Source organism: Holdemanella porci (assembly GCF_019052655.1).
Classification (GTDB): domain Bacteria; phylum Bacillota_I; class Bacilli_A; order Erysipelotrichales; family Erysipelotrichaceae; genus Holdemanella; species Holdemanella hominis.
Genome location: NZ_JAHQVB010000001.1, coordinates 1 through 57,671 on the forward strand (window position 1 = coordinate 1; position 57,671 = coordinate 57,671).

The window sequence follows — 57,671 nt, forward strand, 5'->3', positions numbered from 1 at the left end:
GGATCATATAATAAGAAAAAATAATATAAAAATATAACTACAATTTAATAATCACAGTAAGAAAAACACAACTAAAAAAAAGATGCATTTCTGCATGTACCAACATACAGATTTACATCTCTTTTGAATTTGAAATTTTAACGAATATTCACAGACCCCGAACTAGACCCCAAATGATTGCGCTAAAACCCTAAATGATTTTGGTTACCCTTTTTTAATACAAATTTGGGATTGGATTCTTTTTATTTTTCTTCATGATCTCTTTATAGTTTGGCATCCAAGTGCAAAGTAAATCATAGAATTCTTTTGAATGATTCAAATGATACAAATGTGCTAATTCATGAAGAATGATCGCATCCACAAATTCTAAAGGCATAAATATAAGATTCACATTGAAACAAATCTTATGTTTACTTGGTGTGCAGCTACCCCACTTACTTTTATAAAAGCCATATTGTAAAGAAATATCCTTTATGTGCAATTGTTCGCAAAAGAATTCAAAACGAAGATCAATATACTTTTGGGCATTCTGCTTCAAAAATAGTTGAATCAACATTGCATCTGGATACAAATATAAATCATAATCTTCAACATAACACTTTCGTTGATCAATATAATGTAATCTATATTCGTTACCCAATAAAGGAATCTTATCATTTTCTTTTGAAACAGTATACTTGCTTAATTGATTCTTGATCCAAGTTTCTTGTTCTTTGACAAAATCATCAATTTCCCTTTTAGAAACATAGAAAGGAGCGCTCACCTGAACGACTCCTTTGATTACACGTATTTTTATTTTTTTACAATTGGACTTACGATGAAGTACATACTCCATTAGGCAATATCTTCTAAGACTTCAGTCGCAATATCACTTACATACGCATCTACTTTTTCTTGTTGTTCTTTAGAATATGCATCATATTCATTGATATCACGAATCAAATCCAACATAGGAAGTGTTCCATATAATTTTGTACAAGTTGAATTACACAATGCTTCCACATCTTCCTTCTTGTAGAATTCAATTCTTTCACGACAATTTGGACATTCCAAATACGCCATATTTTCAATGATACCAAGAACTTTGACTTCCATTTTCTCACACATGTGACAAGCTTTTTCTACAATCATACTTACCATTGGCTGAGGTGTAGATACCATCACAACACCCTGCACTGGAATGGACTGCATAATTGTTAGAGCAACATCTCCAGTTCCAGGAGGCATATCAATCAATAAGACATCCAAATCACCCCAAACAACATCTGTATAGAATTGTTTAACAACCCCACCAATGACTGGACCACGCCAGATAACTGGATCAGATTCAGATTGTACCAAGAAGTTTAAAGACATAACTTTAATACCTTCTTTTGATTCAATTGGAATCAATTGCTGCTTTTCATTTCCATACGCATGCTGGTTTGTCAAAGCTAAAAGTCTAGGAATACTAGGACCTGTAATATCCGCATCCATAATCCCAACTTTTAAGCCTTTTTTTGCCATGGCCTTTGCCAACATAACTGTAACAGTAGATTTGCCAACACCACCCTTACCAGACATTACAGTGATAATATTTTTTATGTGGTTATCTGGATTCGATTGAATTCCACATGTTTCACTGTTCTTACCACATTTTCCTTGAGAAGGACAACCTTCACATGACATATACTATTCCTCCTTTTGTTTTTCTATTTTTTGAAAACAACGATCATATACACTTGTTAAACGCTGATCTTGAATATGCGTATAAATCTGCGTTGTTTGAATATTTGAATGTCCCAATAACTCCTGCACGATTCTAAGATCCGCATCCCCATCTAAAAGGTGTGTCGCAAACGAATGCCTGAAACTATGCGCTGAGATTTTAGGGTTCAAATTTAATTCATTTACTTTATTTTTGATCATTAAATGCACATATTGCCGAGTACAACGACGGGCTAAACGATTCACAAAAAAATACGAAACATTCTTTACATCCCAAACACTACGAATAGAATCTAAATAGTATTTCATCTGTGAAATACAATACGAAGAAATCGGAATCACACGTTCCTTATCCCCTTTACCTTTGACCTTTAAGATACCTTCTGACAAATGCACATCATTCAACTTTAACTCACAAAGCTCACTTACACGCAAACCACAAGAATATAATACAACTAATATCGTTTTATTATATTGATCAATCTCATTGTCTTGAAAAGATGAAAAAAATTTCTTAACCTCATCCACCGACAAATAAACAGGCAGATGCTTTGATGATTTCATCCCATGAATTAATAAAGATACATCTTTGACTTCAGGATGCGCAATCGATATCTGCAAATGAAAAGAATGAATACTCGCAATCATACGATTGACACTCGAGGTAATGTGATCTTCGGCATAGACATTCAAAAAGTCTTCGATATCCAAAACAGAAATGTTTTCGCACAACAAAATATTTCTTTTACCTAAGAAATTTAAATACACCTCAATATCATGAAGATACGATTGTTGCGTTTTCTTTGATTTTCTTTGTAGAACATTCAAATATAAGCGGTAATCCTCAAATGCATCTTTTAATTCCATAAAAATATTATAACACAAATCAAATATAAATTGGTTCTAATACCTTCATATCACAATTTGATTCTTTAATTGCTTCAATCAACACCGATTTTACTTGGTTGTCACGATGATCATACGCAAACTGCAAGTTACGAATATTAAAGTGATTCGCATACAAAACCTTATTGATCTCATTTAAACGATTCGGACGATGCACCATATAAAAGCGCCCATAACTCTTCAATAATCGATTCGCATGAAAGACCAATTGTTCCAAAGTCAAATTCTCTTCCATTCTTCCTAAATGGCGAAAATTTAATTGTTCCGGAAGCTGATTGGCATCCATTTTAAAATATGGCGGATTGGAAACAATCACATCAAACAATTCATCTTCATACCTTTGTATTGGCTGATTGACAATTTTTACAGGATGCTTGATAAACATATCCGCATTCTTTTGAGCAACCTTACTAGTCTGTTCTAATATTTCAACACCCACAAGTTCTTTGACATTAAACTGATCAAAATAAACGAGTAAAGCCGCATTATTGGTACCAATATCTAAAATGCGCTCCTGCTTTTTTAAATGCACAAATTTAGCTAAAAGTTTCGTATCCGTATTAAAACGAAAATGCTCTTTATCTTGATATAACTTCAAGTTTTCATCCATAAAATAATCTAAAGTTAAACTCAACTGGCATCCTCCTTCTTCAACAAATCACTCGCCTTTATAAAACATTTACTATCCATTTTTTCATTCAGACGATTCAATATAAAATCCGTATTTTCTTGTGGAGCTTCAAATAGATCAATCTGTTCTACAATCTGTTTGACATCTTTTAAAGACCCAATATGTACACCTATATAGCGATAGCCAATGGGTTCAAAATATTCTTCTAACAATTGCCTGCAAGCCCCAAAAATCATAGGATACGTATTCGCATACTGACTTAGATTCATACTATGACACACATTATGAAACGTTGTATCTCTTAAAGTTAACGTAACAAGTTTTCCTTTTTGGTTTTCTTGCTGCATCTTATGCGTTAGTTCTCGAACGATATTCTCAAGACAACTATTCACTTCATCAATTGAATATAGATCATTGGAATATGTTCTAGAAATCGAAATGCTCTTTTGTGTAGTCGAATAACATAGAGTCGCACTCGAATTCCCTCTTGCCTTTTGAATCAAAGAATAAGATGATTTACCAAATCTATGTATGATCTTTTGTTCATTCTTTTCATCCGCAAAATCACCAATCGTATAAATACCCATTTCATTTAAAATAGGCACGCTCTTTTTACCAATGCCATTCATTTCATGAATCTTTAAAGGCCATAGTTTTGTTGAAAGCTCCGACTTTCTTAAAACCGTGATTCCTTTGGGCTTACGCATGTCACTCGCCATTTTCGCAAGAAAACGATTGGGAGCAACACCAATCGAACAATTTAAATGACACTTTTCATAAACACCGTTTTGAATTTCAAACACAAGATCCAAAGGCCTTTTATAACGCTTAATAATATCCGTTACATCCATGTAACACTCATCTATACTCGCCGGTTCAATTTGATGGGTAAATGTCTTTAAATACGCAAAAAACTGAGCTGACATGGAACGATAATAGCCATAATCACCTTGGATCAATACTAAATCTGGACATAGACGCAAAGCCTCATAAACAGGCATCGCACTATGTACACCATATTTTCTTGCTTCATAGTTTGCAGTTGAAATCACGCCTCGTTTTGAAGTGGAGCCTACCGCAACCGGAAACTCTTTTAAATCCGGATTCTTTATTTCTTCACAACTCGCAAAAAAAGCATTTAAATCAATATGTAATATGACTCTAGCCATGAATCTTCACCCATAGATCTTGCATCGATTCTTTCGCTTTTTGACTCGCTTCCCCACTTGTCATTACAGCTAATTCTTGAATCGTTTTGTCTTGATCAAGTTCTTGTACACTTGTGATGGTTTCACTTGCGGATGTCTTTTTATTGACCAAATAATGCGTATTGGCATAGACGGCAACACTTGCCAAGTGGGTAATACATAAAACTTGGTAATTTTTGGATAAAACCTTCATCTTAGCACCCATAGCTAAGGCAACTTTACCACTCACACCCGTGTCAATTTCATCAAAGATGATCGTTTCAATGCCATTCGAAGCTTGGAACACCACTTTTAATGCCAACATCAATCTTGAAAGTTCTCCTCCAGATGCAGAAGCACTTAAACTTGAAAAATCCTGTCCTGGATTCATAGAAACTAGAAATTCAATGTCATCAATTCCATTGTTTGATGGTTTCTTTTCCATACAAGAAATCATAAAGCGAGCATTTTCTAACATCAAGTCTTTACAATGTTCCATCACTTTTGATTCGAGTTGAGAAAAGACTTCTTTCCTTTTTAATGACAATGCATTTGCCAACTTCATATACAACGTAAACGATTCTTCTTTTTCTTTCTCTAATTTATCAAACACATCCTGACGATGAATAATTCGATCAATCTTATCTGTGATACTCTTTTTAGACTCCATTAAACTCGTATATGAACCACCATATTTACGATATAATTTCTTGATCAAATATTGACGACTTTGCAGACTATCCAAATCTAAAGAATCATTAGAATGTGTATCACGCATATTCTTTAATTCTTCATCCACACTTTGTAAAGAATAATATAAATTTTTGAATGATTCTTCATAGTCATTTAAGATGGGTGATTTTGAAGCTTGTTTATATAAAGTATATAAAGAATCTAACGCTCCGTTTTCTTTATCAATTTCATATAGACAAGACGAAAGATCCTCTGAATTTTTATACCAGCTGGTTGCCTCATGAATCTGATCATTTAATGCATCCAATTCATTTTCTTGAACGTTCGCATTCTCAATTTCATCCAGCTGCGCTGTTAAAAATTCCAATTCGGCATCCGAAAATTCTTCGCTTTTTATAGTTTCTAATTCATGTAAGACATTTGAGTACTTCACATACGCTTCATTTACAGAAGCTTTCAAACCCATAGTCTTCGCATAACTATCCAACAATTCCATTTGAACAGATGTATCCATTAAACGGTACGTATCCATTTGCGAATGTATATCGACCAATAGATTGACGATCTTACGTACAAAAGAGAGTGTCGTAATCTGTTGATTGATGCGTACGGTACTCTTATTATTATTTAAAACAGTACGTGAAATAATCACTTGATCATCAACCTCAAAGCCATTCTCTTCTAAGATCGCATTGACCTTTTCATTCGATGTTAAAACCATCGATAAGATTGCCTTATCTTTTCCATTACGAATCACATTTGATTTAATACGATCTCCGCTCAAATAGCCAATCGCATCAATCAATAATGATTTACCAGCACCTGTCTCCCCGGTAATCACACTCATTCCATTTTTAAAGTCTATGATACAAGATTTGAATAACACATAATCTTTTACTGACAATTGTTCAATCACAAAACCACCTCATGTCTACTTAATATTTTAACTTAAATCCAAAGGAAAATAAACGATTATAATCCATGTGAACACGAAAACAAAAAAATAAGAATATCTTCACATTAAGATATTCTTAAATCTTTGGCATACACCATATATTCCTGATTGCCACTTCTTCCTTCTAGAATACTTGGCATCGCTTCAACGCTTCCATAATATTGAAATAAAAAAGATTTTACATCTTCAACGATCTTTAAGGCAAGTTTAGAATTCTTTAAAACTCCATGCTTATTCAAAGCAGTAGGACCACACTCAAATTGCGGTTTTACAAGTATGGCAATATGGCGAATGGATAAAACACGTAATATATGTTCCAATATGGTCTTACAAGATATAAAACTAACATCCATACACATAAAATCAATAGCCTCATCAAACCATTCCGGTACAATTTCACGAGCATTGTGCCCTTCCATTTTGATGACACGACAATCTTGATCTAATTCTTTGGCAAGTTGAAGATGTCCTACATCTAAGGCATATACTTTTTTAGCTCCATACCGAAGGCATACATCTGTAAATCCACCTGTACTCGCTCCAATATCTAATACAACCTGATTTTGAACATTCACATTATACTTATCTAAACAACCCTTTAGCTTAAAGGCACCACGAGATACAAATTCATCTTCTGTATGTGTTACGATAATATCATCTTCATCCCCAACTAAAAAACTAGCCTTTGTGATGACTCTTCCATTGACACTTATTTTACCATCTTTGATCATATCCTGTGCTTTTGCACGAGACGATATCTGATTAAGTAATGCTTTATCTAAACGAATCTTATCCATGTTTTTCTAATTCCTCAAATAAACATTCTGTGCTAATACCTTCTTGAATACGTAAAGATCGAACTGAACCATGACATACATAATGATCATCAATACCTAATACATGAATCTTTTCATCCAATGTATTCATGTATTCTAAAATAGCACTCGATAAGCCACCCATCTTAATATCCGTTTCATAAACTGTAATAGGAAGATTTAATTTTAATAAATCTTTCATCATAACTTCATCGATTGGTTTAAAGAAACGTGCATTGACAACAAGTAAGCCAATCTGATTTTCTCTTGACTTATTGATCACATGATCCACATCTGGTCCATACGTGATCACAATTTGCGTTGGGGTTCCAACCACAAATTTTTCCCAAGTACCAATTGGAATCAATGAGTACGACTTGTTTTTTGCGTACCTTACATTTCCTCTAGGATAACGCACACAAAATGGCTTCTTAGAGGCAAAGGCTGTATAAATCATATTCTGTGCTTCTTTGGCATCTTTAGGCTGAGATAAGACAAGATTTGGTATACTTCTAAGCATCGCTATATCAAAGACACCTTGATGCGTTTCACCATCATCTCCTACTAAACCACAACGATCGATTCCAATCACAACAGGTACATTCATTCTAGCCATATCATGATTCACTTGATCATAAGCTCTTTGAAGGAAAGACGAATAAATACTCACAAAGGGTTTTAGTCCACCTAAAGCCATAGCACAAGCCATTGTCACGGCATGCTGCTCTGCAATTCCACAATCAAAGAATCGATCTGGATAGCGTTTTTGAAACTCTAATAATTTACTACCCTGCGCCATAGCGGGTGTGATTGCGACAATACTTTTATCTTTTTCTGCAAGATCCATAACCGTATTTGAGATCACCTGTGACCAGGAAATTTCATTTGGTGGAAGTAAACTCAAAGATTTTCCCGTTACGACATCAAACGGACTTACTCCATGCCACTTACCAACCTTGTCTTGTTCTGCAAATTTATAGCCTTTTCCTTTTTGCGTTAAAACATGTATGACAATTGGACCATCATGTTCTTTGGTAGCCTGCAAAACTTTGATCAGACTTGCGATATCATGACCATCGACAGGACCCATATAATCTAAGTTAAACTCCTTAAATAATGGGGCATCGATCACTTCATCTTTGATCTTATCACGGAAATGTGACAATGTATTTAATACGTTAGCTCCTAATTTATTGGATTTTAAGTTATTTTTTACATCATGTTTTAAATCGATATATAAGTGAGAAGCACGCATATCTGTAATTCGTTTTTCAACACCACTATAATTTTTTGAAATCGACATATTATTATCGTTAAAGATGATGACCATTTTCTTTTGTTTAGAACCAATATCATTTAAAGCCTCAAGTGCCATACCACCCGTTAATGAGCCATCTCCAATTACGGCAATAACTTGATAATCCTCGTGCATTAAATCACGTGCAATCGCATAGCCTAGGGCGGCAGATAAAGAAGTAGAAGAGTGTCCTGCTTCCCAACAATCATACTTACTTTCACTTCGCTTTTGATATCCGGAAAGCCCACCTTTTTTACGTAATGTCGCAAATTGAATGGACCTGCCTGTTAATATTTTATGTGTGTAACATTGATGTCCTACATCAAAAATCATTTTATCTTTTGGTGAATCAAAGACATAGTGCATCGCAACTGTGACTTCGACGATTCCAAGATTACTTGATAAATGCCCGCCTGTTTTCGAGATCGACTCGATTAAAAAGGTTCGAATATCACTGCACAATTGTGTAAGCTCATCGATTGACATATCTTTGATTTGACTAGGTGACTCAATGTCATACACTTGACTAATCTTTCTCATTTTATAACCCTCGTTAAAAAAACTAGTCCGCTAAAGACTAGTTTTAGCTATTATTAATATACCCCTTTTTTCAAAGAAATTCCATATATTAATATGTACGCTTTAATAAAGTATCCAATACTTTTGACAGTGAAGTCACATCACAGCTCACATATCCCAATTCTTTACGAATTGTTTCATCATAGCTTGCGACCATATCCCTAGCGCCTTGAAGTCCTAATAAAGATACAGCTGTGACTTTATGATTATCTTCATCGCTTAATGATTTTCCAACAACTTCTTCACTACCCGTAACATCTAAAATATCATCCTGCATCTGGAATTCTAGACCTAAGACAAGACCTATCTTACGGAAGTGTTCCACATCATCGAATTTATTCGCTAAGATACATCCACAAACCAATGGTAATGTTAATAATTTGCTAGTCTTGTAGTGATCAATTTCCTGTAAAAGTGCAAGTGTTGGATTTAGATCATTTTCAGACTGTAAATCTAAAGTTTGTCCATAAATCATGCCATCAATCCCGGAATACCAAGAAAGAGCCTTTACTAAAGCCACTTTTTGTTCAGCACTACATTCACTATCCAATGCAACTTCAAATGCCTTCGTCAATAGTCCATCGCCTGCAAGAATGGCAGTTGCCTCATCATAAGCTTTATGACAACTTGGTTTACCACGACGCAAATCATCATTATCCATGGCTGGAAGATCATCATGAATCAATGAATATGTATGAATCATTTCAATGGCACAAGCACAAGGATAACCAACTCTAGCATCGATTCCATAGCCTTCTAGTACAGAAAACAGCAAGGTAGGACGTACACGCTTACCCCCATTCATCAATGAATAGGCCATCGCATCTTTTGTACGACTATCATCATTTTCATGTACTCGCATCAATAAATAATCTTCAAATTCTTTATTCACCATCATCTTGATTCACCTCCATCAACTGATCCATTTTTGTTTCAAATTTTTTTAATTGTTTTTCGCATTGCGCACTCAATTTCAAGCCTTCCTCAAATAATGACATGGCCTCTTCAAGCTCCAATTCATTATTATTTAACAAAGTCACGATTTCATCCAATCGCTTCATCGCCTCTTGAAATTTCATTTGTTTAGCGGCCATTTTATTCCTCCTTAGTGGATACAACACATGAAGTGATCACTCCATCATTTACTCTTGTCACCATTATATCATCACTTTCGACATCTTTGACATTCTTAATAACTTTATCTTCAATCTTTGAGATACTATAACCACGAGAAAGTACCTTTAAAGGTGAATAGGCATCCAATAAAGCACAATTTTTTTGTAAAGAATGTCTAGAATTTTGTAGTAAAACTTGCATATTCGATCTTAATTTTTCAGGCACCATAGAAAGTTTATTTTCTTGTACCTTTACTACATTCATCATACGCAAATGCATCTGTTGCGTATAATTCTTGATGACATTTTTCTTTTGCAGCTCTATCTCTAGTATATGTTCAAATTGTGTATTGTAGCCATCTAGTTTTAATTGTTTTTCTATAATAAAAGATTTTGGGTCCTTCAAATACGGATGATTCTTATATGAATCCAGTTTTAACTTGTTGTGATTTAAAATCATAGACATGTTTTGCCTCAACAATTCTGCATCCTTTAAAATTTGAGTCATCACTTCATATTGATCCAAAGTCACCCATTGTGCAGCTGCTGTAGGGGTAACACTTCGATGATCACAGACAAGATCACATAATGTTGTATCCACTTCATGACCTACACCACTGACAATATATGTATTTAAACTGTAAATCGTCTTTACAAGCTGGACATCATTAAAACAGAACAAATCTTCAAAGCTTCCTCCACCACGAACAATCAATAAGGCATCATGATTATGTGTATCAGCCTCTTTCAAGGATTGAATCAAACTTTTAGGTGCAAAACTACCTTGCACTAAACTAGGATATAAAGTGACCTTCATCATCGGCCAACGTCTTTGAATGGTTGATAATACGTCTTGTAAGGCAGCAGCCTGTGCCCCAGTTACAACACCAATATTTTCAATATAGTCAGGTTTAGTCTTTTTATGACTTTCATCAAAATATCCAGCCCTTAAAAGATCTTGTTTTCTTTTTTCAAATTCAAGATATAAATCACCTAAACCATCTTGTTTCATTTGACGAATCACAAGCTGAAGACTGCCCCTTTGCTCATACACATTAATGCTTCCTGAAACTAAAACGCGCATACCTTCTTCTACATTGAAGTTTAAACGTGATACATAACTTGAAAACATAACACAACTCATTTCTCCACTTTTATCTTTCAAAGAAAAATAATAATGTCCCGATCTGTGTTTTGTCAGGTTGCTGATTTCACCCTGAATCCAGATACCATCCAGATCCATGGTTTGTGTTAAAACATTTTTAATGCGAGCAATAACACTAGAAATACTTACAACCATTTCATTTCTCATAGCTGGTCAAGAACTCCATTTAATAATTTATAAGAATTATCATCGCAATACTTTTTAGCCAAAGTAATCGCTTCGTTGATTACAACAGCTTTCGGTGTATCGTTTGCCAAGATTTCCTGGAAAGAAATTAAAAGAATGGCTTGTTCTAACATACTTAAACGATCAAAATCCCAGTCATCACGTAATAATTCATTGATTTTTTGTTCAAAAGCTTCTTTGTTTTCAACAGTTCCAATTGTTAAACTATATAAATATCCATCAATGTCATTTGAACCTTTCATTACATCAAATACACATTTACGAATATCCTTTCCTAATAATAAGTGTTGATACACACTTTGCATCGCAACTAGACGTTGTTCATGTCTATTCATCTACATTTCTCCTTCTTTATATGGTACGCGCGCACTTGGAACTACATCACTTGCAGGCCCGGCATGCACATCTTGATCATCAAAAAATATATTGGCGCCAAAACAAGCTAATACATCCGCTTTTTTAGCTCCTTGCATAAAGAATACTTCATCTACGACAATATTCCATGCTCTTAAAGTTTTTATTACACGAACACCCGTATCTTTGTTTCGTGCTGTCACAATCGCTGTTCTTAATACATTTAAATCTTTAGTTTCATTTTGAAGCCAAGATAAACTCTTTAGTAAAGAAGCCATTGGACCTTTTTGTAAGGCAACATCCTGGTTTAGAATTTCATTTTCATTGAATGCTTCTAAACCATGTTCCTGATAGATCTTTTCCGATTCAGCCGAAAATAATACGGCATCCGCATCGAAGGCGATACGAATCTGATTATCAGGAAAACTATATTTAGTATCTCTGGCATAAATCATACCGGCCGCAAAGCCTGCATGAATCGCATTAGATACGTCATTTTCATTACACGATAAGAATAAATCGACACCAAACGCCGATAAATAACGACTGATGTCTTCTCCACCACTCAAAACCATTCGACCAATGTCCATATCATAATACTCAAGTGAGTGAATGATACGCAAAGACGTATCCGCACTGTTTCTTGACATCACAATAACTTCAACAAGTTTTCGATTCGCGAGTTTATTGATGTTTAATAAGTTTTTAACTAACACAAAACCACTACCCAGACTTAACACATCATTTTCGTGAACAATTTGATAGTCACGATATGCGTCTAATCCTTCTTTTTCAAAAACCTCATTTTCTTTTTCTAAGTTAAATAAAGCTCTTGAACTAATACCTACCACAAGATAATTTTCAAAAGATACACTCATAAAATTGAAAAAAGGAAACCTTTGAAAGATTTCCTTAAAAAATAAATCCAGTCACCTGAATTTCAATCGCTTCAGGTTTAAAGTCTGTCATATAAGAAATACTTTCAAAGATCTTGTTTTGTAGATTTAAACAAACATCACTTACATTTGATTTGTGGTTCACTTTTACAGGAATTGATAAAGTCAATTTATTGCCCTCTACACGAGTGACAATTCCTGTCTTAAATGGTTTTGTTCCTTCGGCAATCTGAACATTTTCATCTTCTTCGATCACGTTCTTTGCGATTGTAGAAAAAACTGATTTATTTAAAGAAATAACACCATATTCATTGCCTGGTTCTAGCTCGATATATTCTTTCGCCATATTTTCACCTTCACTTCTCTTTTAGTATACCAAAAAAGTTATTTAAACTCAAAAACTTTCGCATCCCAAAGTGATGCGGTTTTCGCAACATATTGCTTTTCATACAAAATTACATTTTTACAAGTAACAATATCACTCTGCAACTGTTTCTTTAAGGCTTCAAAACCATCAAAACGAATCTCATTCCGCGTCTTTTTCAAGAAGAAAAAGCGTACTTGTCGTTCATAAATATCTTGATCAAAATCAAAGATATGCGCTTCAATAGAAATTTTTGTATTTTCAAAAGTAGGATTATTTCCCACATTGATCATAGCCCCATAAAATGTATCATCCACATATACAAAGCCTGCATAAACACCACTGGAAGGCATTAAATAATCGGGATTTGCCCCAAGATTTGCGGTTGGAAACTTCAAGAGTGTGCTGCCACGTTTAAAGCCATGCTCAATCACACCTTCGATTGAATACATATAGCCTAATAATTCATTGGCTAAATCCATCTTGCCACTTTGAATTAGTGGCTCAATGCGACTGGATGAGATTTTTTCGTTTTTCGAATTTACACTGGCAATCACTGAAACATCAAAATAGTTTTGTGAAGAAATTGTATCAACATTCCCTGTATTTTTTGAAGCATATTTAAAATCAAATCCACAAGTAATATGTGCTACATTCATCTTTTTTAACAGTATATGAAAGGCATCAACATCTAAAGCAGCAAAATCCTTAGAGAAAGTAATGACATACATCACTTCAATACCCATCACGCTTGCCAAGTGGATACGATCTTCTAACGTTGTGATATGACGACATACACAATCTGGAAAAAAGATTTTCCAAGGATCTGGATCAAATGTGATCAAACCACTTTGAATGTTTAACTCTTTGGCTTTGGCAATACAATTCTCAAGCAATGCCTGATGCCCTGTATGTAGGCCATCAAAGAAGCCTATACAACAAGAACTCTTTGGCAAATTTTCTTGTACATGTAAATAATCAATACGAATGACTTCCATTACCATAGACCTCTTTTACTCTTAAAAATTCCTTCACGCTCTTTTTCATAGATTGCGATAGGCTCACCTGCATCTACAATACATACTTCTTGATTTTGATTATCTAAACGAATGCGTTTTCCTTGGTACACATCTTGAATCGGTTGATAGTCAATCTTATCTAAATGATCCAATACATAGATTGAAGGATATAAGACAGGTTCTTGTGTTTCAAGATCTTCTAGTGTTTGAGCCTGATCAATTGTAAAGCGACCAACTTTAGTTCGTCTTAAACTTTTCATACAACCTAGATTATTTGTGTTTAAAGCCAAATCACGACAAATACTACGAACATACGTTCCACTCGAACATGCCACTTTAAAACTGTAGTCACCAAGATCTTCCATCGAATAAATTTCAATATCGCTATAGACTTTAGGAACTTCAAGTCCCTCTCTTTGATAGTCCATTAATTTTTTCCCATTCACTTTTTTATTGGAAGTCTTTGGCACCAATTGATGGTTCTTACCAACAAATTTTTGAAGTTCCTCTGAAAAACAAAAATCCAAATTCATTTCTTTTTCAACTTCCACTTCACCCCAAATATCATCGGTTGATGTACTTTTACCAAATTCGATCTGCCCAACATATTCTTTATCTGTATCACTTAAAAACTGTAATAATTTACACGACTTTCCACAAAGAACAACTAAAACTCCGGTTGCGTTGGGATCTAGTGTACCTGTATGTCCAAATTTTTTTTGTTTATATTTTTTTCGAAGCCAATTCACAACATCATGGCTTGTCATACCATACGGTTTATCAATAATTAAAATTCCATCCATAATTTCACCTTTTATATTTTACTTGTTTTTAAGGGTACTTGCAACTATGCACATCTGGCACTAAAAAGTCAAGACTTGTATTCTAATATGAAGTTCGTTATTATAGAGGTGCCTAAGGACATTAATTTTTCCTACACTCGAGATAAGGGAAATCGGATGTTGAATTGTTGTGTTGAAGACCCGCTACGCGTGGGGATCCTAATGCTATTCACAGATTACCCACCTGTACTTAACAGGGAAAGATCTCATGTTCTTGGGCTTTTTAAATAGGTAAAAAGTATGAACGCAAAAGAAGAATTTATTCAAATATATAAAGAAAATATCCAACGTGAAGGTGCCGATACCTTTCTAGAATTCTTAGAAGGAGTTCACTCTGATTTTTTTACGGCCCCTGCAAGCACACGTTTTCATGGCAACATGGAAGGTGGTCTTTGTGAACACAGTGTACATGTGTATCATTGTTTAAAGGACTATTTATCAAGACAAAGAGTTCAAGATACGTACAATATGCGCTACAGCGATGAAACCATTGCTCTTGTAGCCCTACTTCATGATGTATGTAAGATCAATGTCTATAAAAAAGGTACAAGAAACAAGAAAATCGATGGTGAGTGGCATCAAGTGGATGTTTTTGAATTTGAAGACAATATTCCATTTGGTCATGGTGAAAAAAGTGTCTATATGATTCAGCCATTCATGCGTATAACTCGTGAAGAAGCGTTTGCGATTCGTTATCATATGGGATTTTCTGGAAGCGACCCAGTCAATAATGTGGGTAAAGCTTTTGAATTATTCCCGCTTGCCTTTGCGCTAAGTACTGCCGATATGGAGGCTACATATTTTTTAGATAAGCAAGTCTAGATGACTTGTTTTTTTTATACAAAAAGACAGGAAAAAATTCCTGTCTTACTTTGTTTCAATACCCAATTCTTTTAATTGTGCTGGATCTACAGGACTTGGTGCCTGTGCCATTAAATCCGATGCACTTGCTGTTTTAGGGAATGCGACTACATCACGAATGTTGTCTGTACCAGCTAAAATCATAGTTAAACGTTCTAGACCAATACCTACACCTCCATGAGGTGGAGTTCCATATTGGAATGCATCCATAAACCAGCTGAATTTTTCATGTGCTTCTTCTAAAGTCATACCGATAGCTTCAAATACTTTTTCTTGAAGCTTTTGATCATGAATACGAATGGATCCTGATAATAATTCATAGCCGTTTAACACTAAGTCATAAGCTCTAGAATAACAATGTGCTGGATCACTCAACAATTTATCGACATCTTCTAAGTTAGGTGATGTGAATGGGTGGTGAGCCGCTACATAACGGTTTTCATTTTCATCATATTCAAACATTGGGAAATCAGTAACCCATAAGAATTCATAGGCATCTTTGTTGATCAAATCTAAATCATGACCTAATTTCACACGCAATGCACCAAGTGAGGATTGAGCCACTTTCTTCTTATCCGCTACGAAGAATACAATATCATTTTCTTCGATATTCAACATTGTACGCAATGCTTCTTTTTCGACATCGGATAAAACTTTTGTGACACTTCCCGCAAAGCCTTCGGCTGTTAATTTTAAGTTGGCAAGTGCTTTTGCACCATATACTTTTACATAATCTTGTAGTTTATCCAATTGTTTTCTTGAGAACTTGTCCGCTCCATTTTTAACATTCATAGCCTGGATGATGCCACCTTCATTTAAGCAATTTTCGAATACTTTAAATTCAGTGTTTGCGAATACTTCACTGACATTATATAAAGGCATGTCAAAACGTAAATCTGGTTTATCTGAACCATATCTTTCCATACAAGTATCATATGGAATACGTTTAAATTCTGGTAGTTCAATACCTTTGATATCTTTGAAGATTTCTTTCATCAAACCTTCTGTCATTGACCAAATGTCTTCTTCGTCCACAAAACTCATTTCAATATCGATCTGTGAGAATTCAGGTTGACGGTCTGCTCTTAAATCTTCATCTCTAAAACAACGAGCAATTTGGAAGTAGCGATCCATTCCCCCGACCATCAATAACTGTTTGTATAGCTGTGGCGATTGTGGAAGTGCATAGAATTCCCCTTTACTAATACGACTAGGCACTAAATAGTCACGTGCACCTTCTGGAGTCGAACGACATAAAATAGGTGTTTCCACTTCTGTAAAGCCATATTTAGCTAAGTAGTTACGAACTAATAAAGTTATACGGTTTCTTAAGATTAGATTCTTTTGAAGAACTGGTCTTCTTAAATCTAAATAACGATATTTTAAACGAGTATCCTCTAAAGCATCTGTTTCATCCGCAATGATAATTGGTGTGGTGATAGCTGTATTAACAATTTTTACTTCACGAACTACAACTTCAATTTCCCCCGTTTCAAGCTTAGGGTTTTTGTCTTTTCTTTCAACAACCGTTCCTTTTACTTGTAGTACATATTCATTACGTACATCACTGATTTGTGTTGCTATATCTTCATTGAATACAAGTTGTGTAATACCATAACGATCTCTTAAATCGATAAAGACCAAAGCTCCAAAATTACGGCGTTTCGCAACCCAGCCACATAAAGTGACTTCTGAATTTACATCTTGAAGACGCAATTCTCCATTGTTATGAGTTCTATACATTTCTATTCTCCTTCATGTTCGTGATGATGATTTTCTTCTACTAATAAAGAATCAACATATGGAATCAATTCTTCAACACTAATAGTTTCTTGTTCTTTATGTGCAATATTTTTAACTGTGACTTTCTTTTCTTCTAATTCCGATTTACCAATCAAAATCGCAAGTTTAGCCTTGGCGCGATCCACAGCCTTAAATTGTGCCTTAAAGCTTCTTTCCATCATATCCATATCGCAACGATATCCATATGCTCTAAGCTCAGTCAACACTTCAAAAGCATAGGTTCTAGCTTCTTTATCAAGGCACATTACATAAGCATCTAATGCCGGTTTTTGTTCCAATTCAATACCTTCAGCTTCTAAGGCAATCAATAGACGTTCCATACCAAGAGCCCATCCAATACCACTCATGCCTTCGGGTCCACCAAAATATGAAATCAATCCATCATAACGTCCACCTGCTAAAACTGTGGATTGTGCACCCATTTCTGAATTCATAGATACAATCTCAAATACTGTATGAGTATAGTAATCCAATCCACGAACCAACTTGTCATCTACTTCATAAGGAATTTCTAATTTATCTAATAATTCGCATACTGTATTGAAGTATTCTTGACTGGTTTCATTTAAATAGTCTGACATCTTAGGTGCATTCTTCATGCATTCATGATCATGATCTACTTTACAGTCTAAAATACGTAATGGATTTTGTTCATAACGACGTTTACAATCTCCACACAACTCATCTACATAAGGAGCAAAATATTCTTTTAATGCACTACGATAGTTTGCACGAGACTCATCATCACCTAATGTATTTAGACATACTTTAATATCATTTAATCCTAGTGATTTAAGAATTGAGAATGCAAGTACGATTGTTTCTACATCGACATAAGGACTTTTAACACCTAAAGCCTCTACACCAAACTGGTTAAAAATACGCATTCTCCCTTTTTGAGGACGTTCATGTCTTGACATAGGTCCCATATAATAGAATTTTGCGGGTAGATCAGGATTTGCGAACATTTTATTTTCAACAAAACTACGAACAACTCCTGCAGTTCCTTCTGGGCGAAGTGTTAATGATGTTTTTGAGTTTTCAAGTTTAAAAGTATACATTTCTTTGTTTACCATGTCACTTGAATCATTTTCTCTTTTGAAGACTTCTGTATGTTCAAAAATAGGTGTACGAATTTCATCATAATTGTACATGTAACAGAAACTTCTTAATGTTTGTTCAAGAGCTTGCCATTTATAGGATTCATTTCCAAATACATCCTGACAACCTCTAGGAATTTGATATGCCATGCGTTTTCCTCCTTTAAATAAACAAAAAAACGCCCTGATATAAGGACGTTTTAAACGCGGTACCACCTTATTTTATACGTAAAGTATACACCTCAAGTCTTAACGCGACGAACGGTTGGTTTTTGTCCAACTCCTCCAAAGTGTCCCAATAAGTATTCTACGAAAATTTTCACCAACCATTTTCTCTCTACAGTATATCCTTATTTTCTTCTTTTTCTTAGGATTAATTATTCAGCTTCATCTAGGTTTGAAACATTGTGATATACATTTTGTACATCATCAACTTCATCTAGTAAAGTAACTAAACGTTTAAATAAAGTTAAATCTTCACCGTGAAGTTCAACTTCTTCATTTGGAATCATCTTATCTTCTAAGACTTCAAATTTAACATCAGGAATCAATTTTTCAACAACAACTTTTGCGTCATCCAATTGTGTTGGATCCACCGTAATTGTCATATATCCTTCTTCGATTTCAATGTCATTTAATTCGATTTCTGCTTCTAATAAAGCATCCATCATAGCTTCTTCATTATCATATTGAATAACGATTACACCTAAGTGTTCATATCCAAATGATACAGATCCACCAACACCTAATTTAGAGTGCGATTTATTAAAACAAGCTCTTAAGTTTGCGATTGTACGGTTTGCATTATCTGTCAAACAATCAATGATGATTGTAGATCCAGCACCCTGTCCAAATCCTTCATAACGAGCACTTGAATAACTTTCATCTGCACTACTTTTCGCTTTTTCGATAGCACGCTTGATTACGTCTGCAGGCACGTTGTTTGCCTTTGCACGATCAATCGCCTTCTTTAAAGTTTGGTTCATATCTGGATTAGGGTCACCGTTCTTTGCAGCAACTAAAATCTCTTTAGAATATCTTGAATAAATTTTTGCCTTCGCATTGGCTGTCTTCTGCATTGCTGCAGCACGAACCTCAAAATGTCTTCCCATAGATTTATCACCTTTCAATTTATTTTTTACAGTTAATTATTATAACAGTCAAAGTCAAATTATTCAACCTTGGCATAACGTTCAATAATTTTTTGAACCAATGGATTTCGAACTACATCACTATTTTCCAAATGAATAATTGAAATACCATCAATATGATCCAAGATTGTACAAGCCTGCATCAAACCTGAATCCTTTTTCTTGATCAAATCAATCTGTGTAACATCTCCCGTTACAACCATTTTACAATTTTTACCCATACGCGTTAAAAACATCTTCATCTGCGCACACGTCGCATTCTGTGCTTCATCCAAAATCACAACGGCATCATTTAAAGTACGTCCACGCATAAACGCTAAAGGTGCAATTTCAATGACTTGTTTCTCCACATATTTTTCAACTGTTTCTAAGCCAAGCATCTCATTTAATGCATCATATAAAGGCCTTAAATAAGGATCTACTTTTTCCTTCATATCGCCAGGTAAAAAGCCAAGAGATTCCCCTGCCTCAACAGCTGGACGTGTAAGAATGATTTTTTCGACCCGTTCACTCTTTAACATACTCACCGCATAAGCTACCGCAAGATATGTTTTACCGGTACCAGCAACACCTGTCGCAAAAATAATTTCATTATGACGCATCGCATCACATAAAATAGCTTGTCCAATTGTTTTTGGATAAATCATTTTACCTGTTTTCGTCTTGCATACAGCCTGTAGCTGATGAGCCTTAAAATCTTTTAAACGATTTTTAAAAGCCAAAGAACAAATATAGCTTACATCTTGTGAATTTAAACGATGCTGCGTATCAATAATTGAAAAACAAGCCGCAATGACTTCTTCTACTAAATGTGTATCTAAAGTCTCGTTTACTTCCACTTTGATTTTCTGGTCACGAATCATACATACAGATTTAAAGCATTTACTCAACATATCCAAGTTGGAATCTTGAAATCCTGCAAAAATCTGAATCTCTTCAAATGTTCTGTCGGAACAATCAAATTCAAAAAAAGCCACAAATCTCCTCCTCAAGAAAAAAATCTGCATTAAAAATGCAGATTATTTACCTCTACGTGCTTTACGTGCAGCTTCAGATTTTAACTTTCTGCGTACACCTGGTTTTACGTAAAATTCTCTTTTGCGCGCCTCAGCAAGGGTGCCATTACGAGAAACCTGACGTTTAAATCTTCTTAAAGCGTCATCAAGTCCTTCGTTTTCTTTAAGAACTACTTTTGGCATATTCACAAACCTCCCTTCCCAAGATTAGCAAAAACATTATATCAAAGATTTCATATAATGCAAGCACAATTTGATTTTTTAAGCTAAACTTGCCTTAATACACTCTTTAGCCGCTACATTGTCGCCAACCCAAGGGGCTCTTCCATTTTCACGATAGATAAAGCTTTCATCACCCTTACCAAGAAGCAATACCGTATCTCCTTCTTGGGCTGAGCTGATTGCCTGATTAATGGCTTCATAGCGATCTTGTACAAACACATGTGGTGTATCTTGAATGCCTGACTTGATTTGTTCGGCAATTTCTTTAGGATCTTCATCACGAGGATCGTCTTCTGTCACTATGATATAGTCACAATATTTATCGGCAAGTTCACCAAAGACTTTACGCTTGTGTACATCACGTTTACCAGCTGATCCAAATACCGCAATCAAACGATGACCTGGCATTGTGACACTGCGTCCAAACTGCATCATTTTTTCCATACCATCGGGTGTATGTGCAAAATCAACGATTACGTTGTATGGCTGACCACAATCAATACGTTCCATACGACCTTCGACTTGGGCAATATGTGCACATTTTTCAATAATTCTTTCTAAATCATAGCCTGTTTCATTGAGCGCTGCAATGGCAGCTAATAAGTTATAAACATTAAAGTTACCCACTAAATTTGTCTTAACCGGATACATATGACCTGAATATACCAAGTCAAATTGCGTACCTTGTGAACTCATCTTAATATTAATAGCACGATAATCTGCTTCACTATTTATCGCATAAGAAATAACACGTGCTTTTGAACAATCCTTTAAAGCTCCATATTTTTCATCATCCTTGTTAATTACGGATACGCCATCTTCTTTGACTAAGTTTTTAAACAACAAAGACTTCGCTTCAAAATAATTTTCCATTGTGCCATGGAAATCCAAATGATCATATGTAAGGTTTGTGAAAATCGCACAATCAAAAGAAATACCATCGACACGATGTTGAGCCAAACCATGACTCGATACTTCTAAAGCACAAGCCTTCATTCCACAGCGAACCATATCTGCCAATTTAGACTGCAAGAACAATGCGTCTGGCGTAGTCAAATTTGGTTGCAACTCAATATCACCATATTTAATCGCAATCGTACCAATATAGCCACATGGCGTTTTGTCGTTGATAATATCACGAATGATATTTGTGATTGTTGATTTTCCATTTGTGCCCGTTACACCATACATCTTCATTTTATCACTTGGACGAGCATAGAAAATACGAGCCACTTTATTCATGGCATCATTGACATCTTCTACACGAATATATACAGCACCAGGTGCCATATTCAATAATTCTTTTGAATGTACAATACAAACAGCTCCATTTTTTATTGCAGAATCAATAAAATCGTGGCCATCATTTGTAAGTCCTGGTAAACAGAAGTAAATATTTCCCGGACGAACGGTTCTTGAATCAAAACTTAAACCCGTAATATTGACTGTCGGTGCATTTTTAAATAGTTTGCTTAATCGCATACATCATCCTTCTTTCCATAGTACGTACCATCTTCAATACGATCCCATTCGATAGTGATTCTACCACTTAATGGTGTATCACTCAATATCTTACAAGAATGATATTGGCTTGTATAACCAGTATAATAGCCATCTTGTTTTCTTTCAATCAAGACTTGTACATGATTAAAACGCTTCATGTCACGTTCTCTGCAAGCATTCGAAAGTTCAAGTAAACGAGCCACTCTAGCTTTTGTGACATTTCCATTGATTTCACCCTTTAAAGTACTAGCCTTAGTACCATTACGCTTACTATAAGGGAAAACATGGAAGAAGCTTAATTCTAGATCCGCTAGATTTTCATATGTCGTTTCAAATTCTTCATCACTTTCCTGGACAAAGCCTGCAATTACATCCGTTGAAATTGAAATATTCGGAATACAAGAACGAATATAGTTGATTTTTTCTTTAAATTGCTCAATTGTATATGGACGATTCATACGTTTTAACGTTTCATTACATGCCGATTGTACCGGAATATGCAAATGATGACACATACGAGGATTCTCTTTCATTAAGGCAATCAATTCATCGCTGACTTCCGTAATTTCTATACTTGAAATACGATAATACACAGAATCTGGAGTATTTTCTAATAAGGCTTTCATTAATTTAGCTAAATCGTATTCTCCATCATCATAACGCCCCGTATGAATACCAGTTAACACAATTTCTGTATGTCCTTTATCACATAAATCTTTAGCAATTTGAATCACCTGTTCATGATTTAAACTACGCTCTCTACCACGCGCAAAAGGAATCGCACAATAGGAACAGAATTGATTACATCCATCTTGTACTTTTAAGAAAGCTCTATGCATCGATTCAAAACAATGTACGGGCATAGCTTCAAAATCTTTAAATTGCGTAACCTCATTGACAACGTCAATTTTTTCATGATCCTGCAATGCTTTTTGGATTAAATTCACCAATTCATTTTTTTGTTTAGCACCAATCACAAGATCAGCATCCAAAGCCTTTCTTTCATCTTCACTTGCGAACTGCACAAAACATCCCACAACAACACATAATGCATCTGGATTCATTCGTTTGACATAATGAATCTTTTGACGTGATTTGCTGGCGGCTGTGTTTGTGACAGTACACGTATTGATGATACAAATATCACACGCTTGATCCGGTGATACTTGTTCATATCCTAATTCTTCTAATTGAGCTGCATAGTATTGTGACTCATACGTATTTACTTTACAGCCTAGTGTAATAATTGAAAATTTCATTTTCCCCTTATCCTTCCACATGATTTTGGTATTCAATAGCTGTCAACACATAACAAGCAGCCGTTTCTGCACGTAAGATGTTTTTACCTAGAGAACAATTGTCAAAACCAAATTCATTTAATACTTGAATTTCACTCTCTTCAAATCCACCCTCAGGCCCAATACATACAGTAATGGATTGTGGATTGTCTTTTAAATAATGGGCCATATGTTTTGAAGGATCATTTTCCTTTTCATAGGCCACTAAATTACATTCACTCTTATAATTTGATAGATCCTTTAACGCAATCACAGGCTCTAATTCCACTAACGTATTTCGATTGCACTGTTTTGTAGCTGCAAGTAAGATTTCATTCCAACGAATGAGTTTCTTTTCAGCTTTTTTTTCATCCAGTTTTACCACTGTATTCTTCGATACAAAAGGAACGATTTTATGAACTCCAAGTTCACAAGCTTTTTGAAGCATCCATTCGAACTTATCTTGTTTGATCAAAGCACAACATAAGGTGATCGATTGATTTTCTTCAAAGACATCCACCATGGAATCAATCACTAAATTAGGCTTATTTTCAACATGTCCAAAGAATACCCCTGAATTTTTAGTAACAATACGAATCTTTTCTTTTGATGTCGTACGAAGTACATCAAAGATGTGGTGCGCTTGTTTAACATCTAAACAAATTACATCCTGTACCGAAACATTTTGATCTAAATAAACTTGTTTCATTATTTTTGTTCGCCTTCCATACTTAAGCGATTCAATTGTTTGATTTCATATGGTTTTAGACGACGATATTCTCCGGCTCTTAAATCCTTTACGTCTAAGAACGCAAACTTCACTCTGTGCAAACGACGCACTTCATGGCCTAATGCCAACATCATATTTTTAACCTGATGATTTTTTCCTTCTGAAATCGTTAATTCGAATTGGGTACGATTACGAGTTAAATCTTTTTGAAGCACAAATACTTTTGCTGGTTGATACTTTTCTGTCTTAGTTTTTAATCCTCTTCGTAATTGTTTGATGTCATCATCACTTAAGATACCTTGAAGATTAACAACATATGTCTTTTCTAAGTGATATCGAGGATGAATCATATGGTTACAGAATTGGCCATCATTTGTAAGTAATAAAACACCACTCGTATCATAATCCAAACGTCCTACAGAGAAGATTCTTTGGTTTTGTGGCATGTAATCCAATACGGTTTTTCTGCCCTTGTCATCACTACTTGTGCATAGGCAACCTTTTGGTTTATTCATGATATAGTATACTTTTTCTTCTTTCGAAATCATATTTCCATTGACTTCTATACTATCCTGATTGGATACTTTTGTACCTAAAACGTCACATACTTTTCCATTGACTTTAACTTTACCATCTAAAATCAATTCTTCGGCTTTTCTTCTTGAACAAATACCTGCTTGGGCAATTACTTTTTGTAGTCTTTCCATTATCTATTCTCCTTCAAATAATTCTTCACTATTGTTTCTAGTTTGAGGTAGTTCCGGCAATTCTTTTAGATCTTCCAATTGAAAAGCATCCAAGAATTCATCGGTTACACGATATAATAAGGGCTTACCAATCGCATCTAAACGATCTTTCGCTTCAATCAAGCCACGAGCCACTAATTTCTTTAACATCATTTCACAATTTACACCACGAATCTCTTCAATTTCAACACGCGTAATCGGTTGTTTATAAGCTATAATAGCTAAAGTTTCCATGGCAGCCTGCGAAAGAGTGGGTTGTTTATATTCTTCAAATAATTGTTTGCCATAAGGATATACAAATTCTTTTGTGACAAACTTAAAACGATTCGCATATTCTACAAGTTCAATACCTTTTGAAGAACTCGAATATTCTTTTTTTAACGCATCCAACAAAACACGTATATCATCCATTTCTAAATTTTGTAGACCATGCATCATCTGATCCATAGTCAAGCCTTCTTCTCCACTTAAGAATAAAAGACCTTCTAATATTGCTTTCGCATTATCCATTCTATAAATCCTCTCTTGCGACCCAAATCATCTGCGTCTCATCAATGGAATACGTCATCCATTTTTCATGTATTAAATCTAATATCGATAAAAAAGTCACAATCACCATATGTAAGCTTGTACAATCAGCACATAGATCTTGAAATGAAATAGACCCCTCAAGATGTTTCATTCTCTCTTTGATTTGTACAGCTCTTTCTTCGATTGATAATTCTTTGATTGTGATCTTTGTTTCATACGGTTGTAAAAGCTCCATACGCACAATACAATGGCGCATTGCCTTCATTAAATCATAAGGTGATTGTGTTTCTAAAGTATCACTTTCAACAGGTACTTTCCATTCTTCCACTAAACTAGAAACGGGACGCGAAAAATGCAGTTGTCTTTGTTCGTAATCTTCCTTTAAGGCAAGACTTACTTCTTTATATCTTTGATACTCCAATAATCTTGCGACCAGTTGATCACGCTGATCTTCTTCATATTCTTCTTCTACCTCAACCGTTTCTCTTGGCAGAAGTTTCTTTGACTTATATGCGATTAGACTTGCCAACTCTGACAAATATTCGCTAGCTACTTCTAGATGCATATTTTGCATGGCATGAATATAATCAATATATTGTGTTGCCAAAACATTCATATCTAAGTCAAACAGATCCAATTTATTTTCTTTGATCAAATGCAGCATCAGATCCAAAGGACCTTCGAACTGATCTAACGTTATTAAAAAATCCATACTATCACCCATATTAGCCATTATAACAAATTTTAAAAAGCTTTTCATCTCTAACGAGTAATGTTAGAATAATTGGGCAGGAGGTATTTCATGCGTAGAGCCATTCTCTTTTTAGTTTTTGCGTTGTTTTTAGCGATGGTCATTCAGCCAAATTTAAATAAACAAATTAAAGAAAAATCAAAAATCGATGTTCCTGAACAAACCAATTCGACAATTATTACCAATGATACAGTTGACAATTCGCGCTGCAAATCGAAAGCTGTCATCTGTATTGATGCAAGTCATGGAGGTAGTGATGCAGGATATACAAGTGATGGACAGACGAGTGAAAAAGATCTAAACCTGATTATTGCCAAGAAGATTGGAGACAGCCTAGCTTCGGTAGGATATAACGTCGTGTATACAAGAAGTGATGACTCTTCTCTTTCAACAGAAGATCGTATTACTTCAATCAATTCGCAAAAGGCAAAGTATTTGATTTCCATTCAAATGAATTCAAGTTCGGATTCTCTATCCAAAGGCTACTCCATTTTTACGCAGCCTAACGATAATATGATTCAGCTTGCCAAAAAACTTGCCCAAACCATGAATTCCATCAACCTATCGCAATTTGAAGGTATTGATTCGGATCATTATGAAAACTTCCCTATCTTATATGATAGTCAAATTCCTTCGATTCTATTAGAACTTGGATATTTAAGCAATAGTGAAGACTACACAAAATTAACGGATGAAACCTTCCAACAAAAGATTGCGAATGCGATCACAGAAAGCTTTTTAGATCAAATCAACTAACACTCTTCGGAGTGTTTTTTTGTGCTATAATTAAAAGAAAAAGAGGTAATTTATGGAAGAAAAATTAATATATAAAGGAATTATTTTTGATTTGGTCCAAAAAGATGTTGAAATCAAGAATAAAACCTATAAAAGAGACATCATCCGTCATCCAGGTGGTGTAGGTGTGATTTGTATCATTGATGGTAAGATCTTACTTGTAAGACAAGAGCGTCCAGCTATTGGTAAAGAAACATTAGAAATTCCGGCAGGTAAACTCGAATATGGTGAAAATCCAATGGAATGTGGTCTTCGTGAATTAAATGAAGAAACGGGTATGGCTTGTGATAAGCTAGAATTATTATTAAGTTTTGTATCCACTCCAGGCTTTTGCGATGAAAGAATCTGGATTTATAAAGCGATCAATCCAAAAAAAGCGGATATAAAACTTAGCTTAGATGAAGATGAAGAAATTGATACTTTGTGGCTGGATTTAGAAACTGCCTTTGAGTATACAAGAAACGGAAAGATTGATGACGGGAAGACTGTGATTGCGATCAGTCAAATGATGGCAGAAAGGAATTAAGATTATGAATTTTGTGGTGATTTCACCAAACTATCCAGAAAGCTACTGGATGTTTTGCAGGGGTTTAAAAGAAAATGGAGCTAAAGTTTTAGCCATTGTTGATACACCCTACAATCAATTGAAACAAGAATTAAAAGAATATTGTGACGAGATCTATGTCGTAAAAAGTTTCCATGATTATGATGAAATGGTCAAAGCTTGTGGTTATTTTACATTTAAGTATGGAAAGATTGACTGGATTGAATCCAATAATGAGGCTTGGTTGGATTTAGATGCACGTCTTCGTGATGATTTCAATGTGAAAACAGGTTTTTCTCTAGAAAGAATTGAAGAACTTCAATCTAAGTCACAAATGAAAAAATATTATAAAGAAGCTAATGTCCCGGTGGCAGATTATAGAGTACTACATACACTTAAAGATAGCTTAGATTTTGCCAAACAAGTAGGCTATCCATTAGTCATGAAACCCGATCATGGTGTAGGTGCAAGCATGACTTACAAGATCATGAATGCTGAACAATTAGAATCCGTATATATGCAGACAAAGGATCATGTGATGATTCTAGAACAATATATCGATGGAGATGTCTTTACCTTAGATGGTATTTGTGATGAAAACGGGGATATTCGCTATTTAAATAGTTTAGAATATGTCGGTAATTGTATGGATTCTGTGCTTTACCAACAAAGTATTGGTTGTTATACAACTTTTGAGATCAGTGATGAATATCGTGACATTGTACAAAGAACAATCCATGCGTTTAAAATCAAGAATCGCTTCTTCCATTGCGAATTCTTTCGATTGAATCATGATGTGCAAGGTTTAGGCGAAAAGGGACGCGTCTTTGGTTTAGAAGTGAATTTCAGACCACCAGGAGGATTCTGTCCGGATTTAATGAATTATGCCGGAGAATTGGATGTTTATCGTTTATGGGCCGAAGTCATCTTGAAACAAAGTGCTTCTTATTCAAAGCTTAGAAGATATTCGGCTGGTTTTGTAGGAAGAAGAAACTCCATCAAATATCGTTTTACAGTAAAAGAAGTGGAAGAGATGTTTAAAGAAGATATGATTGAAGTCTTATATCTTCCTGAAGCTTTTGCGGCTGCGATGGGCGATGTCGCAATTGTTGCCAAATTTACAAGTCCTGCAAGGCGAGATGAATTCTTTAAGAGTGCATTAAGAAGGAAGGATCGATTATGATCGTTGAAAAAGAACTTTTCATGACAAAGCTTAATGACACAAGAAAAATCTTTATTTATTTACCCGATGACTATGATACAAGTAATAAACAATATCCTGTTTTATATGCCTTTGATGGACACAATATCTTTTTAGATGCATATGCCACTTATGGCAAGGCTATTCATATTCAACAACATATAGAAAAGCTAGGTATCGATATGATTGTTGTTGGACAAGAATGTAGCCATGTTGGAAATAATCGCTTAAAGGAATACGCTCCCTACTCTTTCTATGATCCGGAATATGGCTCTTTTGAAGGTCAAGGAGAAGAAACGATGGATTTTTTCGTACATGAATTAAAACCTTATATAGATGATCACTATAGAACCAAAAAAACAAGAAAGAATACATTTATTGGTGGAAGCAGCTGTGGTGGTTTAATGGCTTTATATGCAGCCTATGCCTATTCCAATGTATATTCAAAGGCCATTGTGATTTCTCCTTATGTATTAGAAAGTATGGATGCGATTCTGAAAGATATCCATCAAAGTCATATTCAAAAGAACACTTCTATCTATCTATCTTGGGGTTCAAATGAAACAAGCTTGATGCATGAATTTGTTTGGCAAACAAAGGCTTGTACAGAAATTGGCAATGCCCTGTCTAAAAAAGGAGTCGACGTCTTGTACAATGTAATTCCTGAAGGAAGACATTGTGAGGAAGACTGGGAAAAAGAATGTGATACATTCCTTCCTTTCTTGGTACAATGAATCGAAGTGTAGTGATTCAAAAGCTTGAAACAAAAGCTAAACGTAAGATTGTCATTAGTGATATCCATGGAAATTTAGATTTATATTTAAAATTATTAGATCAAATTTCTTATAAGCCCAATGAAGATTGTTTGATTCTTTTAGGAGATTTAATTGAAAAAGGAAAAAGAAATCTAGATACCCTTCATTATATTATGCACCAAGCACAAAATGAAGATGTACATTGTATCATGGGAAATTGTGATTTTATTGCGAAGAATGTTCTTTATTCGTATCGCTTAGATTTTTTAAAACATGTGCTTGGTTTTCGTAAAGAAAGTTTGATTCATGAAATGGCAAGAAATCTAAATTTTGAGATTACACATAATAGTAATATGGCAAATGTTTGTCAGATTCTAAGAAAGCACTATTTAAAAGAATTATGTTTCTTAAATGATTTACCTCATGTTTTAGAAGATGAAGACCATATTTATGTGCATGCGGGCATTGAATCAAATGAAAATTATGGAACCGATTTTAAACAAGTCATGACCCATGCCTTCTTTTTAGAAACAAACGAAGTTTTCAAAAAGAATGTCGTAGTAGGCCATATGCCTGTAACCGAATATTGTACGCATATTGCCTCTTTTGATCCTATTTATGATGCAAAACATAATATTTATAGTATTGATGGTGGTAATATGGTGAAATATGGCGGTCAATTAAATGCCCTTATATTTGAAGACAATACCGTAAAAATGGATCGATGTGATTTTCTTCAAGAAAGAAAAGTCATTCATGATGTCAAATATCATACACAAATTCCCTTCTTTATTACTTTTAATCATGGTAATATTCAAATCCTTGAACAACATTCGATACAATCAAAAGTATATTGTCCCTACAACAATCGTACATTCTGGGTTGAAAATGAATTTGTGACAAAAGACATGAAGGCGTATGATTATACAAATTATGAGATTCCATTAAAAAAAGGCGATACCGTCAAAGAGGTATTCGCCTATCAAGATAAAGTTCAAATCAAAAAGAATGGTATACTAGGCTGGACCCATCGTTCGAACCTAGAATGATACTATTCTTTTTTTTCGATTGCTTGTTCTAAATATGTGATCAATGCATTGACTTCATCTTCACTTGTGTGCCAACTTGTTACGAATCGAATGACATAGTGATCATCGCATTTTTCCCAGATTTCAAAATCAATGTTTTCACTTAAGAATTGGTATTGTTCCTTTGATACATTCACAAAAATCTGGTTTGTATCACTCTTCATGAATAAGGCATAGCCAAGTTCTTGTAGTTTAGATTGAATTTTCTGTGCTAAAACAACCGATTGCTTGGCATATCCAAAGAAAGCATCGTGCTCAAATAAGCCTAAGAATTGAATACCTAAAAGCCATCCTTTGGCAAGCATTGCTCCATTTTGTTTCATCACAAAACGGAAATATGGCTTTAATTCAGGATTGGAGATGACAACAGCTTCTCCCATTAAAGCTCCATTTTTTGTACCGCCAATATAGAATACATCACAAATATTAGCCAGGTCATTTAAAGTATAATCTACAGTGGATAAGGCAACACCTAGTCTTGCACCATCCATCATTAAATATAGACCTAATTCATCGCAAACCGCACGAATGTTTTTTAATTCATCTAATGTATACACCGTTCCGTATTCTGTGGCATTGGAAATATAAACCATTTTTGGATAAACCATGTGTTCATATGAGAGCATGTGTGCATCAAATACTTTACGAATATCGCTAGGATTGATCTTTCCAGCATAATTATTTACCTGAATTACTTTATGTCCTACAGCTTCAATCGCACCCGTTTCATGGGTGGCGATATGTCCTGTATCACAGGCAATCACGGCTTCAAATGGTTTTAAGCAAGCTTTGATGATGGTTTGGTTAGTAATCGTTCCTCCAACTAAAAAGTGGATATCTACATCGTAGTCTGGAATATGTTTTTTAATGGTTTCTTTGGCATTTTGACAAATCGCATCCATACCATATCCAGTAAAAGAATGACCATTGGTAGTATTCATATATTCCATGATTTCTGGAATACATCCTTGGCCATAATCATTTCTAAAAAATAACATCTTTATCAACTCCCAAAACCATTGTAGCACAAAAAACAGGTCATTTGACCTGTTTATTCAATTTATTCTTCTTTTAAACCCATGATTTCATCCGTAAATAGACGTGCATCCATCAACTTCAAATCTTCAGCGATGTATGGCTTAAATTCCATTTGATCTAATACATCTTTTTGTAAATCTACACCTGGAGCGATTTCGATCAATGTTAATTTACCATCAATTAACTTAAATACGGCACGCTCAGTGATATATAAGATTTTTTGACCTGTTTCATTCGCATAATCTGCTGAGAAAGTAACCTGTTCAATATGGTTCTTGAATTTTTTGATTTGACCTTCTTGATCAATTGTCAATTTACCATTACCAATTGTTTCTTTTAAACCTTTAGCTGTGAATGTTCCACAATAAACAACAACTGGTGATGTTTGGGTAATATTAATAAATCCACCACATCCAGCAATTTTTGGTCCAAAACGAGAAACGTTGATATCACCTTTTGGATCACATTCAGCAAGTCCTAAGAAAGCTTGGTCTAATCCACCACCATCATAAAAGTCAAACTGATATGTTTGGTCAATGATTGCATCTGGATTTGTACATGCACCGAAGGCAGTTCCATTCATTGGAACACCACCAATTCCTCCAGCTTCTACAGTCATCTTAAGTCCTGGTAAACCTTCTTCATTGGCAACATTTGCGATACCTTCTGGCATACCAATTCCCAAGTTGATAACAGCTGATGGATCCAATTCCATAGCAGCACGACGACAAACAACTTTACGTGCATTTAAGGGCATTGGTTCAATTGAATTAACTGGTACACGAATTTCACCACAGAATGATGGATTGTATGGATCTGAGTAAGTTTGCCAGTGATTTTCTGGATTTGCAACCACGATTGCATCAACATAAATACCAGGAATCTTAACATCCATTGGTTTTAATGAACCGCGTTCTACGAGTTTTTCTACCTGTAGAATAACTTTACCACCACTGTTTTTAACAGCTTGGGCAATACTGATTGAATCAAGAGTAGCTGCTTCTTTACACATTGAGCAGTTTCCATCTTCATCGGCATATGTACCACGAATTAAAGCAATATCCAATGGGAATGATTTATAACGTAACCATTCTTCTCCATCCATATTGATTAATTCAACTAAGTCTTCTTTAGTGCGTTCATTCATTTTCGCACCTTCTATACGTGGGTCAATAAATGTTTTCAAACCTATTTTAGTGATAACGCCAGGACGGTGTCCAGCAATTTCACGGAACATCAAACTAATGGTTCCTAGTGGTAAGTTGTATCCTTCTACTTTATTCTCAAAAACTAATTTTTGGAAAGTAGGAATCAATCCCCAGTGACCACCAATAATTCTTTTTAACAATCCTTCGTGACCTATGTGGTTCAATCCAAGATCAGGTGTTCCATCTCCTACACCTGCAGAGAACATAACTGTTAAATCTCTAGGGTGTCCAGTTTCTAAGAAACTCTTTTCAATGGCAACACTAAGTTCTTGAGGGTGACCCATTCCAATAAATCCACCAACACCAATTTTATCGCCATCTTTGATCAAACTGATGGCTTCTTGGGCTGACATTACTTTTGACATTTAAATCATCCTTTCAAATAATTATTTGTTTTTAAATTCTTTTTCTTTTACTTTGTTTACGAAGCATTCCATTCCGTAAGTTTGATCTTCTGTTGCGAAGCAATCCGAGAAATCTTTTACTTCGATAGCTATAGCTGAATCCATATCTGTTTGAAGTCCAGCGTTGATTGCTTTTTTAGATTGAGCAACAGCAATTGGAGCGTTCTTGCAGATTCCATTAGCCATCTTTAAAGCAGTTGCCATTAATTCTTCTTGAGGAACGACCGCATTTACTAATCCAATAGCCAATGCTTTATCTGCTTTGATATTACGAGCTGTAAAGATCATTTCTTTAGCAATTCCAGCAGGTACTAAACGAGCTAAACGTTGAGTTCCACCAAAACCTGGAGTAATACCTAATCCTACTTCTGGTTGTCCAAATACAGCATTTTCAGCCGCAATACGAATATCACAAGCCATGCTTAATTCACATCCACCACCTAATGCAAAACCATTTACTGCTGCAATTACTGGGCAGTGTAAAGTTTCAATTTGACGGAAGATTTTGTTTCCGTAAGCTCCATATTCAGCAGCTTCTTCAACAGTTTTGTCTTTCATTTCAGCAATATCTGCACCAGCAACGAATGATTTGTTTCCAGCACCAGTGATAACTACACAATAAGTATCTTTATCTGCTTCTACTGTATTCACAGCTTCTTCTAAGTCGTTTAATACAGCTGTTGATAAAGCGTTTAATGCTTTTTCACGATTAATTGTGATAATTGAAACGTGACCTTGTTTTTCTAATAATACGTTTTCCATGATTGTTCTCCTCTATATTTAAATAAAAAGTGAAACAACGAGTGTTTCACTTTAGTTATTTCACTAGTTGTAGCTGTAGAATCCTTGTTTAGTTTTTTGACCTAATTTTCCAGCACGAACCATTTTCTTTAATAATGTACATGGACGATATTTTGGATCTCCTGTTTCAGTATATAATACTTCCATTACATCTAAAACAATATCCAATCCAATTAAGTCACCCAAAGCCAATGGTCCCATTGGGTGGTTAGCTCCAAGTTTCATAGCTGTATCGATATCTTCAACACTTGCCAATCCTTCTTGGTAAATGAAGCAAGCTTCATTGATCATTGGAATTAAGATACGGTTAACTACGAATCCAGGTCCTTCAGCAACTTCTACTGGAGTTTTTCCTAATGATTTAGAGCATTCGATGATAGCTTCTTTTGTTTCAACTGGAGTGTTTTCACCAGAAATAACTTCAACTAATTTCATACGATCAGCTGGGTTAAAGAAGTGCATACCGATAACGTTGTGTTTGATTCCGTTAGCAATTTCAGTAACACTTAAACTTGAAGTGTTTGTTCCGAAAATGCAGTCTTCTTTACAGATTTCATCTAAAGTCTTGAATAAGTCTTTTTTGATTTCCATTTTTTCAAGAACAGCTTCAACGATTAAATCGCAGTCAGCTAAGTCTTTGTATTCGCCAGCAGTTAAGTTAGCTTTGATACCTTCTGCTTTTTCAGCAGTCATTTTTTCACGAGATACTAATTTATCTAATTTAGCACAAATTTTGTTGATACCATTTTGTGCCCATTCGATTTTAATATCACACACAGTTACATTGTATCCAGCTGTAGCAAATGCATTGGCAATACCTTGCCCCATTGTTCCAGCACCAATAACACCTACATTTTTCATTTTAAATATGCTCCTTTTTATTATTCAGCTTTTGCAGCTTTAATTGATTCTACTAATAAAGGTAATACAGTTGCGCAATCTCCAACAAATCCCATGTTAGAAATATTGAAGATTTCTGCTTGAGGGTCACGGTTGATAGAGATGATCAAATCTGATTTATCCATACCTGCACAGTGTTGTACAGCTCCAGAAATACCGCAAGCAATATATAATGAAGGACGTACAGTCTTACCTGTTTGACCTACCTGACGATCTTTGTCTAAGAATCCATCTTCAACAACGGCACGTGTACAGCAAACTACTCCACCTAATTCGTCAGCTACTTTTTGAAGTACATCTAAGCAGTTTTCAGCACCACGACCAGCACCTACTAAGATGTCAGCTTTTGTGATATCTACATCAGCTTTAACTTTTTCAATTACTTTTTCTACGAATACTTGAGGATCTGTTGTTCTCCAAGTTGGTGTAAATTCTTCAACTTCACCAGTACGAGTTGTATCTGCTGGAGCCAATTCGAATACTTTTGGTCGAATTGTAGCCATCTGTGGACGAGTATCTTTACATACGATTGTACCAAATAAGTTACCACCGAATGTAGGACGAGTTACGTCTAATAATGATTCACCATTTTCTTTAGCATATTCTAAGTCTACTTCGATCTTAGTAGCATCCGCTGTTAGACCTACATTTAAACGAGCAGCTACACGTGGTGCTAAATCACGTCCTAATGGAGTGGCACCAGTTAACATTGAATCTGGTTTGTGAGCTAAAACAACTTGTGTTAAAGCATCAGCATAGAATTGAGTTGAATAGTCTTTTAATAAAGCATCATCAACAACGATTACTTTATCAGCTCCATGACTAATAACTTCTTGAGCTTTTTCTTTTACATTTTCTCCAAGCAATACACCAACTACTTTGTATCCAAATTCAGGGATAGAAGCAACTAGTTTTCTTGCTTCTGAAATAAGTTCATAACTTACTTCTGCAATGTTTCCGTTTTCTTGTTCAACGAAAACGAAGATATCTTTAAATTCTTCAAATCGAGCCATTCTACTTCATCCTCCCTACTTTGTAATGATTTGCTTTTCTTTCAAAGTCTTAGCAATCATATCTGCAGTTTCCTGCTCAGACAATGTGAATACTTCTGTTTTATCAGTAACGTCTTTTGTGAAAGTAGTTTTAACTGATGTAGGAGAACCTTTGAAACCAACTGTTTCAGGATCAATTCCTAACTCAGCATTTGTTAAAACTTCAATCTTGTCTTCTTTACACAAGTCAACGATATTATCACATTGCATGTAACGAGGTTTGTTCATTCCGGATAATGTTGTGATAACACATGGCAACTTAGCAGTTACGATTTGTTCAACATCTTCTAATGAACGTTTTACTGTGATTGAATCTTCTTTTACTTCTAAGATTTCATCTACGTAAGTAATTTGAGGAATATCCAAACGTTCAGCAGTTTGAGGTCCTACCTGAGCAGTATCACCATCGATAGCTTGACGACCAGCGATAACTAAGTCGAATCCTACTTTTTTCAAAGCAGCAGCTAAAGCAATACTTGTAGCACATGTATCAGACCCACCTAATACACGGTCTGTTAATAAAACACCTTTGTCAGCACCCATAGCAACGCCTTCTTTTAACATTTCAGCAGCTTTAGGTAATCCCATTGTCATTACGACAACTTCAGTGTCAGGGTTTTTATCTTTTAATTCCAATGCAGCTTCCAAACCAGCTAAATCATCAGGGTTTGTGATTGCAGGAACACCGTCACGAATTAACGCACCCGTTTTTTTATCAACTGTAATTTCAGTTGAATCCGGAACTTGTTTTTCTAAAACAACGATTTTCATTTTTCAACACCAATTCCTTTCTTACTTCAACATAGCGCCAGAGATAACCATACGTTGTACTTCTGAAGTACCTTCGTAGATTTCTGTAATCTTAGCATCTCTAAACATTCTTTCTACTGGTAAGTCACGAGTATATCCGTATCCACCTAACAATTGGATAGCCTTAGTTGTAACTTCCATTGCTGTTTCAGCAGCGAACAATTTTGCTTCAGCTGCTAATTGAGTATAAGGACGACCTTCTTGTTTAGCAGTAGCTGCAGAGTATACTAACCAACGAGCTGCATCAGTTTTTGTTTGCATATCAGCTAATTGGAATTGAGTGTTTTGGAATTTAGCGATTGGACGACCAAATTGTTTACGTTGTTTTACATAAGCAACTGCTTCGTCGATAGCACCTTGAGCAATTCCTAATGCTTGAGCAGCGATACCAATACGTCCACCATCAAGTGTCTGCATGGCAATCTTGAATCCCATACCTTCTTTTCCTAATAAGTTTTCTTTTGGAATACGTACATTATTGAAAATTAATTCACATGTAGCAGATCCACGAATACCTAATTTCTTTTCGTGAAGACCGAATGTGAATCCTGGAGTTCCTTTTTCAAGAATGAAAGCAGAAATTCCACGAGTTCCCTTTGTTTTGTCTGTCATGGCAAAAATTACATATACATCAGCTTCTCCAGCATTTGTAATGAAGATTTTTGTACCATTGATAACATATTCGTCACCATCTAATACAGCTGTTGTTTGTTGTCCAGCAGCATCTGTACCGGCATTTGGTTCAGTTAAACCAAAGGCAGCTAATTTCTTACCTGTACATAGATCAGTTAAGAATCTTTGTTTTTGTTCTTCAGTACCAAATTGAGCAATTGGCCAAGTACCTAATGAAGTGTGAGCTGATAAAACTACACCACTTGTTGCACATGTTTTAGACAATTCTTCAATTGCTAAAATGTAGCATAAATAATCTGCGCCAGCTCCTCCATATTCGCGAGAATAAGGAATACCAAGCATCTTAGCTTGACGCATCACTTCTACAGATTCCTTAGGGAATCTTTCGTTTTCGTCAACATCCGCTGCGTTTTCTTTTACTTCGTTTTGCGCAACTTCTCTGAACAACTTTTGCATCATTAATTGTTGTTCTGTTAAATTGAAATCCATAAATGAAGTTCTCCTTTCCAGTTTTCTTGAACTATTCGAATTAGGACATCGATAGCATGAGAAAGTATGTTAAACTTTTCACACAGTCATATTCTACATACTTTTTTGAGTGTCGTCAATGATTTTGTTAATATTTTAACAAATTGTTTTAAACACATATTCTTATTAATATATATAAAGTATTTTTAACATGTGAAAATATAAACAAGTGGTTGACATCCCCTATTTTAAGGACTAGACTAAGCATGTAAAGTAAATCTCGATTCAGAGTAGAAAGTAGGTATACAAATGAGAAAAGCTTATATTGTTGCTGCGAAACGTAGTGCAATTGGTACTTTTTTAGGAAGTCTAACAGATGTTGATTTAGCAACTGTTGGGGCTACAGTTTTAAAAGAAACTATTAAACAAGCAAACATTGATCCAGCAAACTTGGATGAAGTTATTATTGGTAACGTAATCGCTGCAGGTTTAGGACAAAACATTGCTCGTCACGTTGCATTCGATGCAGGTATTCCTGTTGAAGTATGTGCACAATCTATCAATATGTTATGTGGTTCAGGTTTGAAAGCCGTTATGGAAGCTACACTTCGTATTCAAGCTAACTTTGGTGACTTATATGTTGCTGGTGGTGTTGAATCTATGACACGTGCTCCATTCATGTTGAGCTACAAAAACCGTACAGGAACTAAAATGGGAGACCAAAAATTAGTGGATGCTATGTTACATGATGGTTTAACAGATGCAATGTATGGAATTCACATGGGATGTACTGCAGATAACATTGCTAAAAAATACAACATTTCACGTGAAGCACAAGATGAATTTGCATTTGCTTCTCAAGAAAAAGCTTTAGCTGCTATTGCTGCAGGTAAATTTAAAGATGAAATTGTTCCTATTACTTATAAAACTCGTAAAGGTGAAGTAGTATTCGATACAGACGAACACCCTCGTAAAACAAGCTTAGAAAAATTAGCTAAATTACGTCCAGCCTTCAACGCAGATGGAACTGTAACTGCAGGTAATGCTTCTGGTATCAATGATGGTGCTTCATTTACAATCGTTGCTAGTGAAGACGCTGTTAAGAAATATAACTTAACACCAATTGCTGAAGTTATCGGATTTGGACAAGGTGGAGTTGATCCACGAGTTATGGGATTAGGTCCTACTCCAGCTATCTTAAATGCATTAAAATATGCAGATCTAAAGATTGAAGATCTTGACTTAGTTGAATTGAATGAAGCATTTGCTGCTCAATCATTAGGTGTTATCCACGAATTAGAAGAAGCTACAGGTATGGATCGTGAAGCATTCTTAGCTAAGACAAACGTAAATGGTGGAGCCATTGCTTTAGGTCACCCAGTAGGTGCTAGTGGAAACCGTATCTTAGTTTCATTGTTATACGAAATGCAAAAACGTAAATCAAAAATTGGTCTTGCTTCCCTATGTATTGGTGGAGGACAAGGTGCCGCTGTTATCGTAAAAATGTGCGATTAATCAATAAGGAGACGTGTTCTCCTTATTTCTTTAAATTCACTTGTGAATTTTTTAATTTGTGATTGATTTTCATCATTCACTATGTTAAAGTTTAAAAGGTAAATGACTAATAGTCTTACATGGAGGAATATTAATATGACAAAAAAAGTAGTTTTAGCAGGTGCATGTCGTACTGCTATTGGTAAAATGGGTGGAGCTTTAAGTAACACTCCAGCTGCTGAATTAGGTTCTATTGTTATTAAAGAAGCATTGAACCGTGCAGGTGTTAAACCTGAACAAGTTGACGAAGTATTAATGGGATGCGTTATCCAAGCTGCTCAAGGACAAAACGTTGCTCGTCAAGCTAGTATCAAAGCTGGTCTACCAATTGAAGTTCCTGCCGTAACATTAAACGTTGTTTGTGGATCTGGTTTGAACTGTGTTAACCAAGCTGCTGCAATGATCATGGCTGGTCAAGCTGATATCGTTGTTGCTGGTGGTATGGAAAACATGTCAATGGCACCATATGCTATGACTAAAGCACGTTTCGGTTACCGTATGAACAACGCTACTATCGTTGATACAATGGTAAATGATGCATTAACAGACGCATTCAACCACTACCACATGATGATCACTGCAGAAAACATCTGTGATCGTTGGAATTTAACTCGTGAAGAATTAGATGAATTCTCAGCTAACTCTCAACAAAAAGCTGAAAAAGCAATGGCTGAACACAAATTCGATGATGAAATCGTACCAGTTCCAGTTAAAGTTAAAAAAGATATCGTTGAATTTAAAGTGGATGAAGGACCTCGTCCAGGAACAACTGCTGAATCATTATCTAAATTACGTTGCTGCTCTGGTAAAGAAGGCGGAATGGTAACTGCTGGTAATGCTTCAGGAATCAATGATGGTGCTGCTGCAATCGTTGTTATGAGCGAAGAAAAAGCTAAAGAATTAGGTGTTACACCAATGGCTACTTGGGTACAAGGTGCATTAGCTGGTGTTGAACCAGAAGTAATGGGTATTGGACCGGTTGCTGCCACTCGTAAAGTTATGGAAAGAACTGGATTAACAGTTGATGATATGGACTTAATCGAAGCAAACGAAGCTTTCGCTGCACAATCAGTTGCTGTTGCTAGAGACTTAGGATTCGATATGAGCAAAGTTAACGTTAACGGTGGCGCCGTTGCATTAGGACACCCTGTTGGAGCTAGTGGATGCCGTATCCTAGTTACTTTACTTCACGAAATGCAAAAACGTGATGCTAAGAAAGGTTTAGCTACACTTTGCATCGGTGGTGGTATGGGTTGTGCGACTATCGTAGAACGTGACTGATTTAAATCAATAATAACTGACTACTCCTAAAAAGAGATTCAGACAAAACTGAATCTCTTTTTTCATTGTTTTAACAATTTTACTGCTATAATCTATATGAAGGAGTAACTATGAAATATAATCTACATCAAATACTATTTATTATCGCAGGCATTGCATTTATTATTACCTACCTGTTGTCAAAGAACATCACCTACATACCCTTAGGCATTTGTTTCTTTATACTATCAAGTCAAAATAAAAGAGAAGACCGTTAAGTCTTCTCTATTTTTCGATTTCCTTTAAGATGTTTTCAATCTTATTTCCCTGTTCAAGACTTGTATCTTGAATAAAGATCAATTCTGGCATCTTACGAATCTTAATTTTTTTTGCAACTTGAGAACGAATAAAACCTTTTGATTGATTTAAAACACGCATACCTGCATCGTTACGACCTTGTTTCCCAAGGAATGTAACATAGACTTTGGCTTGTGATAAATCATTTGTACACTGTACATCCGTTATCGTACAAAAACCTAAATTTGGATTTTTCAATTCAAATTGAAGAATATGTGAAATCTCTCTTTGAATTGTCATTTCCATACGTTCTGTTTTTAATGACATACTATTCTTCCACTTCCTGATCTTCGAAGCCTTCTATAATATCTCCCACTTTAATATCATTAAAGTTTTCGATTGTCATACCACATTCGTAACCATTTATAACTTCCTTAACATCATTGTCGAAACGACGTAATGATCCAAGTTTTCCTGTATAGATAACAATACCTTCACGAATCAAACGAACTTTACAGTCACGTTTCATCTTACCATCCATAACCATACACCCGGCAATTGTACCAATCTTACTTACCTTATAGATCTGACGAACATCCGCCTGACCAATGACAACTTCTTCATATACTGGTGCAAGCATACCCTTCATAGCAGCCTGTAATTCTTCAAGAGCCTTATAGATGATGTTGTGTAAACGGATTTCCACGCCTTCTTCTTCGGCTTTTTTACGAATAGCTGCACTAGGACGAATGTTGAATCCATAAATAATCGCATTTGAAGCACTTGCCAATAAGATATCTGATTCTGTAATAGTACCTACAGTTGAACGGATGACATTGATACGAACATTTCCATCAACTTCTAGCTTTTCCATACTTGCCTTTAAAGCTTCCGCAGAACCTTGAACATCGGCTTTGATCAAGACATTGATTTCTTGAACATCACCCTCATCAATTTTCTTAGCCAAATCTTCTAAAGACATAGCACTTGATGAATTACGTTCTTTTTCAATTTGTTTATCCAAACGATGACCCGCGATTTCAGCAGCCTTCTTATAGCTATCATAAGACATGAATACATCACCAGCTCTAGGAACTTCATTTAAACCAATGATTTCAACTGGACAACTTGGTTCAGCATGTTTGATTTCCATACCACGATCGTTTGTCATTTTACGAACACGACCATAACTAGTACCAACTACAACACTATCTCCCGTTTGTAATGTACCACGCTGAACTAATAATGTCGCAACTGGTCCACGACCTTTATCCAACTTGGCTTCAATTACTGTACCAGAAGCATTTGTATCTGGATTTGCTTTTAATTCTTGCATATCTGCCACTAACAACATTGTTTCCAACAATTCTGGAACACCTGTTCCCTTTTTAGCAGAAACTTGAGTAAAGATTGTATCTCCACCCCATTCTTCAGGCATAATTCCTAGTTCACTCATTTCAGACATGATACGATCTGGATTTGCGCCTGGCTTATCAATTTTATTTACCGCAACTACAATTGGAACACCCGCTGCTTTAGCATGGTCTACTGCTTCTTTTGTCTGAGGCATGACACCATCATCTGCTGCAACAACGATAATAACGATATCAGTTACTTCAGCACCACGAGCACGCATAGCTGTAAATGCTTCGTGACCTGGAGTATCTAAGAATGTTACCTTTCTTCCCTTTAAGGATACTTGGTACGCACCAATGTGCTGTGTAATACCACCAAATTCTCCTTCTGTAACATTCGCTTTACGAATTGTATCCAATAATGTTGTTTTACCATGGTCAACGTGACCCATGATTGTGACAACAGGAGGACGAGACACTAGTTTTGATTCATCTTCTTCCACATTTTGAAGTTGTTCTTCAATATCATCTTCGTCAACAACAACCTCTTTATGTACTTCCACATTGAAGTTCATACAGATCAATTCAATATCCTCATCTGACAATACTGTATTGATTGTTGACATATTTCCCATCATAAATAAGAATTTAATGATTTCAGAACTATTTTTGTGAAGCAATTGTGCTAACTGACCTACAGTAATCGCATCACTATATGTGATTTCCTTTACTACTTCTTCCTTTTTAGGTGCATTAGACTGATACGAACTCTTATGCCCTTTTCGATTTGGTTTCTTTTTGTTTTTATTGTTGTTGTTATAAGCCATCGAATCACCTAACCTTTCATCTTTTCGATAATCGCTTTGGCAAAGCCATTATCTACAATCGCAATAGCACTCATCTTTTTATAAGAAACATCATCTAATACAGATGGTTCTACCACTATATACGGCACATTGTAATATGTGCATTTATCCTGAATCTTCTTCATACGGTTTTGTCCGCATAAAGAAGATACAAGTACAAGTTTTGCTTGAGATTTTTGAATACTAACAAGTAAAGAATCACCCTTTGCTACTTTACCAGCACGATAAGCTAGCTGTATCAAATTCGTAACTTTATTCATTGGTAATGATTGCTTCTAATTCCTGATATACTTCATCAGGAATTTCAGTTTCTAAAGCCCTTTGTAAAGCCTTATTCTTTTTGGCAAGAGCCAACGTTTCTAAGCTTTTAGAAATATAAGCCCCATGCCCATTCTTTTTACCTGTCAAATCGATCTCAATTGTTTGTTCAGGTGTACGTACCACACGAATCAAATCCTTTTTTGGGAAACGTTCTTGTGTTACGACACATTTTCGCATTGGAATCTTACGCATTAAACAAACTCCTAGTCATCATAGTATTCATCATATTCTTCGTAGTCAACATCATCGTCCCAGGCATTTTCATCTTCATATTCCTGTTCTTCGATTTCTGCTAACTCTTCATCCGAATAGATTGGTTTCATATCTTCATAGTTGAATTTTTTTACTTCAACTGGTTTCTTTTCTTCTTCAACCTTTTCTTTTTTAGGTTTAGAAACTTGAGGCTCTTCTTGTTTATTTGAAGCATCTGCCATAGATTCAAACTTAGAAGTATATTCCTTTACATCGGCAGCTGTCTTTTCTTTACGATTTTGTTTCGCAATACGAGCCAATTCTTCCATTTCATCGACTTCTTTTTCTTCAATTGTATTTTCTTTTTCAAATAATGTATCTTGAGAATGTTCTTCAACAGCATCCACTTCTTCATCTTCATAAGTAAAATCAGCTACATCGATGTTTTCAATATCTGCTTCATTTGACTTTAATTCTTCAATCTTCTGTTGTTGCTTATAAGCACGTTCTTTGGCTTTCTTTTCTTCATACTCTTCTTGCATTTTCGCACTAATAGCCATGTAATCAATACCCAATTCCTGCATTTCGCTTTCCGATTTGATATCGATCTTGTGATTTGTTAATTTTACAGCCAAACGCGCATTTTTACCACGCTTACCAATTGCCAATGATAATTGATTATCTGGAACAACAACAATCAATCCGTCTTTTACATTTTCATTTGGAATCACCGCAACACCCACACTAGGGCTTAATGCATTCGCAATTAACTCACTAATGTTGTCAGACCATTCGAAGATATCGATTTTTTCACCGTTCAATTCTTCAATAATTGTCTGTACACGACTTCCACGAGGACCAATACATGCTCCAATTGGGTCGATGTTTTCATTGTGTGAATAAACGGCAATCTTACATCTTTCACCAGGATCACGAGCAATGGCTTTAATTTCAATAATTCCATTGTAGATTTCTGGAACTTCACGTTCGAATAAACGACGAACAAATACTGGAGTTGCACGAGACACTAAAACTTGAGCACCCTTTGTTTCTTTGTTGACTTCAGTAATCACAACTAATATGTTGTCGCCTTCCTTATAATGTTCTGTTGGAATCTGAGCTGATTTTTTCATCATCGCAAATGTTTTACCAATATTTACAATGACGAATTTTTCTTCAACTGTTTCAATCGTTCCTAAAACCATTTCATCGACTTTGTCACAATATTCTTCGTAAACCAATGCTTTTTCAGCTTCACGAATCTTTTGTTTCATTACGTTTTTGGCAAGTACAACAGCCGCACGATCAAAATCCGTAAAATCTACTTCTTCTCCAACCATATCACCTAATTGAATGTTTGGATTTTCTTTTTGAGCTTCTTCCAGTTCGATTTCTAATTCATCATCTTCCACTTCTTCAACAACCATACGCTCGTGATAAATGTGAATCGTTCCATCCTCAACATCCACACGAACATAAGCATCTGGAATTTCGATGTGTTTGCGGTAAGCCTTTGTCAAAGCTTCTTTTAAAGCATCTTCAACAATTTCTTTCGTTAATTGACGATCTGTTTCAATGCCCTGTAGAGCTTTTGCTAAATCTGCAACTTTAATTTTTGGTTTCATCTTTTTTCTCCTATACCTTTACAGCCGTCATAATCAGCTGAATGTTACTCTTTTCAATAGTGATCTTCTTAGTTCTTGTTTTATCACGATATGAAATCGTTACATCATTTTCTGTAGCTTCAATTAGATCACCGATGACTTGATCTAAGCCTTGTTTTGGATCTTTCATTTTGACAAAAACATATTTGCCAACTGCTCTTTGAATTTCTTCATCCGTACGAAGCTCTCTTTCCGCTCCTGGCGAACAAACTTCAAGCATGTATTCTTTGGCATACCAGTCTTTTTCATCAAGCATTGTGCCAATCGCATCTGAGCAAGTTGCACAAGTATCCAAATCCATTGTACCGTCTTCTTTTTCAACCGAAACTCTTAATAATGGTGTACCTTGATTTGTAATCCATTCTAATTCATACAAATGGCATCCATTGTCATTAAGAACTTCTTCAATCCATTCTTTAAGATTGTCCATACATTTCTCCTTAGTAGCAAAATATAAGGAGTGGTACAACCCACTCCTTGAATTTCTATACAATTTATTTATAGCACAAAAAAGCTTTTTTTGCAACTATTTGTTTTCTTCAAGCTCAACATGACGAAGAATAATCGTCTTGATTAGCTCAGCTGCAAGCTTTGGATCATCATTACATACAATATATTTGTATTGTGATACCATTTTCATTTCATTGCTAGCCTTGGCAAGACGTTGTTGAATGATTTCTTCAGGCTCAGTGCTACGACCACGAATACGTCTTTCCAATTCCTCCATTGAAGGTGGAATAATAAAGATAGAAATCGCATCCGGACACTTTTCCTGGACTTGAATCGCTCCCTGCACTTCAATTTCCAATAAGACATTCTTTCCTTCATCGCGCAAGCGATTGACTTCCTTTAAAGGTGTTCCATAATAGTTTCCGACAAACTCGGCCCACTCTAAAAGTCCACCTTCTTGAATGGCTTTTTCAAAATCTTCACGTGTTGAGAAGAAATAATCTCTTCCATCCACTTCTCCAGCACGTGGTTTACGTGTTGTCATTGATGTGGAATACGCTAAATTTAGGCGTTCATCTGTTTCAAAATATTTTCGAATTGTCCCTTTACCAACACCACTAGGACCGCTCAAAATGATTAATAGACCTCTTTGCATGACAATCTTGCTCTCCCTCTTTTCATCCATTTTACAAGTCCAAACCATGTGTGTCAAATTTAATTTAACTATGTTATAATTCTTATCAGACTAAGGAGGTCCACTATGGCTATTGACGGATTATTTTTATACAATATTCAAGAAAAATTAAACGCATATACCCCATGTAAAATTGGTAAAATACAAAATATCAGCGATGAAGAAATATTGATTCATCTACACACACGAAATGAAGGAAACCAAAAGCTTGTCATTAATGTACATTCCAACACAAACCGTGTATATATCGCAAACTTTGTTCCTGGCATTCAACCAGAACCATCCAACTTTGTAATGGTCTTAAGAAAGCTCTGCTCACAAGCCATTGTCGAATCTTTTGAACAAGTTGGCTATGACCGCATTTTATGTTTACACTTATCTTGTCGCAATGAATTTCAAGACCTTGTGAAATACGATCTAAATATCGAACTCATGGGAAAATACGCCAATATGATTTTAGTCAAAGATGGCGTAATTGTAGATGCATTAAAACGGATTCCTGTATATGAAAATGCCAAACGATTCATCCATCCAGGCGCAAAGTATGTAGCTCCTGCTCAACCGGAAAAGAAAAATCCGTTTGAGATTCAAGATATCGATTTAGATCAAAGTCTTGTTAAACAGATCTATGGCTTTTCACCATTACTATCCAATGAATTTATGTATCGCATAAAAAACAACGAAAAATACATCAATATATTAAATGAACTTATTACTTCTAACACTTTATATATCTATCAAAAAGATTTTCATTGTATTGAACTCAAACATTTAAATGAACAACCAAATACCTATACGATCATGGAAGGGCTAAATCATTTATATGAAGAAGATGAACAAAAAAAGCGGATCAAAGAACAATATGGCGATATTATTCGTACTGTAGAAAAGGAAAAATTGAAACAAACAAAAAAGCTTCCAAAGCTAGAACAAGCCTTAGAAGATGGAAAAGACTATCATAAATATCAAGAATATGGTGATTTGATCTTTGCGTATATGTACCAGATTCAAAAAGAAAAAACAATTGTATTACCTTCTTTTGAAACCAATGAAGATGTAACAATTCCAATTGATATGCGTTACGATCTAAAAACAAATGCGAATAAATATTATCAGAAATATCATAAGATGAAACGTAGTTTAGTGATCTTAGAAGAACAAATTGAACAATGTAAACAAGATATTGAATACTATACACAACTCGAAGAACAGCTTCAATACTGCAGTGTCTTTGATGCTGGGGAAATTCGAGAGGAACTTGTTAAACAACGTGTATTGATGCCTAAAAAGGACAATAAACGTAAAAAGAAGAACAATAAGCCAAATGTCCTTCATTTAGAATTTGATGATTGTGAAATCTATGTAGGTAAAAACAACATTCAAAATAACTATGTGACACACCAAGTCTCTAGAAAGAACGATTTATGGTTCCATGTGAAAGACTATCACGGTTCGCACGTACTATTAAAGAGTGAAGACTTTACCGAACCACAAATTCGATTATGTGCAATGTTAGCCGCGTATTACTCAAAAGGTAAAGATTCAAGTTCCGTACCCGTAGATTATTGTTTGATCTCACAAATTAAAAAGGTACCTGGATCTAAGATTGGTTTTGTGACAATGAAATCCAATAAGACCATTTATATTGACCCAGATGAAAATTATTTATTAGAAATCATTAAAAATCATCAAATAAAGTAAAAGAGATGGAAAATTCCATCTCTTTCTTTTATCCTTTTACTTCGACTGTAGAACCATCAGGACCCGGTGTGTTTTTCAAGTAATCAATGATTTCTTGACGCTTCTCCGCTTTACAAGGCTTACATGCGATATGATCCATATCACCTGTTACCAAGGCTTCAGCCATACCACTACATCCAGGGAATCCACAACCTCCACAGTTATATCCAGGTAGTAATGATGTTACTTTTTCTACACGTACATCTGCTTCTACTTTTAAATATTTGTCGGCAACACCTAAACCTAAGCCAAGTACTGCACCAAGTACAAGCATCATAATTACGGCTACGATTACCATATTTATTCTCCCTTCACTTGATTGTGAGCTGGATTGTTTGTACAGGCATAATCCTTACATCCATCACAATCCGCTTTTAAATCTTCACACCCTTCAGGTTTGGGTGTTTTTTTATTCATTAAGTACAAAACAATATAGATAGCGACTAATGCGCCAAAGAACAATATTGCCAATAAGTATTTCATTATACAATTCCTGTAAAGCAAGAGAAAGCCATAGCCATGATGGCAGCCACAATCAATGCGATTGGATTCCCAACAAAGGCATTTGGAACTTCACTTTGTTCTAGTCTTTCACGAATTGTAGAGAAAATGAATAATACAAGGGCAAATCCTAATGGAGTACCGATTGAGTATACTAACATTTGTGCAAAATTATAACTACTAGAAATATTTACTAAACATACATTTAAAACAACACAGTTTGTCGTAATCAATGGTAAGTAAACACCTAATGATTTATAAAGTGCTGGACTTGTCTTTTTAATGAACATTTCTGTTAATTGAACTAAAGAAGCGATTACCAAGATAAATGTAATCAAATCCATAAATTCAAGTTGTAAAGGTACAAGTACTAAATAATAAAGTGCATATGTAACAAGTGCTGCAACAACGATAACGAAGACAACGGCAACACCCATACCGATTGCTGAGCTTTTCTTTTTAGAAACACCCATGAATGGGCACATACCTAAGAATTGAGTTAAGATAACGTTGTTAACTAAAACACTCGTTACTAAAAGTGCCATTAATTCACCCATCTTACTTTTCCTCCTTCGCTGCAGCCTCTTCTTTTGCTGTTACATGTTGTTTATAAGCACCAACAGCAGCGGCTAAAACCGCAAATGTAATGAAGGCTCCAACACTAGATCCAAAGATACTCACTGTGAAGTCTTCGGGAATAATGTGTAAGTTTAACCAAACTTGCGCTTCGTTAAATGGATTTACCACTTTGATTCCACCTGTTGAAATCAATTCACGAATAAATGACATCGCTAATACTGCTAGAGTATATCCTAGACCCATTCCTAAACCATCAAGAGCTGAATCTAAAACACCGTTTTTACTTGCGAAAGCTTCTGCACGCCCCAAGATGATACAGTTAACTACAATCAACGGAATGAATACACCTAAACTTGTATTTAAACTTGGCGCATAGGCTTGAATCAACATTTGAATGATTTTTACCAATGTGGCGATGATGACAATATAAACGGGAATACGAATTTCATCTGGCGTAATTTTACGAACACATGAAATAATCACGTTGGACATGATTAATACGATAATAACACTAACACCCATACCAATCGCATTGTTTACAGTTGTAGTGATGGCTAGTGTTGAACAAATTCCTAAGAACAATGAGAATACTGGGTTATCTTTTATTAAACCCGCTTTAAAGTTTTCAAAACGATTCATCTAGATAACCTCCTTACTTTAATGTATCGACAAGTTTTGCCGCTTCATGAATACCACTAACAACAGGACCAGAAGAAACAGTCGCACCAGAAATTGTATCCAATTCACCAGTCGCATTTTTTCCTTCTAGAGATTTCTTAAATGGAGCTTCTGTTACTTTCGAACCTAAGCCCTTAGTATCTCCATTGCTGATGGCATTGTATTTGTCGATTTTCTTACTGTCTTTATCAATAGAAACTAAGAATACTGTTCCTTCTTTATATCCACTTACACTCATGTTAAAGATATAAACGTTTTTATATTCATAAACCTTTTGAACTGTATTAGAATCCAATGTTGCATCGACCACTTTAAAATCATTTGCGTTCGCATCTGGATACATAGCTAATAATGATTCTTTTTCTTGTTTTTCATTATTTGCAGCAATAACAGGGGCAGTCATTTGATTCGCAAATGCCAAGGCACCACCTGCAACGGCTGAAACAATAGCCAAGAATAAACCTAAATGTACGATCTTGTTCATAGTGTTACCTCCACTGTTTCAACAACAGCTGCAGTTTCAGGAACAGCATCTACCTTTTGAATGGAACTAGCTGCATAGAAGCTTATAGCTAAACCAATCAAAGCTAGACATGCACAAACAATTCTTGATTTTTTTACCAATTCCAATTGTTTTCCATCGAAATAAGATTCGATCCAAGGTGTAAACATATTCATCAATAAGATGGAATATAAGCATCCTTCTGGAAGATTTGCTTTTAAACGAACTAAAGTTGTTAAAATTGCTGCACCCATCGCAAATACAACACGACCACTTGCACTTGTTGGACTAGTGACTGGATCTGTCAACATAAATACAGCACCAAAAATAACACCACCAGTTAATAAGTGTAATAATGGATACCAAATAACAGCTGGAATTCCATGGTATGAATCAATGCCTGTAATAGCCGCTACAACGGCTGTTAATACAAAGATTGTCCCTAAATAAACAACGGGAACTCTCCAATCAATAATTTGACGAACCGCAAGTAGTACACCAATAATCAAAATCAAGATTGAGAATGTTTCACCAATAGATCCAGGATATGTACCTAAAGCTAGACCTGCAAAGCCTCCATATTGAGACAAGAATGAATCCAATACAGTTGCATTGCTTGGTAACCAATGGTATGTGCTCGCAATCACTGTTGTTGGTGTTGCTTGTGAAATTAGGCCGACACTCACACCTGTAAAAGCTTGTAGAATCACAGCACGTCCTACAGCTGCAGGGTTAAAGATGTTTTGTCCAAAACCACCAAATAATAATTTCGCAAGTACAATTGCGAATACTGTCGCAATAATAACTGCATAACAAGACATATTCACAGGTACCATTAAAGTTAAAATGATAGCTGTTACCCATCCAAATGAGCTCTTTAAGAAAGTTTTAACATCTTTCTTCATAATCTTTGCGAAAATGGATTCGCAAACGAATGTAGTAATTAAAGAACAAGCTAATAAAAGAACACAATGTAAAGCAGCACTAGCTCCCCATGCAGAGGCATAGTAAATAACGGCTGCTGCAAACACAACAAGTAAACTTAAAGATAATTCTTTCATGATACGTTGTGTTGACAAGTTATTCTTAATGCTTGGACTTACATGAAAAGTAAATTTCATTTGAATCCTCCCTACTTTTTCTTAAGCATAACAATACGTTTTGCCTTACGAACATTTTCAGTTACATCGATATGAGATGGACAAATATATGTACACATTCCACATTCGATACAACTCATAACGCCACGTTTTGACATTTCGTCAACGTCATTGGCTTTTAATGCAGCTGTAATTCTTACTGGCTGTAAACCACTTGGACAATGATCACTACATTTACCACAACGTAAACATGCGATCGCATCATCGTTTGCAGCTGGAAGTACAGTTAATGCATTCATAGCACGATCAACGACGAACATATCATTGACAATGGTTTTACCCATCATAGGTCCACCTGAAATCAAGCGGACAGTATCTTGTGTATATCCACCACAAGCTTCGATGATTTCACTAACAGGCATACCAACTGGTACACATACGTTATGAGGATCTTTTACGCATTCACCACTAACCGTTAGATTCTTTTGTGTGATGGCTTCTCCTTTTTCAAAGGCTTTCGCAATCGCGATGGCACTTGAAGCATTTCCAATGATAGCACCCGCTTCTGCAGGTAATCCACCATATTCTTTATGTAATACTTCACGCACTAAAACACGTTCCCAACCCATTGGATACACATCAGGGACTGGACGAACCTCAACTCCAGCCGCATCTGTCAATACAGATTTTACTTTTTCAATTAAATCTGGGTGAGATTCTTTGATACAAATGTAAACCGTTTTGGCTTCAGCCATTTTCTTCATGATTTTTGCACCTGTAACTAAATCTTTGGCATCATCCATGACAGATCGGTAATCGGCTGTGATATATGGTTCACATTCAACGGCATTGATCAATACATAATCAACTCCATCTGGTTTCATATATTTTACATAGGTTGGGAAACCAGCTCCACCTAAACCAACAATACCTGCATTCTTTACAAAATCAACACACTCTTGGCGAGTAGCACTTTGCCAGTCTAATGGCGCAAAAGATTGAACTTTCGTTTGTTTAAAATCGCATTCAATCACCATGTGATTTTGTGGACGCAAAGAATTGTGCATACGCTTAACAATTCCTTTGTAAGTTCCAGAAACACTTGAATAAATTGGCACATAAAAACCTGACTTTGTTTCAGCCAGTTTTGTTCCAACCGATACAGTATCGCCCTCTTCGACAAGAATATCAAAGTCTAAAGTACGGCCTGCAACCAAAGGAATATAGACTTCCTTTTTAGGCATAAGATGTAATAATTCAGACTTTTCTGTCAATTCTTTTTTACCAGGGATATGCTGTCTCATTGGTCCTAAAAATAGTGACATATAAATCCTACCTCCCATTTATACTTTTTAATCATAGGCCTTTTTTTTCACAAGTTCAAGAATTTTTTGACAATTTCCCATAATTCAGGTAAGTACTTACATTTACATTAAATGGAAAACATTTTATAATACTTTTATGCAAAAAAATAAATCCATTCTATCCTGGCTGGTAATATCCGTATGCTTTCTAATCTTTATTAGTTCCGTTATATTCTTTGTTCAAAATAAAGGTAATGAAACAACAGAAAACCTAAATGTTACATTAACAGATGTTGGCTTTGACACGCCCATCACTCTAAATTGCTCATGTTCACAAGCCGATTTTGCCAAGTATACAAAGATTATAAGAAAGACATTTAAAGAAAACAATAAACGCTTTGACCAGTACCACGCCTATAAAAATATAAATAACCTATATACATTAAATCATGAAGCTTATAATCATCCGATTCAAATGGATGAAACCTTTATAGATTGTTTAAAACTAGCCATGCAGATGCAGTCTGAAAACTCACAATTTGATATCAGCCAAGGTGCACTTTTAAATCTATGGCATGAGGCTAGAGAAAACACGCAAATCCCTCCAAGTGATGACAAGATTCAAGAAGCTTTAAATCATATTGACTTAGATAAAATTCAAATATCAGGTCATGAAGTATCTTATTTAGATCCAAAACTATCCATCGATCTTGGTGCCATTGCCAAAGGATATACCGCTCAACTTGCCAAAGAAGCATTAAATAAAGCTGGCCTAACCAATGGATATATCAATGCGGGAGGTAATGTTGTCTTACTTGGCGAAAAAGAAGATGGCACAAATTGGAAGATTGGTATTCAAAGTCCAGATGCAAGTGATGCCCTAGTTCAATATTCAACAAAAAAAGCCACTTGTTTAGTTACAAGTGGAGATTACCAAAGATATTTTACATATAAGAATAAAAAATATTCCCATATCATTGATCCTAAAACCGGTTATCCTGCAAACTATGTTCGAAGTGTAACCGTCATCACAAAAGATTCAGGCAAGGCCGACGCCTTAAGTACAACGTTGTTCTGTATGAGTGTTGAAGATGGAAAGAAATATTTATCCACACTGGATTATGATGTACAAGCCATATGGATCGTAGATAAAGATAGTGATGTTTCATCGGATTTAGAAACAAAAGATTATAAAATCATCACAACTGATAAAATAAAAAACAGAGTAACTCTTGTCGATTAGAGTTACTCTTTTCATTTACATATTAGTCATGTAATACGTGGTTACAACGATCACACAATCCATCTTCATTATCAGATTCAGTATAGTTCCAGCAACGAGGACATACATGACCTGTAGCCTTTTCTACTTGTACCTGACAAACTTCAAATTGTTCTAATTCATCCGTTGTGAATGTGACTTTAGATACAATAAACCATTGTGCTGCATTACTTAATACACGATCCATAATTTCTTTTTGTGCATCACTTACATGTAATACGACATGTGCTTCTAATGATTTACCAATTAAACCTTCAGCACGTGCATTTTCTAATGCTTTGAAGACATCCTTACGAACTTTAAATAATTCTTCCATATCCACTTTGATCTTTTCAACATCAAAATCCAATTCTAGATCCTTGAATGTCGTTAAGTGAATACTTTCGGCATCAAAGTGCATGTAGTCATTGACTTCTTCACAAGTATGAGCCAAGATTGGAGCCCACAATTTAGTCATCACTTCAACAGCATTATAAAGTACAGTTTGAACTTGACGACGAACTGGTGCATCTTCTTTTTCAATATAAAGAATGTCCTTCGTGTAATCTAAGTAGTAAGCGGATAATTCATTTGTCATTAAGTTTGTCAAATATGTAACAACATCGGAGAAACGATATTCATTATAAGCTTTTCTACAGAAATCTACAGCATCCTTTAATTCGGTTAAAATATATTGATCCAATTCACTTAATTCATTGAAGTTTACACAATCTTTGGCAGTAAATTTTTGATCATCTAAGTTTGCCATTAAGAAACGCAATGTATTACGTACTTTACGATAGTTTTCACTGACTTGTTTCAAAATCTTTTGACCCATTGAAACATCCGCTTGATAATCTACGCTACAAGCCCATAAACGTAAGATATCTGCACCATATTTCTTTGTGATTTCACTAGGAGCTACGGCATTCCATTGTGATTTAGACATCTTAACTCCCTTTTCGTCCATAACGAAACCATGTGATAAAACTTGTTTGTATGGAGCTTTACCATGAACGGCAGTACCAACAATCAAACTAGAGTTGAACCAACCACGATATTGGTCACTTCCTTCAAAATATAAGTCAGCAGGATAGCCCAAACCACGATCCATCATAGCGCCTGTATGACTTGATCCTGAGTCAAACCAAACATCCATAGTATCTGTTTCTTTACGGAAGATACCATTTGGTGAATGTTCATTTGTATACCCTTCTGGTAATAAATCTTTAACGTCTCTTTCAAACCAAACGTTTGATCCATATTCACTAACTAATTTGGCTACATGATCAAAAATAGCTTGATCCATAATTGGAGTATCGTCTTCTCCATAAATAATAGGAATTGGAACACCCCAAGCACGTTGACGAGAAATACACCAGTCATTACGATCAGCAATCATATTGTGCATACGTTGTTCACCCCAAGCAGGTACCCAAGATACAGAGTGAATTTGTTCTAACAGTTCATCACGAATTTGATCAATTGACGCAAACCATTGTGTTGTAGCACGGAAAATAATAGGCTTTTTAGTTCGCCAGTCATGTGGATAAGAGTGGGTAATGAATTGAAGTTTTAATAATACACCCAATTCATCTAATTTTTGAGTGACTGTCTTGTTGGCATCTTCCACATATTGGCCGGCAAGCCATTCACCAACATCATCCATCATGCATCCTTGTGCATCAACGTTACAATATACTGGTAAACCATATTTCATACCAATGTTAAAGTCATCCACACCAAATCCAGGTGCTGTATGAACACATCCAGTACCAGCATCAGCTGTTACGTGATCTCCGCACATCAATAAACTTTCTCTTTCTGGATACAATGGGTGTGTACATGTAATGTATTCGAATTCTTTTCCTTTGAAAGTCTTTAAAACATCACGTTTTTCAACTTCAAACTTATCACATAATTCTTCAACCATGCTTGAAAGCATAATCAATTTTCCCTTTTCTGTATCCACTAATGAATAGTCAAAATCAGGATTTACACTAATTCCTAAGTTTGCAGGAATTGTCCAAGGTGTTGTTGTCCAAATCACAAAATTGCAGTCTGTTTCCAATACACCTTTTCCGTCTTTAACAGCAAATTTAACATAAATAGTTGGGCTCTTTACATCTTTATATTCAACTTCTGCCTCCGCTAAAGCTGATTCACTACTTGGTGACCAATATACTGGTTTTAATCCTTTGTAGATTAAACCTTTCATGGCCATCTTTCCAAAGATTTCGATCTGGTGTTTTTCAAAACCCTTTTGAAGAGTGATATATGGATGATCATAATCTCCAATCGATCCTAGGCTTAAGAATCCTGCTTTTTGATTGGCTACTTGTTTTAAAGCATAGTCGTAACAGATTTTTCTAAATTCAGCAATTCCCATTTTCTTACGGTCATACCCCAATTTAGTCACAGCGGTTTCAATTGGTAAACCATGTGTATCCCATCCTGGAATATATGGTGTGTTGTATCCTTCCATAAAGTGAGATTTTACAATGACATCTTTTAACACCTTATTTAAGGCATGTCCTAAGTGGATGTCACCATTTGCGTAAGGAGGACCATCATGTAATACAAATGATTCTGCTCCTTTTCTTCTTTCTAACATCTTTTCATACAATTTTTCATCTTGCCAGCGTTTTTGGAAACCAGGCTCTTTTTTAGTCAAATTTCCACGCATTTCAAATGCCGTTTTAGGCATATGAAGTGTTTCTTTGTAGTCCATACTTTATCTCCTTTTCCAAATAAAAAAACGTCCTTATAAAAGGACGTAATAAACACGCGGTACCACCTTAATTCATAGTTTTCACTATGCACTTTCATGAGATAACGGCTCAACCGGATCAAACTACTATCATTTCATAAGATCAGCTCAAAAGGGATACCTTAATTCTTATTCATACAATGTTTCACCAAAAATCATTGCTCTCTACAATCCTAACGAATAAAGGCGTGTCTTTATCTTAGCTAAATATATTGATCAAAGTTCAAAACAAGTCTACCCTTTTTTGTGGTAGAAACCACTTCTTTAAACTGGAATCGACCTGTCTTTCTGATTGACACGAAATCATTATTGCACAATTGTAAATTTTGTTCAAGTACCACATCATTAACTTTCACAAATCCTGCATGAATCTTTTTTAACGCTTCACTTCTAGAACAATGTGACAATTGCGCAACTACACTATCTAACCGTAAACTGCTGCACATAACATGTATTTCTTTTTTGTTATTTTCCGTAATGATAT

At 35.4% G+C, this 57,671-nt stretch carries 60 protein-coding genes and 2 other annotated features (1 of these 62 running past the window's edge); of the genes, 10 read left to right on the top strand and 50 right to left on the bottom strand.

What is annotated here, in order from left to right; genetic code table 11:
* Positions 1-214: 214 nt before the first annotated feature.
* The 16 genes from KTQ83_RS00005 to truB form a co-directional block, all read right to left on the bottom strand.
* Complete coding sequence (locus KTQ83_RS00005) at positions 215-835, bottom strand: M48 family metallopeptidase (RefSeq protein ID WP_117925638.1); 621 nt, start codon at positions 833-835, stop codon at positions 215-217.
* Positions 835-1,668 carry an Mrp/NBP35 family ATP-binding protein gene (locus KTQ83_RS00010; RefSeq protein ID WP_117925639.1) on the bottom strand — a complete coding sequence of 278 codons (834 nt, stop codon included), beginning with the start codon at positions 1,666-1,668 and terminating at the stop codon, positions 835-837. The genes KTQ83_RS00005 and KTQ83_RS00010 overlap by 1 nt, the downstream gene beginning before the upstream one ends.
* Before the next feature lie 3 nt (positions 1,669-1,671).
* Complete coding sequence (locus tag KTQ83_RS00015; protein WP_186998392.1) at positions 1,672-2,574, bottom strand: tyrosine-type recombinase/integrase; 903 nt, start codon at positions 2,572-2,574, stop codon at positions 1,672-1,674.
* Between the two features lie 19 nt (positions 2,575-2,593).
* Positions 2,594-3,247 carry a tRNA1(Val) (adenine(37)-N6)-methyltransferase gene (locus tag KTQ83_RS00020; protein ID WP_186998394.1) on the bottom strand — a complete coding sequence of 218 codons (654 nt, stop codon included), beginning with the start codon at positions 3,245-3,247 and terminating at the stop codon, positions 2,594-2,596.
* Positions 3,244-4,413 carry a DNA polymerase IV gene (gene dinB, locus KTQ83_RS00025; protein WP_117925642.1) on the bottom strand — a complete coding sequence of 390 codons (1,170 nt, stop codon included), beginning with the start codon at positions 4,411-4,413 and terminating at the stop codon, positions 3,244-3,246. The genes KTQ83_RS00020 and dinB overlap by 4 nt, the downstream gene beginning before the upstream one ends.
* Positions 4,406-6,040 (bottom strand): DNA repair protein RecN, encoded by a 1,635-nt coding sequence (gene recN, locus KTQ83_RS00030; RefSeq protein WP_217255752.1) that lies wholly within the window; start codon positions 6,038-6,040, stop codon positions 4,406-4,408. Before recN ends, dinB begins: the two co-directional genes overlap by 8 nt.
* Positions 6,041-6,144: 104 nt before the next feature.
* Entirely contained in the window at positions 6,145-6,876 is a 732-nt protein-coding gene (locus KTQ83_RS00035; RefSeq protein WP_217255753.1) for a TlyA family RNA methyltransferase, read from the bottom strand.
* Positions 6,869-8,731, bottom strand: coding sequence for a 1-deoxy-D-xylulose-5-phosphate synthase (dxs, locus tag KTQ83_RS00040; protein ID WP_186998398.1), 1,863 nt, complete (start codon positions 8,729-8,731; stop codon positions 6,869-6,871). The genes KTQ83_RS00035 and dxs overlap by 8 nt, the downstream gene beginning before the upstream one ends.
* An 88-nt stretch (positions 8,732-8,819) precedes the next feature.
* The gene (locus tag KTQ83_RS00045) at positions 8,820-9,668 is read right to left on the bottom strand and encodes a polyprenyl synthetase family protein (RefSeq protein ID WP_199593212.1); all 849 of its coding nucleotides are present in this window, start codon (positions 9,666-9,668) and stop codon (positions 8,820-8,822) included.
* The gene (xseB, locus tag KTQ83_RS00050) at positions 9,655-9,864 is read right to left on the bottom strand and encodes an exodeoxyribonuclease VII small subunit (protein WP_117925646.1); all 210 of its coding nucleotides are present in this window, start codon (positions 9,862-9,864) and stop codon (positions 9,655-9,657) included. The genes KTQ83_RS00045 and xseB overlap by 14 nt, the downstream gene beginning before the upstream one ends.
* Before the next feature lies 1 nt (position 9,865).
* The gene (gene xseA, locus KTQ83_RS00055; protein WP_217255754.1) at positions 9,866-11,197 is read right to left on the bottom strand and encodes an exodeoxyribonuclease VII large subunit; all 1,332 of its coding nucleotides are present in this window, start codon (positions 11,195-11,197) and stop codon (positions 9,866-9,868) included.
* Positions 11,194-11,571 carry a transcription antitermination factor NusB gene (gene nusB, locus KTQ83_RS00060; protein ID WP_117925648.1) on the bottom strand — a complete coding sequence of 126 codons (378 nt, stop codon included), beginning with the start codon at positions 11,569-11,571 and terminating at the stop codon, positions 11,194-11,196. Before nusB ends, xseA begins: the two co-directional genes overlap by 4 nt.
* Complete coding sequence (locus KTQ83_RS00065; protein ID WP_217255755.1) at positions 11,572-12,468, bottom strand: 5'-nucleotidase; 897 nt, start codon at positions 12,466-12,468, stop codon at positions 11,572-11,574.
* A gap of 34 nt (positions 12,469-12,502) precedes the next feature.
* Entirely contained in the window at positions 12,503-12,832 is a 330-nt protein-coding gene (locus tag KTQ83_RS00070) for an Asp23/Gls24 family envelope stress response protein (protein WP_186998403.1), read from the bottom strand.
* A gap of 38 nt (positions 12,833-12,870) precedes the next feature.
* Complete coding sequence (gene ribF / locus KTQ83_RS00075; protein WP_244975702.1) at positions 12,871-13,848, bottom strand: riboflavin biosynthesis protein RibF; 978 nt, start codon at positions 13,846-13,848, stop codon at positions 12,871-12,873.
* Complete coding sequence (truB, locus tag KTQ83_RS00080) at positions 13,848-14,672, bottom strand: tRNA pseudouridine(55) synthase TruB (protein ID WP_186998405.1); 825 nt, start codon at positions 14,670-14,672, stop codon at positions 13,848-13,850. Before truB ends, ribF begins: the two co-directional genes overlap by 1 nt.
* A gap of 279 nt (positions 14,673-14,951) precedes the next feature.
* Between truB and KTQ83_RS00085 the strand changes: the two genes are divergently transcribed.
* Complete coding sequence (locus KTQ83_RS00085) at positions 14,952-15,533, top strand: hydrolase (protein ID WP_117925653.1); 582 nt, start codon at positions 14,952-14,954, stop codon at positions 15,531-15,533.
* A gap of 45 nt (positions 15,534-15,578) precedes the next feature.
* Here the strand turns inward: KTQ83_RS00085 and aspS are convergent, their stop codons facing one another.
* The 11 genes from aspS to KTQ83_RS00140 form a co-directional block, all read right to left on the bottom strand.
* The gene (gene aspS / locus KTQ83_RS00090) at positions 15,579-17,315 is read right to left on the bottom strand and encodes an aspartate--tRNA ligase (RefSeq protein ID WP_217255756.1); all 1,737 of its coding nucleotides are present in this window, start codon (positions 17,313-17,315) and stop codon (positions 15,579-15,581) included.
* 2 nt (positions 17,316-17,317) lie between these two features.
* A complete protein-coding gene (gene hisS, locus KTQ83_RS00095; RefSeq protein ID WP_186998408.1) occupies positions 17,318-18,625 on the bottom strand; it encodes a histidine--tRNA ligase in 1,308 nt (435 codons plus the stop codon).
* A gap of 38 nt (positions 18,626-18,663) precedes the next feature.
* Positions 18,664-18,853, bottom strand: a binding site (T-box leader).
* Positions 18,853-19,587 carry a YebC/PmpR family DNA-binding transcriptional regulator gene (locus KTQ83_RS00100; protein WP_117926353.1) on the bottom strand — a complete coding sequence of 245 codons (735 nt, stop codon included), beginning with the start codon at positions 19,585-19,587 and terminating at the stop codon, positions 18,853-18,855. It overlaps the preceding feature by 1 nt.
* A 59-nt stretch (positions 19,588-19,646) precedes the next feature.
* Complete coding sequence (locus KTQ83_RS00105; RefSeq protein WP_217255757.1) at positions 19,647-20,633, bottom strand: PhoH family protein; 987 nt, start codon at positions 20,631-20,633, stop codon at positions 19,647-19,649.
* A gap of 12 nt (positions 20,634-20,645) precedes the next feature.
* Positions 20,646-20,825 (bottom strand): 30S ribosomal protein S21, encoded by a 180-nt coding sequence (gene rpsU, locus KTQ83_RS00110; protein WP_003865021.1) that lies wholly within the window; start codon positions 20,823-20,825, stop codon positions 20,646-20,648.
* Positions 20,826-20,903: 78 nt separating this feature from the next.
* Positions 20,904-22,346 carry a UDP-N-acetylmuramoyl-L-alanyl-D-glutamate--2,6-diaminopimelate ligase gene (locus KTQ83_RS00115; protein ID WP_217255758.1) on the bottom strand — a complete coding sequence of 481 codons (1,443 nt, stop codon included), beginning with the start codon at positions 22,344-22,346 and terminating at the stop codon, positions 20,904-20,906.
* On the bottom strand, positions 22,337-23,626 hold the full coding sequence (gene mtaB / locus KTQ83_RS00120; RefSeq protein ID WP_244975703.1) for a tRNA (N(6)-L-threonylcarbamoyladenosine(37)-C(2))-methylthiotransferase MtaB: 1,290 nt from the start codon (positions 23,624-23,626) through the stop codon (positions 22,337-22,339). Before mtaB ends, KTQ83_RS00115 begins: the two co-directional genes overlap by 10 nt.
* Positions 23,627-23,633: 7 nt before the next feature.
* On the bottom strand, positions 23,634-24,353 hold the full coding sequence (locus KTQ83_RS00125; protein WP_186998412.1) for an RsmE family RNA methyltransferase: 720 nt from the start codon (positions 24,351-24,353) through the stop codon (positions 23,634-23,636).
* Entirely contained in the window at positions 24,353-25,081 is a 729-nt protein-coding gene (locus KTQ83_RS00130) for a pseudouridine synthase (protein ID WP_117926343.1), read from the bottom strand. Before KTQ83_RS00130 ends, KTQ83_RS00125 begins: the two co-directional genes overlap by 1 nt.
* Before the next feature lie 3 nt (positions 25,082-25,084).
* Positions 25,085-25,630 (bottom strand): SMC-Scp complex subunit ScpB, encoded by a 546-nt coding sequence (gene scpB, locus KTQ83_RS00135; RefSeq protein ID WP_117926341.1) that lies wholly within the window; start codon positions 25,628-25,630, stop codon positions 25,085-25,087.
* Between the two features lies 1 nt (position 25,631).
* Positions 25,632-26,363 (bottom strand): segregation and condensation protein A, encoded by a 732-nt coding sequence (locus KTQ83_RS00140; protein ID WP_186998413.1) that lies wholly within the window; start codon positions 26,361-26,363, stop codon positions 25,632-25,634.
* Positions 26,364-26,453: 90 nt separating this feature from the next.
* Here KTQ83_RS00140 and KTQ83_RS00145 point away from each other — a divergent pair, with 90 nt between their 5' ends.
* The 5 genes from KTQ83_RS00145 to KTQ83_RS00165 are packed head-to-tail and all read left to right on the top strand — an operon-like array spanning position 26,454 to position 30,746.
* On the top strand, positions 26,454-27,158 hold the full coding sequence (locus tag KTQ83_RS00145; RefSeq protein WP_117926339.1) for an N-acetylmuramoyl-L-alanine amidase family protein: 705 nt from the start codon (positions 26,454-26,456) through the stop codon (positions 27,156-27,158).
* Positions 27,159-27,210: 52 nt separating this feature from the next.
* Positions 27,211-27,723, top strand: coding sequence for an NUDIX hydrolase (locus KTQ83_RS00150; protein WP_217255760.1), 513 nt, complete (start codon positions 27,211-27,213; stop codon positions 27,721-27,723).
* Positions 27,724-27,727: 4 nt separating this feature from the next.
* A complete protein-coding gene (locus KTQ83_RS00155) occupies positions 27,728-28,924 on the top strand; it encodes an ATP-grasp domain-containing protein (RefSeq protein ID WP_217255761.1) in 1,197 nt (398 codons plus the stop codon).
* Entirely contained in the window at positions 28,921-29,676 is a 756-nt protein-coding gene (locus KTQ83_RS00160; protein WP_217255762.1) for an alpha/beta hydrolase, read from the top strand. Before KTQ83_RS00155 ends, KTQ83_RS00160 begins: the two co-directional genes overlap by 4 nt.
* Positions 29,673-30,746 (top strand): metallophosphoesterase, encoded by a 1,074-nt coding sequence (locus KTQ83_RS00165; RefSeq protein WP_217255763.1) that lies wholly within the window; start codon positions 29,673-29,675, stop codon positions 30,744-30,746. The genes KTQ83_RS00160 and KTQ83_RS00165 overlap by 4 nt, the downstream gene beginning before the upstream one ends.
* A gap of 2 nt (positions 30,747-30,748) precedes the next feature.
* Here KTQ83_RS00165 and KTQ83_RS00170 read toward each other — a convergent pair whose 3' ends face one another.
* The 7 genes from KTQ83_RS00170 to KTQ83_RS00200 form a co-directional block, all read right to left on the bottom strand.
* The gene (locus tag KTQ83_RS00170; RefSeq protein WP_217255764.1) at positions 30,749-31,783 is read right to left on the bottom strand and encodes a threonine aldolase family protein; all 1,035 of its coding nucleotides are present in this window, start codon (positions 31,781-31,783) and stop codon (positions 30,749-30,751) included.
* 62 nt (positions 31,784-31,845) lie between these two features.
* Entirely contained in the window at positions 31,846-33,396 is a 1,551-nt protein-coding gene (locus tag KTQ83_RS00175) for an acyl CoA:acetate/3-ketoacid CoA transferase (RefSeq protein WP_217255765.1), read from the bottom strand.
* A 21-nt stretch (positions 33,397-33,417) separates the two neighbouring features.
* A complete protein-coding gene (locus KTQ83_RS00180) occupies positions 33,418-34,197 on the bottom strand; it encodes an enoyl-CoA hydratase-related protein (RefSeq protein ID WP_117923895.1) in 780 nt (259 codons plus the stop codon).
* A 63-nt stretch (positions 34,198-34,260) separates the two neighbouring features.
* The gene (locus KTQ83_RS00185; RefSeq protein ID WP_117923893.1) at positions 34,261-35,097 is read right to left on the bottom strand and encodes a 3-hydroxyacyl-CoA dehydrogenase family protein; all 837 of its coding nucleotides are present in this window, start codon (positions 35,095-35,097) and stop codon (positions 34,261-34,263) included.
* Between the two features lie 20 nt (positions 35,098-35,117).
* Positions 35,118-36,149: an electron transfer flavoprotein subunit alpha/FixB family protein gene (locus KTQ83_RS00190; protein WP_117923891.1), complete on the bottom strand. Its 1,032-nt coding sequence runs from the start codon at positions 36,147-36,149 to the stop codon at positions 35,118-35,120.
* Positions 36,150-36,164: 15 nt separating this feature from the next.
* Complete coding sequence (locus tag KTQ83_RS00195; RefSeq protein ID WP_117571807.1) at positions 36,165-36,959, bottom strand: electron transfer flavoprotein subunit beta/FixA family protein; 795 nt, start codon at positions 36,957-36,959, stop codon at positions 36,165-36,167.
* Positions 36,960-36,980: 21 nt separating this feature from the next.
* Positions 36,981-38,120, bottom strand: a complete 1,140-nt coding sequence (locus KTQ83_RS00200) for an acyl-CoA dehydrogenase (protein ID WP_117571806.1) — start codon at positions 38,118-38,120, stop codon at positions 36,981-36,983.
* Between the two features lie 288 nt (positions 38,121-38,408).
* Between KTQ83_RS00200 and KTQ83_RS00205 the strand changes: the two genes are divergently transcribed.
* A complete protein-coding gene (locus KTQ83_RS00205; RefSeq protein ID WP_003865001.1) occupies positions 38,409-39,614 on the top strand; it encodes an acetyl-CoA C-acetyltransferase in 1,206 nt (401 codons plus the stop codon).
* 135 nt (positions 39,615-39,749) lie between these two features.
* On the top strand, positions 39,750-40,934 hold the full coding sequence (locus KTQ83_RS00210) for an acetyl-CoA C-acetyltransferase (protein WP_117923889.1): 1,185 nt from the start codon (positions 39,750-39,752) through the stop codon (positions 40,932-40,934).
* Positions 40,935-41,198: 264 nt separating this feature from the next.
* Here the strand turns inward: KTQ83_RS00210 and rbfA are convergent, their stop codons facing one another.
* From rbfA to gmk, 7 genes are all read right to left on the bottom strand, one after another.
* Positions 41,199-41,537 (bottom strand): 30S ribosome-binding factor RbfA, encoded by a 339-nt coding sequence (gene rbfA, locus KTQ83_RS00215; protein WP_186998417.1) that lies wholly within the window; start codon positions 41,535-41,537, stop codon positions 41,199-41,201.
* A gap of 1 nt (position 41,538) precedes the next feature.
* Positions 41,539-43,392, bottom strand: coding sequence for a translation initiation factor IF-2 (infB, locus tag KTQ83_RS00220; protein ID WP_186998418.1), 1,854 nt, complete (start codon positions 43,390-43,392; stop codon positions 41,539-41,541).
* An 8-nt stretch (positions 43,393-43,400) separates the two neighbouring features.
* Positions 43,401-43,691, bottom strand: a complete 291-nt coding sequence (locus KTQ83_RS00225; protein WP_117923883.1) for a L7Ae/L30e/S12e/Gadd45 family ribosomal protein — start codon at positions 43,689-43,691, stop codon at positions 43,401-43,403.
* Entirely contained in the window at positions 43,684-43,944 is a 261-nt protein-coding gene (gene rnpM, locus KTQ83_RS00230) for an RNase P modulator RnpM (protein WP_117571801.1), read from the bottom strand. The genes KTQ83_RS00225 and rnpM overlap by 8 nt, the downstream gene beginning before the upstream one ends.
* A gap of 11 nt (positions 43,945-43,955) precedes the next feature.
* On the bottom strand, positions 43,956-45,569 hold the full coding sequence (nusA, locus tag KTQ83_RS00235) for a transcription termination factor NusA (RefSeq protein WP_244975704.1): 1,614 nt from the start codon (positions 45,567-45,569) through the stop codon (positions 43,956-43,958).
* A 10-nt stretch (positions 45,570-45,579) separates the two neighbouring features.
* A complete protein-coding gene (locus tag KTQ83_RS00240; protein WP_117923879.1) occupies positions 45,580-46,038 on the bottom strand; it encodes a ribosome maturation factor RimP in 459 nt (152 codons plus the stop codon).
* Positions 46,039-46,134: 96 nt separating this feature from the next.
* Positions 46,135-46,713: a guanylate kinase gene (gene gmk, locus KTQ83_RS00245; RefSeq protein ID WP_117923877.1), complete on the bottom strand. Its 579-nt coding sequence runs from the start codon at positions 46,711-46,713 to the stop codon at positions 46,135-46,137.
* Between the two features lie 105 nt (positions 46,714-46,818).
* Between gmk and KTQ83_RS00250 the strand changes: the two genes are divergently transcribed.
* Complete coding sequence (locus KTQ83_RS00250; RefSeq protein ID WP_217255766.1) at positions 46,819-48,453, top strand: Rqc2 family fibronectin-binding protein; 1,635 nt, start codon at positions 46,819-46,821, stop codon at positions 48,451-48,453.
* Between the two features lie 28 nt (positions 48,454-48,481).
* Here KTQ83_RS00250 and KTQ83_RS00255 read toward each other — a convergent pair whose 3' ends face one another.
* Genes KTQ83_RS00255 through KTQ83_RS00285 form a run of 7 tightly spaced genes read right to left on the bottom strand, consistent with a single transcriptional unit; the run spans position 48,482 to position 53,177 of the window.
* Positions 48,482-48,790 carry a (Fe-S)-binding protein gene (locus KTQ83_RS00255; protein ID WP_117923873.1) on the bottom strand — a complete coding sequence of 103 codons (309 nt, stop codon included), beginning with the start codon at positions 48,788-48,790 and terminating at the stop codon, positions 48,482-48,484.
* Positions 48,791-48,792: 2 nt separating this feature from the next.
* Complete coding sequence (locus tag KTQ83_RS00260) at positions 48,793-48,975, bottom strand: hypothetical protein (RefSeq protein ID WP_117923871.1); 183 nt, start codon at positions 48,973-48,975, stop codon at positions 48,793-48,795.
* Positions 48,975-49,550: an electron transport complex protein RnfA gene (locus KTQ83_RS00265; RefSeq protein ID WP_117923869.1), complete on the bottom strand. Its 576-nt coding sequence runs from the start codon at positions 49,548-49,550 to the stop codon at positions 48,975-48,977. Before KTQ83_RS00265 ends, KTQ83_RS00260 begins: the two co-directional genes overlap by 1 nt.
* A 1-nt stretch (position 49,551) precedes the next feature.
* Positions 49,552-50,211, bottom strand: a complete 660-nt coding sequence (rsxE, locus tag KTQ83_RS00270) for an electron transport complex subunit RsxE (RefSeq protein WP_117571603.1) — start codon at positions 50,209-50,211, stop codon at positions 49,552-49,554.
* A 13-nt stretch (positions 50,212-50,224) separates the two neighbouring features.
* Positions 50,225-50,734 (bottom strand): RnfABCDGE type electron transport complex subunit G, encoded by a 510-nt coding sequence (locus KTQ83_RS00275; protein ID WP_117923867.1) that lies wholly within the window; start codon positions 50,732-50,734, stop codon positions 50,225-50,227.
* Positions 50,731-51,873: an RnfABCDGE type electron transport complex subunit D gene (locus KTQ83_RS00280; RefSeq protein ID WP_217255767.1), complete on the bottom strand. Its 1,143-nt coding sequence runs from the start codon at positions 51,871-51,873 to the stop codon at positions 50,731-50,733. Before KTQ83_RS00280 ends, KTQ83_RS00275 begins: the two co-directional genes overlap by 4 nt.
* 11 nt (positions 51,874-51,884) lie before the next feature.
* Positions 51,885-53,177, bottom strand: a complete 1,293-nt coding sequence (locus tag KTQ83_RS00285) for an RnfABCDGE type electron transport complex subunit C (RefSeq protein WP_154555209.1) — start codon at positions 53,175-53,177, stop codon at positions 51,885-51,887.
* 136 nt (positions 53,178-53,313) lie between these two features.
* Here KTQ83_RS00285 and KTQ83_RS00290 point away from each other — a divergent pair, with 136 nt between their 5' ends.
* Positions 53,314-54,399 carry an FAD:protein FMN transferase gene (locus tag KTQ83_RS00290; protein WP_217255768.1) on the top strand — a complete coding sequence of 362 codons (1,086 nt, stop codon included), beginning with the start codon at positions 53,314-53,316 and terminating at the stop codon, positions 54,397-54,399.
* A 22-nt stretch (positions 54,400-54,421) separates the two neighbouring features.
* Here the strand turns inward: KTQ83_RS00290 and ileS are convergent, their stop codons facing one another.
* Together ileS and KTQ83_RS00300 are read right to left on the bottom strand one after the other, a co-directional pair.
* Positions 54,422-57,148 carry an isoleucine--tRNA ligase gene (ileS, locus tag KTQ83_RS00295; protein ID WP_217255769.1) on the bottom strand — a complete coding sequence of 909 codons (2,727 nt, stop codon included), beginning with the start codon at positions 57,146-57,148 and terminating at the stop codon, positions 54,422-54,424.
* A gap of 36 nt (positions 57,149-57,184) precedes the next feature.
* Positions 57,185-57,397, bottom strand: a binding site (T-box leader).
* Positions 57,391-57,671 carry the end of a YlmH family RNA-binding protein gene (locus tag KTQ83_RS00300; protein ID WP_217255770.1) on the bottom strand. The gene runs 460 nt beyond the window's last position, so the window shows 281 of its 741 coding nt (coding positions 461-741); the start codon falls outside the window, past its right edge; it ends in the stop codon at positions 57,391-57,393. It overlaps the preceding feature by 7 nt.

What these genes read in the sequence shown, in the direction of transcription:
- KTQ83_RS00005 (WP_117925638.1), bottom strand. Translation starts at nt 835, where the DNA reads ATGGAGTATGTACTTCATCGTAAGTCCAATTGTAAAAAAATAAAAATA.
- KTQ83_RS00010 (WP_117925639.1), bottom strand. Translation starts at nt 1,668, where the DNA reads ATGTCATGTGAAGGTTGTCCTTCTCAAGGAAAATGTGGTAAGAACAGT.
- KTQ83_RS00015 (WP_186998392.1), bottom strand. Translation starts at nt 2,574, where the DNA reads ATGGAATTAAAAGATGCATTTGAGGATTACCGCTTATATTTGAATGTT.
- dinB (WP_117925642.1), bottom strand. Translation starts at nt 4,413, where the DNA reads ATGGCTAGAGTCATATTACATATTGATTTAAATGCTTTTTTTGCGAGT.
- KTQ83_RS00035 (WP_217255753.1), bottom strand. Translation starts at nt 6,876, where the DNA reads ATGGATAAGATTCGTTTAGATAAAGCATTACTTAATCAGATATCGTCT.
- dxs (WP_186998398.1), bottom strand. Translation starts at nt 8,731, where the DNA reads ATGAGAAAGATTAGTCAAGTGTATGACATTGAGTCACCTAGTCAAATC.
- KTQ83_RS00045 (WP_199593212.1), bottom strand. Translation starts at nt 9,668, where the DNA reads ATGATGGTGAATAAAGAATTTGAAGATTATTTATTGATGCGAGTACAT.
- xseB (WP_117925646.1), bottom strand. Translation starts at nt 9,864, where the DNA reads ATGGCCGCTAAACAAATGAAATTTCAAGAGGCGATGAAGCGATTGGAT.
- xseA (WP_217255754.1), bottom strand. Translation starts at nt 11,197, where the DNA reads ATGAGAAATGAAATGGTTGTAAGTATTTCTAGTGTTATTGCTCGCATT.
- nusB (WP_117925648.1), bottom strand. Translation starts at nt 11,571, where the DNA reads ATGAATAGACATGAACAACGTCTAGTTGCGATGCAAAGTGTGTATCAA.
- KTQ83_RS00065 (WP_217255755.1), bottom strand. Translation starts at nt 12,468, where the DNA reads ATGAGTGTATCTTTTGAAAATTATCTTGTGGTAGGTATTAGTTCAAGA.
- KTQ83_RS00070 (WP_186998403.1), bottom strand. Translation starts at nt 12,832, where the DNA reads ATGGCGAAAGAATATATCGAGCTAGAACCAGGCAATGAATATGGTGTT.
- ribF (WP_244975702.1), bottom strand. Translation starts at nt 13,848, where the DNA reads ATGGAAGTCATTCGTATTGATTATTTACATGTACAAGAAAATTTGCCA.
- truB (WP_186998405.1), bottom strand. Translation starts at nt 14,672, where the DNA reads ATGGATGGAATTTTAATTATTGATAAACCGTATGGTATGACAAGCCAT.
- KTQ83_RS00085 (WP_117925653.1), top strand. Translation starts at nt 14,952, where the DNA reads ATGAACGCAAAAGAAGAATTTATTCAAATATATAAAGAAAATATCCAA.
- aspS (WP_217255756.1), bottom strand. Translation starts at nt 17,315, where the DNA reads ATGTATAGAACTCATAACAATGGAGAATTGCGTCTTCAAGATGTAAAT.
- hisS (WP_186998408.1), bottom strand. Translation starts at nt 18,625, where the DNA reads ATGGCATATCAAATTCCTAGAGGTTGTCAGGATGTATTTGGAAATGAA.
- KTQ83_RS00100 (WP_117926353.1), bottom strand. Translation starts at nt 19,587, where the DNA reads ATGGGAAGACATTTTGAGGTTCGTGCTGCAGCAATGCAGAAGACAGCC.
- KTQ83_RS00105 (WP_217255757.1), bottom strand. Translation starts at nt 20,633, where the DNA reads ATGCAGATTTTTTTCTTGAGGAGGAGATTTGTGGCTTTTTTTGAATTT.
- rpsU (WP_003865021.1), bottom strand. Translation starts at nt 20,825, where the DNA reads ATGCCAAAAGTAGTTCTTAAAGAAAACGAAGGACTTGATGACGCTTTA.
- KTQ83_RS00115 (WP_217255758.1), bottom strand. Translation starts at nt 22,346, where the DNA reads ATGCGATTAAGCAAACTATTTAAAAATGCACCGACAGTCAATATTACG.
- mtaB (WP_244975703.1), bottom strand. Translation starts at nt 23,626, where the DNA reads ATGAAATTTTCAATTATTACACTAGGCTGTAAAGTAAATACGTATGAG.
- KTQ83_RS00125 (WP_186998412.1), bottom strand. Translation starts at nt 24,353, where the DNA reads ATGAAACAAGTTTATTTAGATCAAAATGTTTCGGTACAGGATGTAATT.
- KTQ83_RS00130 (WP_117926343.1), bottom strand. Translation starts at nt 25,081, where the DNA reads ATGGAAAGACTACAAAAAGTAATTGCCCAAGCAGGTATTTGTTCAAGA.
- scpB (WP_117926341.1), bottom strand. Translation starts at nt 25,630, where the DNA reads ATGGATAATGCGAAAGCAATATTAGAAGGTCTTTTATTCTTAAGTGGA.
- KTQ83_RS00140 (WP_186998413.1), bottom strand. Translation starts at nt 26,363, where the DNA reads ATGGATTTTTTAATAACGTTAGATCAGTTCGAAGGTCCTTTGGATCTG.
- KTQ83_RS00145 (WP_117926339.1), top strand. Translation starts at nt 26,454, where the DNA reads ATGCGTAGAGCCATTCTCTTTTTAGTTTTTGCGTTGTTTTTAGCGATG.
- KTQ83_RS00150 (WP_217255760.1), top strand. Translation starts at nt 27,211, where the DNA reads ATGGAAGAAAAATTAATATATAAAGGAATTATTTTTGATTTGGTCCAA.
- KTQ83_RS00155 (WP_217255761.1), top strand. Translation starts at nt 27,728, where the DNA reads ATGAATTTTGTGGTGATTTCACCAAACTATCCAGAAAGCTACTGGATG.
- KTQ83_RS00160 (WP_217255762.1), top strand. Translation starts at nt 28,921, where the DNA reads ATGATCGTTGAAAAAGAACTTTTCATGACAAAGCTTAATGACACAAGA.
- KTQ83_RS00165 (WP_217255763.1), top strand. Translation starts at nt 29,673, where the DNA reads ATGAATCGAAGTGTAGTGATTCAAAAGCTTGAAACAAAAGCTAAACGT.
- KTQ83_RS00170 (WP_217255764.1), bottom strand. Translation starts at nt 31,783, where the DNA reads ATGTTATTTTTTAGAAATGATTATGGCCAAGGATGTATTCCAGAAATC.
- KTQ83_RS00175 (WP_217255765.1), bottom strand. Translation starts at nt 33,396, where the DNA reads ATGTCAAAAGTAATGTCAGCCCAAGAAGCCATCAGTTTGATCAAAGAT.
- KTQ83_RS00180 (WP_117923895.1), bottom strand. Translation starts at nt 34,197, where the DNA reads ATGGAAAACGTATTATTAGAAAAACAAGGTCACGTTTCAATTATCACA.
- KTQ83_RS00185 (WP_117923893.1), bottom strand. Translation starts at nt 35,097, where the DNA reads ATGAAAAATGTAGGTGTTATTGGTGCTGGAACAATGGGGCAAGGTATT.
- KTQ83_RS00190 (WP_117923891.1), bottom strand. Translation starts at nt 36,149, where the DNA reads ATGGCTCGATTTGAAGAATTTAAAGATATCTTCGTTTTCGTTGAACAA.
- KTQ83_RS00195 (WP_117571807.1), bottom strand. Translation starts at nt 36,959, where the DNA reads ATGAAAATCGTTGTTTTAGAAAAACAAGTTCCGGATTCAACTGAAATT.
- KTQ83_RS00200 (WP_117571806.1), bottom strand. Translation starts at nt 38,120, where the DNA reads ATGGATTTCAATTTAACAGAACAACAATTAATGATGCAAAAGTTGTTC.
- KTQ83_RS00205 (WP_003865001.1), top strand. Translation starts at nt 38,409, where the DNA reads ATGAGAAAAGCTTATATTGTTGCTGCGAAACGTAGTGCAATTGGTACT.
- KTQ83_RS00210 (WP_117923889.1), top strand. Translation starts at nt 39,750, where the DNA reads ATGACAAAAAAAGTAGTTTTAGCAGGTGCATGTCGTACTGCTATTGGT.
- rbfA (WP_186998417.1), bottom strand. Translation starts at nt 41,537, where the DNA reads ATGTCATTAAAAACAGAACGTATGGAAATGACAATTCAAAGAGAGATT.
- infB (WP_186998418.1), bottom strand. Translation starts at nt 43,392, where the DNA reads ATGGCTTATAACAACAACAATAAAAACAAAAAGAAACCAAATCGAAAA.
- KTQ83_RS00225 (WP_117923883.1), bottom strand. Translation starts at nt 43,691, where the DNA reads ATGAATAAAGTTACGAATTTGATACAGCTAGCTTATCGTGCTGGTAAA.
- rnpM (WP_117571801.1), bottom strand. Translation starts at nt 43,944, where the DNA reads ATGCGTAAGATTCCAATGCGAAAATGTGTCGTAACACAAGAACGTTTC.
- nusA (WP_244975704.1), bottom strand. Translation starts at nt 45,569, where the DNA reads ATGAAACCAAAAATTAAAGTTGCAGATTTAGCAAAAGCTCTACAGGGC.
- KTQ83_RS00240 (WP_117923879.1), bottom strand. Translation starts at nt 46,038, where the DNA reads ATGGACAATCTTAAAGAATGGATTGAAGAAGTTCTTAATGACAATGGA.
- gmk (WP_117923877.1), bottom strand. Translation starts at nt 46,713, where the DNA reads ATGCAAAGAGGTCTATTAATCATTTTGAGCGGTCCTAGTGGTGTTGGT.
- KTQ83_RS00250 (WP_217255766.1), top strand. Translation starts at nt 46,819, where the DNA reads ATGGCTATTGACGGATTATTTTTATACAATATTCAAGAAAAATTAAAC.
- KTQ83_RS00255 (WP_117923873.1), bottom strand. Translation starts at nt 48,790, where the DNA reads ATGGTAATCGTAGCCGTAATTATGATGCTTGTACTTGGTGCAGTACTT.
- KTQ83_RS00260 (WP_117923871.1), bottom strand. Translation starts at nt 48,975, where the DNA reads ATGAAATACTTATTGGCAATATTGTTCTTTGGCGCATTAGTCGCTATC.
- KTQ83_RS00265 (WP_117923869.1), bottom strand. Translation starts at nt 49,550, where the DNA reads ATGGGTGAATTAATGGCACTTTTAGTAACGAGTGTTTTAGTTAACAAC.
- rsxE (WP_117571603.1), bottom strand. Translation starts at nt 50,211, where the DNA reads ATGAATCGTTTTGAAAACTTTAAAGCGGGTTTAATAAAAGATAACCCA.
- KTQ83_RS00275 (WP_117923867.1), bottom strand. Translation starts at nt 50,734, where the DNA reads ATGAACAAGATCGTACATTTAGGTTTATTCTTGGCTATTGTTTCAGCC.
- KTQ83_RS00280 (WP_217255767.1), bottom strand. Translation starts at nt 51,873, where the DNA reads ATGAAATTTACTTTTCATGTAAGTCCAAGCATTAAGAATAACTTGTCA.
- KTQ83_RS00285 (WP_154555209.1), bottom strand. Translation starts at nt 53,177, where the DNA reads ATGTCACTATTTTTAGGACCAATGAGACAGCATATCCCTGGTAAAAAA.
- KTQ83_RS00290 (WP_217255768.1), top strand. Translation starts at nt 53,314, where the DNA reads ATGCAAAAAAATAAATCCATTCTATCCTGGCTGGTAATATCCGTATGC.
- ileS (WP_217255769.1), bottom strand. Translation starts at nt 57,148, where the DNA reads ATGGACTACAAAGAAACACTTCATATGCCTAAAACGGCATTTGAAATG.